General features: G+C 70.8%; 54 protein-coding genes and 2 pseudogenes (1 of these 56 only partly in view). 28 read left to right on the top strand and 28 right to left on the bottom strand.

What is annotated here, in order from left to right:
• Positions 1-414 (top strand): annotated as a pseudogene (gene pgi, locus FHR97_RS06495) (glucose-6-phosphate isomerase); the annotation flags it as partial.
• 16 nt (positions 415-430) lie between these two features.
• Here pgi and FHR97_RS06500 read toward each other — a convergent pair.
• Together FHR97_RS06500 and FHR97_RS06505 are read right to left on the bottom strand one after the other, a co-directional pair.
• Positions 431-820: a fluoride efflux transporter FluC gene (locus tag FHR97_RS06500; protein WP_183382961.1), complete on the bottom strand. Its 390-nt coding sequence runs from the start codon at positions 818-820 to the stop codon at positions 431-433.
• A complete protein-coding gene (locus FHR97_RS06505) occupies positions 817-1197 on the bottom strand; it encodes a fluoride efflux transporter FluC (RefSeq protein WP_183382962.1) in 381 nt (126 codons plus the stop codon). The genes FHR97_RS06500 and FHR97_RS06505 overlap by 4 nt, the downstream gene beginning before the upstream one ends.
• A gap of 277 nt (positions 1198-1474) precedes the next feature.
• Between FHR97_RS06505 and FHR97_RS06510 the strand changes: the two genes are divergently transcribed.
• Complete coding sequence (locus tag FHR97_RS06510; RefSeq protein WP_425486070.1) at positions 1475-3772, top strand: mechanosensitive ion channel domain-containing protein; 2298 nt, start codon at positions 1475-1477, stop codon at positions 3770-3772.
• Positions 3773-3851: 79 nt separating this feature from the next.
• Here FHR97_RS06510 and FHR97_RS06515 read toward each other — a convergent pair whose 3' ends face one another.
• Genes FHR97_RS06515 through hemC form a run of 4 tightly spaced genes read right to left on the bottom strand, consistent with a single transcriptional unit; the run spans position 3852 to position 8499 of the window.
• Positions 3852-5105 carry a heme biosynthesis HemY N-terminal domain-containing protein gene (locus tag FHR97_RS06515; RefSeq protein WP_183382963.1) on the bottom strand — a complete coding sequence of 418 codons (1254 nt, stop codon included), beginning with the start codon at positions 5103-5105 and terminating at the stop codon, positions 3852-3854.
• Complete coding sequence (locus FHR97_RS06520; protein ID WP_183382964.1) at positions 5102-6760, bottom strand: uroporphyrinogen-III C-methyltransferase; 1659 nt, start codon at positions 6758-6760, stop codon at positions 5102-5104. Before FHR97_RS06520 ends, FHR97_RS06515 begins: the two co-directional genes overlap by 4 nt.
• Before the next feature lie 6 nt (positions 6761-6766).
• A complete protein-coding gene (locus FHR97_RS06525; protein WP_183382965.1) occupies positions 6767-7558 on the bottom strand; it encodes a uroporphyrinogen-III synthase in 792 nt (263 codons plus the stop codon).
• Positions 7558-8499 carry a hydroxymethylbilane synthase gene (hemC, locus tag FHR97_RS06530; protein WP_183382966.1) on the bottom strand — a complete coding sequence of 314 codons (942 nt, stop codon included), beginning with the start codon at positions 8497-8499 and terminating at the stop codon, positions 7558-7560. The genes FHR97_RS06525 and hemC overlap by 1 nt, the downstream gene beginning before the upstream one ends.
• Positions 8500-8761: 262 nt before the next feature.
• Here hemC and argH point away from each other — a divergent pair, with 262 nt between their 5' ends.
• The 7 genes and pseudogenes from argH to FHR97_RS06565 all read left to right on the top strand — a co-directional run bounded on the left by argH (position 8762) and on the right by FHR97_RS06565 (position 14932).
• Positions 8762-10198, top strand: a complete 1437-nt coding sequence (argH, locus tag FHR97_RS06535) for an argininosuccinate lyase (RefSeq protein ID WP_183382967.1) — start codon at positions 8762-8764, stop codon at positions 10196-10198.
• A pseudogene (lptM, locus tag FHR97_RS20680) lies at positions 10198-10305 on the top strand (LPS translocon maturation chaperone LptM); the annotation flags it as partial. The gene argH and the pseudogene lptM, both read left to right, overlap by 1 nt.
• A gap of 110 nt (positions 10306-10415) precedes the next feature.
• Positions 10416-11696 (top strand): diaminopimelate decarboxylase, encoded by a 1281-nt coding sequence (lysA, locus tag FHR97_RS06545; protein WP_183382969.1) that lies wholly within the window; start codon positions 10416-10418, stop codon positions 11694-11696.
• Complete coding sequence (gene dapF / locus FHR97_RS06550; protein ID WP_183382970.1) at positions 11696-12529, top strand: diaminopimelate epimerase; 834 nt, start codon at positions 11696-11698, stop codon at positions 12527-12529. The genes lysA and dapF overlap by 1 nt, the downstream gene beginning before the upstream one ends.
• A gap of 22 nt (positions 12530-12551) precedes the next feature.
• Positions 12552-13271: a DUF484 family protein gene (locus tag FHR97_RS06555; RefSeq protein WP_183382971.1), complete on the top strand. Its 720-nt coding sequence runs from the start codon at positions 12552-12554 to the stop codon at positions 13269-13271.
• A complete protein-coding gene (locus FHR97_RS06560) occupies positions 13264-14178 on the top strand; it encodes a tyrosine-type recombinase/integrase (RefSeq protein WP_183382972.1) in 915 nt (304 codons plus the stop codon). Before FHR97_RS06555 ends, FHR97_RS06560 begins: the two co-directional genes overlap by 8 nt.
• A 4-nt stretch (positions 14179-14182) precedes the next feature.
• The gene (locus tag FHR97_RS06565; RefSeq protein WP_183382973.1) at positions 14183-14932 is read left to right on the top strand and encodes an HAD family hydrolase; all 750 of its coding nucleotides are present in this window, start codon (positions 14183-14185) and stop codon (positions 14930-14932) included.
• A gap of 245 nt (positions 14933-15177) precedes the next feature.
• Here the strand turns inward: FHR97_RS06565 and yihA are convergent, their stop codons facing one another.
• On the bottom strand, positions 15178-15792 hold the full coding sequence (gene yihA, locus FHR97_RS06570) for a ribosome biogenesis GTP-binding protein YihA/YsxC (RefSeq protein WP_183382974.1): 615 nt from the start codon (positions 15790-15792) through the stop codon (positions 15178-15180).
• Between the two features lie 243 nt (positions 15793-16035).
• On the opposite strand from yihA, the gene FHR97_RS06575 reads away from it, so the two are divergent.
• From FHR97_RS06575 to FHR97_RS06600, 6 genes are all read left to right on the top strand, one after another.
• Positions 16036-16656, top strand: coding sequence for a c-type cytochrome (locus FHR97_RS06575; RefSeq protein ID WP_183382975.1), 621 nt, complete (start codon positions 16036-16038; stop codon positions 16654-16656).
• Positions 16657-16806: 150 nt separating this feature from the next.
• Positions 16807-17439: a thiol:disulfide interchange protein DsbA/DsbL gene (locus FHR97_RS06580; RefSeq protein ID WP_183382976.1), complete on the top strand. Its 633-nt coding sequence runs from the start codon at positions 16807-16809 to the stop codon at positions 17437-17439.
• Between the two features lies 1 nt (position 17440).
• Positions 17441-18250, top strand: coding sequence for an endonuclease/exonuclease/phosphatase family protein (locus FHR97_RS06585; RefSeq protein WP_183382977.1), 810 nt, complete (start codon positions 17441-17443; stop codon positions 18248-18250).
• A gap of 120 nt (positions 18251-18370) precedes the next feature.
• The gene (locus FHR97_RS06590) at positions 18371-18928 is read left to right on the top strand and encodes a TRAP transporter small permease subunit (protein ID WP_183382978.1); all 558 of its coding nucleotides are present in this window, start codon (positions 18371-18373) and stop codon (positions 18926-18928) included.
• A complete protein-coding gene (locus FHR97_RS06595) occupies positions 18928-20331 on the top strand; it encodes a TRAP transporter large permease (RefSeq protein ID WP_183382979.1) in 1404 nt (467 codons plus the stop codon). The genes FHR97_RS06590 and FHR97_RS06595 overlap by 1 nt, the downstream gene beginning before the upstream one ends.
• Positions 20332-20452: 121 nt before the next feature.
• Positions 20453-21550 (top strand): TRAP transporter substrate-binding protein, encoded by a 1098-nt coding sequence (locus tag FHR97_RS06600; RefSeq protein ID WP_183382980.1) that lies wholly within the window; start codon positions 20453-20455, stop codon positions 21548-21550.
• Between the two features lie 53 nt (positions 21551-21603).
• On the opposite strand, the gene nuoN is transcribed toward FHR97_RS06600, so the two are convergent.
• From nuoN to FHR97_RS06670, 14 genes are all read right to left on the bottom strand, one after another.
• Positions 21604-23046, bottom strand: a complete 1443-nt coding sequence (gene nuoN, locus FHR97_RS06605; protein WP_183382981.1) for an NADH-quinone oxidoreductase subunit NuoN — start codon at positions 23044-23046, stop codon at positions 21604-21606.
• Positions 23043-24581, bottom strand: a complete 1539-nt coding sequence (gene nuoM / locus FHR97_RS06610) for an NADH-quinone oxidoreductase subunit M (protein WP_183382982.1) — start codon at positions 24579-24581, stop codon at positions 23043-23045. The genes nuoN and nuoM overlap by 4 nt, the downstream gene beginning before the upstream one ends.
• 42 nt (positions 24582-24623) lie before the next feature.
• The gene (gene nuoL, locus FHR97_RS06615) at positions 24624-26474 is read right to left on the bottom strand and encodes an NADH-quinone oxidoreductase subunit L (RefSeq protein WP_183382983.1); all 1851 of its coding nucleotides are present in this window, start codon (positions 26472-26474) and stop codon (positions 24624-24626) included.
• Positions 26475-26485: 11 nt separating this feature from the next.
• The gene (gene nuoK / locus FHR97_RS06620; RefSeq protein ID WP_183382984.1) at positions 26486-26794 is read right to left on the bottom strand and encodes an NADH-quinone oxidoreductase subunit NuoK; all 309 of its coding nucleotides are present in this window, start codon (positions 26792-26794) and stop codon (positions 26486-26488) included.
• Positions 26791-27324 carry an NADH-quinone oxidoreductase subunit J gene (gene nuoJ, locus FHR97_RS06625; protein ID WP_183382985.1) on the bottom strand — a complete coding sequence of 178 codons (534 nt, stop codon included), beginning with the start codon at positions 27322-27324 and terminating at the stop codon, positions 26791-26793. The genes nuoK and nuoJ overlap by 4 nt, the downstream gene beginning before the upstream one ends.
• Before the next feature lie 29 nt (positions 27325-27353).
• Positions 27354-27893, bottom strand: coding sequence for an NADH-quinone oxidoreductase subunit NuoI (gene nuoI / locus FHR97_RS06630; protein ID WP_183382986.1), 540 nt, complete (start codon positions 27891-27893; stop codon positions 27354-27356).
• Positions 27894-27907: 14 nt separating this feature from the next.
• Entirely contained in the window at positions 27908-28888 is a 981-nt protein-coding gene (gene nuoH, locus FHR97_RS06635) for an NADH-quinone oxidoreductase subunit NuoH (RefSeq protein WP_183382987.1), read from the bottom strand.
• A complete protein-coding gene (gene nuoG, locus FHR97_RS06640) occupies positions 28885-31620 on the bottom strand; it encodes an NADH-quinone oxidoreductase subunit NuoG (protein ID WP_183382988.1) in 2736 nt (911 codons plus the stop codon). The genes nuoH and nuoG overlap by 4 nt, the downstream gene beginning before the upstream one ends.
• Before the next feature lie 2 nt (positions 31621-31622).
• Positions 31623-32972 carry a complex I 51 kDa subunit family protein gene (locus FHR97_RS06645; RefSeq protein ID WP_183382989.1) on the bottom strand — a complete coding sequence of 450 codons (1350 nt, stop codon included), beginning with the start codon at positions 32970-32972 and terminating at the stop codon, positions 31623-31625.
• Positions 32969-33493 carry an NADH-quinone oxidoreductase subunit NuoE gene (nuoE, locus tag FHR97_RS06650; RefSeq protein WP_183382990.1) on the bottom strand — a complete coding sequence of 175 codons (525 nt, stop codon included), beginning with the start codon at positions 33491-33493 and terminating at the stop codon, positions 32969-32971. The genes FHR97_RS06645 and nuoE overlap by 4 nt, the downstream gene beginning before the upstream one ends.
• Before the next feature lie 2 nt (positions 33494-33495).
• The gene (gene nuoC / locus FHR97_RS06655; RefSeq protein ID WP_183382991.1) at positions 33496-35265 is read right to left on the bottom strand and encodes an NADH-quinone oxidoreductase subunit C/D; all 1770 of its coding nucleotides are present in this window, start codon (positions 35263-35265) and stop codon (positions 33496-33498) included.
• 42 nt (positions 35266-35307) lie between these two features.
• Complete coding sequence (locus tag FHR97_RS06660; protein ID WP_183382992.1) at positions 35308-35988, bottom strand: NADH-quinone oxidoreductase subunit B; 681 nt, start codon at positions 35986-35988, stop codon at positions 35308-35310.
• A gap of 57 nt (positions 35989-36045) precedes the next feature.
• Positions 36046-36468, bottom strand: a complete 423-nt coding sequence (locus FHR97_RS06665; RefSeq protein ID WP_183382993.1) for an NADH-quinone oxidoreductase subunit A — start codon at positions 36466-36468, stop codon at positions 36046-36048.
• Between the two features lie 144 nt (positions 36469-36612).
• Positions 36613-37047, bottom strand: a complete 435-nt coding sequence (locus tag FHR97_RS06670; protein ID WP_183382994.1) for a YqaA family protein — start codon at positions 37045-37047, stop codon at positions 36613-36615.
• Positions 37048-37110: 63 nt separating this feature from the next.
• On the opposite strand from FHR97_RS06670, the gene thiD reads away from it, so the two are divergent.
• The 3 genes from thiD to dtd all read left to right on the top strand — a co-directional run bounded on the left by thiD (position 37111) and on the right by dtd (position 39513).
• Positions 37111-37932 carry a bifunctional hydroxymethylpyrimidine kinase/phosphomethylpyrimidine kinase gene (gene thiD, locus FHR97_RS06675; protein ID WP_183382995.1) on the top strand — a complete coding sequence of 274 codons (822 nt, stop codon included), beginning with the start codon at positions 37111-37113 and terminating at the stop codon, positions 37930-37932.
• Between the two features lie 74 nt (positions 37933-38006).
• Positions 38007-38852: a universal stress protein gene (locus tag FHR97_RS06680; RefSeq protein ID WP_183382996.1), complete on the top strand. Its 846-nt coding sequence runs from the start codon at positions 38007-38009 to the stop codon at positions 38850-38852.
• 220 nt (positions 38853-39072) lie between these two features.
• On the top strand, positions 39073-39513 hold the full coding sequence (gene dtd / locus FHR97_RS06685) for a D-aminoacyl-tRNA deacylase (protein ID WP_183382997.1): 441 nt from the start codon (positions 39073-39075) through the stop codon (positions 39511-39513).
• Between the two features lie 60 nt (positions 39514-39573).
• Here dtd and FHR97_RS06690 read toward each other — a convergent pair whose 3' ends face one another.
• A complete protein-coding gene (locus FHR97_RS06690) occupies positions 39574-41517 on the bottom strand; it encodes an ABC-F family ATP-binding cassette domain-containing protein (RefSeq protein ID WP_183382998.1) in 1944 nt (647 codons plus the stop codon).
• 53 nt (positions 41518-41570) lie between these two features.
• Between FHR97_RS06690 and FHR97_RS06695 the strand changes: the two genes are divergently transcribed.
• The 7 genes from FHR97_RS06695 (at position 41571) to FHR97_RS06725 (ending at position 47796) form a co-directional block, all read left to right on the top strand.
• Positions 41571-42086: a TIGR02444 family protein gene (locus FHR97_RS06695; RefSeq protein WP_183382999.1), complete on the top strand. Its 516-nt coding sequence runs from the start codon at positions 41571-41573 to the stop codon at positions 42084-42086.
• Positions 42087-42184: 98 nt separating this feature from the next.
• Positions 42185-43213 carry a TRAP transporter substrate-binding protein gene (locus FHR97_RS06700; protein WP_183383000.1) on the top strand — a complete coding sequence of 343 codons (1029 nt, stop codon included), beginning with the start codon at positions 42185-42187 and terminating at the stop codon, positions 43211-43213.
• Positions 43214-43399: 186 nt separating this feature from the next.
• Positions 43400-43978, top strand: coding sequence for a TRAP transporter small permease (locus FHR97_RS06705; RefSeq protein ID WP_183383001.1), 579 nt, complete (start codon positions 43400-43402; stop codon positions 43976-43978).
• 30 nt (positions 43979-44008) lie between these two features.
• The gene (locus FHR97_RS06710; protein ID WP_183383002.1) at positions 44009-45292 is read left to right on the top strand and encodes a TRAP transporter large permease; all 1284 of its coding nucleotides are present in this window, start codon (positions 44009-44011) and stop codon (positions 45290-45292) included.
• Between the two features lie 167 nt (positions 45293-45459).
• Positions 45460-45903: a universal stress protein gene (locus tag FHR97_RS06715; RefSeq protein WP_183383003.1), complete on the top strand. Its 444-nt coding sequence runs from the start codon at positions 45460-45462 to the stop codon at positions 45901-45903.
• 138 nt (positions 45904-46041) lie between these two features.
• Positions 46042-46740, top strand: coding sequence for a BamJ family beta-barrel-assembly machinery protein (bamJ, locus tag FHR97_RS06720; protein ID WP_183383004.1), 699 nt, complete (start codon positions 46042-46044; stop codon positions 46738-46740).
• 6 nt (positions 46741-46746) lie between these two features.
• A complete protein-coding gene (locus FHR97_RS06725; protein ID WP_183383005.1) occupies positions 46747-47796 on the top strand; it encodes an alpha/beta hydrolase family protein in 1050 nt (349 codons plus the stop codon).
• 14 nt (positions 47797-47810) lie between these two features.
• On the opposite strand, the gene FHR97_RS06730 is transcribed toward FHR97_RS06725, so the two are convergent.
• Positions 47811-48407 (bottom strand): SCO family protein, encoded by a 597-nt coding sequence (locus FHR97_RS06730; protein ID WP_183383006.1) that lies wholly within the window; start codon positions 48405-48407, stop codon positions 47811-47813.
• Positions 48404-48913: a hypothetical protein gene (locus FHR97_RS06735; RefSeq protein WP_183383007.1), complete on the bottom strand. Its 510-nt coding sequence runs from the start codon at positions 48911-48913 to the stop codon at positions 48404-48406. Before FHR97_RS06735 ends, FHR97_RS06730 begins: the two co-directional genes overlap by 4 nt.
• A 110-nt stretch (positions 48914-49023) precedes the next feature.
• Here FHR97_RS06735 and FHR97_RS06740 point away from each other — a divergent pair, with 110 nt between their 5' ends.
• On the top strand, positions 49024-49938 hold the full coding sequence (locus tag FHR97_RS06740; protein ID WP_183383008.1) for an AEC family transporter: 915 nt from the start codon (positions 49024-49026) through the stop codon (positions 49936-49938).
• Positions 49939-50117: 179 nt separating this feature from the next.
• Here FHR97_RS06740 and FHR97_RS06745 read toward each other — a convergent pair whose 3' ends face one another.
• Entirely contained in the window at positions 50118-51002 is an 885-nt protein-coding gene (locus tag FHR97_RS06745) for a LysR substrate-binding domain-containing protein (RefSeq protein WP_183383009.1), read from the bottom strand.
• 93 nt (positions 51003-51095) lie between these two features.
• Here FHR97_RS06745 and FHR97_RS06750 point away from each other — a divergent pair, with 93 nt between their 5' ends.
• On the top strand, positions 51096-52154 hold the full coding sequence (locus tag FHR97_RS06750; RefSeq protein WP_246403823.1) for a DMT family transporter: 1059 nt from the start codon (positions 51096-51098) through the stop codon (positions 52152-52154).
• Here the strand turns inward: FHR97_RS06750 and trmB are convergent.
• The 3 genes from trmB to thiS are packed head-to-tail and all read right to left on the bottom strand — an operon-like array spanning position 52081 to position 53910.
• On the bottom strand, positions 52081-52827 hold the full coding sequence (gene trmB, locus FHR97_RS06755; RefSeq protein WP_183383011.1) for a tRNA (guanosine(46)-N7)-methyltransferase TrmB: 747 nt from the start codon (positions 52825-52827) through the stop codon (positions 52081-52083). The two genes, FHR97_RS06750 and trmB, sit on opposite strands and share 74 nt — an antisense overlap.
• A 38-nt stretch (positions 52828-52865) precedes the next feature.
• Positions 52866-53663, bottom strand: a complete 798-nt coding sequence (locus FHR97_RS06760) for a thiazole synthase (protein ID WP_183383012.1) — start codon at positions 53661-53663, stop codon at positions 52866-52868.
• A 46-nt stretch (positions 53664-53709) separates the two neighbouring features.
• Entirely contained in the window at positions 53710-53910 is a 201-nt protein-coding gene (gene thiS / locus FHR97_RS06765) for a sulfur carrier protein ThiS (protein WP_183383013.1), read from the bottom strand.
• Positions 53911-54007: 97 nt separating this feature from the next.
• Between thiS and FHR97_RS06770 the strand changes: the two genes are divergently transcribed.
• Positions 54008-54252 carry the 5' portion of a DUF423 domain-containing protein gene (locus tag FHR97_RS06770; protein WP_183383014.1) on the top strand. 148 nt of this gene lie beyond the right edge of the window, so the window shows 245 of its 393 coding nt (coding positions 1-245); its start codon is at positions 54008-54010; the stop codon falls past the right edge of the window.

A 54252-nucleotide genomic window follows, 5' to 3' on the forward strand; every position in this document is an offset into this window, starting at 1 on the left:
CTGGCCCAGGCCAACGCCTTCATGGAGGGCAGCCAGGGCGGCAGCGACCTCGACCCCTACAGCTGCCCGGGCAACCGCCCCTCCAGCACCCTGCTGCTCGACGAGCTGACGCCGAGGAACCTCGGCGCGCTGATCGCGCTGTACGAGCACAAGGTGTTCGTCCAGGGGGTGATCTGGAACATCAACTCCTTCGACCAGTGGGGCGTGCAGCTCGGCAAGCGCATCGCCGGCGAGATCAGCAGCCGCATCGACGAGCATAGCCAGGACTTCGACGGTTCCACCCAGGGCCTGCTCGAGCTGGTCCGCGCGCACTTCCCCGGTCACGGCACCGCGACGCGAGAAGCCCCGCCGCAGGAGGCCCCAACGCCCGACGCCGCCAAGCCCAGGGGCAAGCGGCGCAAGGCCTCCTCCTGAGCCGTCGGGCCGCGCCTCAGCGGGCCGGGCGCCCGGCCCGCTGCCCCCACCAGGCGGCGGCGAGCCATAGCGGCACGCTGCCCAGACCATAGACCAGGGCCAGCCAGGGGCGCGAGGCCTCCAGCAGATAGAGCGTCTCGAGCCCGAACAGCGAGAAGGTGGTGAAGCCGCCGCAGAAGCCGGCGACCAGGAAGGGCTGCCAGCGGGCGGCGCGCCCGGTGATGCGATGGGAGGCCCGGGCGACGAAGGCGGCGATCAGCCAGGAACCGACCAGGTTGACGGCCAGGGTGCCCCACAGGAAGGCACTGCCGAGCCACTGCAGCACGCCCAGCGAGACCAGGTAGCGCAGCACCGCGCCCAGGCCACTGCCCACCCCCACCGCCAGATAGCCCTGCCAGCTCGTCATGCACCGCCTCCGGCCAGCCACCAGCCCGCGGCCGCGGCGATCACCCCCAGCCCCAGGGTGGCCAGGCCATTGGCCAGGGCCGCCGCTGTGCGGCCTGCCTGCCACAGGCCGAGGGTCTGCAGGCTGAAGGAGGACACGGTAGTGAAGCCTCCCAGGCCCCCGACCGCCAGGCCCAGCCAGGCCGGCGAATCGCCGGGGGGCCAGCCGAGGCGCGCGGCCAGCGCGCCGAGGGCCAGGGTCCCGCTCAGGTTGACCATCAGGGTGCCCCAGGGAAAGGCCCGCCCCAGCCATCGCGCGGTCAGCTCGGTCACGGCCAGGCGCGCCATGCCGCCCAGCGCCCCGCCCACCGCCACCAGTCCCAGGCTTGCCAGCCCCATGTGTCTGCCTCCCTGACGCCTTCGCGTCGATGCTAGCCGAGCCGGGTGCCGGCCACAAAAAACGCCACCCGGGACCGGGTGGCGAGCGTTCATGCTTGCCTTGCAGGGGTATAGGAGGCATTCAGGCAATGCCTGCCAGAAAATATGACACAATATCCCGATCATGTACAATTCTCGTACACTACCCTGAAGACTCATCGAGGCCCGACACCTCCGGCCATGGTAGCCTGACGACGACATCCTCGCCCTATCCACGCCCAGACACGGAGGCCCAAGCGTGCGCACCAGACGACTCCTCTCCCTGGCCAGCGGCTGGCTGCTGGCCATCCTGATGCTGGCCCCCCTCCCGGCCATGGCCCAAGCGACCGACGGGGGAGGCCAGGCCCCGGCCAATGCCACCCTGGCCAATCTCCTCGAGAATCCCGAGACGCGCCAGCAGCTGATCGACCAGCTGCGCGGGGCGGCCAGCGAGTCGGGTGCCGAGGCCGCCGCGAGCGAGGCGGCGTCGCCGTCGCTGCCCCGCCAGCTGGCCGAGACCACCAGCCGCATCGTCGGCGAGCTGGGCAGCCAGCTCGGCCAGGTCCTCGATGCCGTGAGCGGCCTGCTCGCGGCCTCCCCGAGCACCTTCGACCTGCCCGCCTTCACCAGCGCGGCCATCAACCTCGGGCTGGTGATCCTCGCCACGGTCGTGCTGTTCATCGCCGTTCGCCGCCTGGCCCGGCCCCTGTTCACCCGCCTCAGCCAGTGGTCGCTGACCGGCAAGGGCCTCCAGCCGCTGCTGCGCCTGGTGCTCAGCGTGGGCGTGGCGGTACTGATCGATGCCCTGGTGGTCGCGCTGGCCTATGTCGGCGGCAACCTGGTCGCCACCTTCGCGGTGGGCGAGAGCGGTGAGCTGTCGACCCGCGCCTCGCTGTTCCTCAACGCCTTCCTGGTGATCGAGCTGCTCAAGGCCGCGGTGCGCATGCTCTTCGCCTCCCGCTACGAGGGCCTGCGCCTGCTGCCCATCGCCGCCGCCTACGCCGCCTACTGGAACCGCTGGATCGCACGCCTGATCGGGCTGGCCGGCTATGGCCTGATGGTGGTGGTGCCGCTGGTCAACGCCTACCTGTCGCCGGCCCTCGGCGAGGGGATCGGCACCCTGATCATGATCGGCGCCTATGTCTACGCCGTGGTCGTGGTGCTCAAGAACCGCAAGCGGCTGCGCGACGCCCTGAACCGCAAGGCTGGCCAGACCACCATGGCCGCCAGCCGGATATCGCTGCAGCTGTTCGCCCGGACCTGGCACCTCTTCGCCCTGGCCTACTTCACCATGGTGCTGGTGCTGACCCTGACCCGTCCCGAGGACGCCCTGCCCTTCGTGCTGCTGGCCACCCTGCAGACCCTGGTCACGGTCCTGGTGGGCATGCTGGTGTCCTCCCTGCTCACCCAGACCATCGGCCGGCGCATCCGCCTGGGTGACGACCTGCGCCGCAAGTTGCCGATGCTCGAGGCGCGCCTCAACCGCTACGTGCCCACCGCCCTGCGAGTGATACGCGCGGTGATCCTGATCGCCGTGGTGATGGTGGTGCTGAGCGCCTGGGGCGCCTTCGACCTGGCCGGCTGGTATGCCTCCGAGGCGGGACGTGGCCTGGTCGGCAAGCTGCTCAGCGTGTTCGTGATCCTGGTGGTGGCCGCCGCCGTCTGGCTGGGACTGGCCAGCCTGATCGAGCACAAGCTCAACCCCGAGACCGGCGGCGGCGTGCCCTCGGCCCGGGCCCAGACGCTGCTGTCGCTGTTCCGCAATGCCCTGGCCATCGCCCTGATCACCCTGACGGCGATGATCGTGCTCGCCGAGATCGGCATCAACATCGGCCCGCTGATCGCCGGTGCCGGGGTGCTGGGCCTGGCCATCGGCTTCGGTGCCCAGAAGCTGGTGCAGGACATCATCACCGGGGTCTTCATCCAGGTGGAGAACGCCATGAACACCGGCGACGTGATCACCGTGGGGGGCATCACCGGGGTGGCCGAGAAGCTCAGCATCCGCTCGGTGGGCATCCGCGACCTCAGCGGCACCTACCACATCGTGCCCTTCTCCAGCGTCGACACCGTCTCCAACTACATGCGCGACTTCGCCTACCACGTCGGGGAGTACGGCATCGCCTATCGCGAGAACATCGACGAGGCGATCCAGGCGCTGCAGGAGGCCTTCGAGGCGCTCCGCGAGGACGAGGAGCACAAGGGCAAGCTGCTCGAGCCGCTGGAGGTCGCCGGCGTGATCGCGCTGGCCGACAGCTCCGTGAACATCCGCGTGCGCATCAAGACCACGCCGGGGGACCAGTGGGCCGTGGGCCGCGCCTACAACCGCCTGGTCAAGCTGCACCTCGACGCGGCCGGCATCGAGATCCCCTTCCCCCATACCACCCTCTACTTCGGCGAGGACAAGGACGGCGGCGCCCCGCCGGCCAACGTGCGGGTCATCCGCCAGCAGGCGCGCGAAGTCGCCGCCGCCTCGGCCGACGAGGATCCCGCGGTGGCCACCGACACCCAGGCCCCCCAGGAGGTCCACAACCAGGAAGACTACGACGGCGAGACGTAACCACCGTCACCCACGCCAATGCAAGAGGGGCTGCCATTCGGCAGCCCCTCTTGCATGCTGGGTCGGGCGCGGGCGACGCTCAGGACGCCGCCTGGGCCGTCTTCGCCGGCGTGTCCTCCGGCTCGGTGGGCTGGGGCAGCGAGGGCAGCGACCGGTCAAGCAGCTCGACGCTCTGCCGGTAGTACAGCTGGCTCTTGTTGTGCTCGCCCAGGTTGGCATAGAGCCGGGCCAGCTCGGCGCAGACCACGCCGCTGGGCCGCTGGCGCTGGCTGGCCTCGAAGTATTCCTGGGCCTTGCCCCAGTAGGCGTTGCGCAGCGAGAGCCGGCCCAGGGTGAGCAGCAGATCCGGGTCGTTGGGCCGCTCCTGCAGCCACTTCTCGGCCACCACCAGCTGGCGCGCCGCCTCCACTTCGAGCAGCCCGTAGCGCTGCACCAGGCGGCTGTCCCAGTGCTCCTTGAGGGAGTGACGCAGCAGCCGCTCGGCGATGCCCTGCTCGTTGCCGCGCACCAGGGCCTCGGCATAGAGCACGATCAGGTCGACGTTGCCGCGCAGGTGGTCGGGCATGTCGGCCCAGAGGTTGCGCACCCGCTCGATGTCACCGGGCTGGCGGGCCTCCTGGGAGATCAGCTCGCGATAGGCGCGCTGCTCGAGCTGCTCGCGCTCCTCCCGGGAGATCAGGTGCTGCGCGCCGAGGCGCGGCATCAGCCGGCGCAGGCCGTCCCAGTCGCTGAGGCTGATATAGGCCTGCTTGAGCTGCTTGAGCACCTGCGGGTGGTTGGGCAGGTGGCGATCGAGGCGGGTGAGGATCGCCAGGGCCTCCTCGTACTGCTGGCGGTCCAGCATCAGTTGGGCCTGCATCAGGCCCACCGCGGTGTCGGCCCCCTCGGTGCTGAGGTGGGCGCGCTTGAGCAGGGTGTCGGCCTGCTCGTAGCGCCCCTGGTAGTGGGCCGCCAGGGCGGCGGAGAGGTAGTTGACCAGCGGCGTGCTGGAGTCGTCGGCGGCCTTGACCAGGGCCTTCTCGGCGCGCTTCCAGCGTCCCTCGGCCAGCGCCACCAGGCCGCGCACGGTGCGCCGCATGGCGGTGCGGTTGCGCGAGCGGCTGTTCCACACCTTGAAGCGGGTCACCGGGCGCGAGAGGCGCATCAGCAGCCGCAGGCCGAAATGCACCACCACCAGGGCCGCCAGCAGCAGCACCAGGCCGAACCAGAAGGAGGTCTGGACCGAGGTATCGCCCACCCGGACCAGCCAGTAGCCGGGCACCGACATCATCAGCTGGCCGAACAGGGCCCCGATCGCGAGGCCGAGGACCACGAGCAGGATCAGCTTTCTCATGCCTCATCTCCCTGGCCGCCGTTGCCGGCCTCGAAGCGGTGCTCGATGAAGCTCGCCAGCGCCTGCTGGGAGCCGCTGATGTCCGGCAGTTCCGGGCGGATGGCGCGGCCCTTGAGCTCCTCGAGGCGCGACAGCACCGCCTGGACGCCGCTGTCGCCGGTGTCGTAGTAGCCCTGGATCAGGGTCAGGGCCTTGTCGAGGCTGGCCTCATAGAGCGGCGGCTCCTCCTTGAGCAGCGCCAGCTGGGCCTGCTCCAGGACCAGGCGCACGCTCTGGCGCAGGTAGGACTCCTGCTCCGGCGAGATCAGCGCCTCGAGCGCCTCGTCGTGCTGGCGGACCGTGACCAGGTCCTTGAGTTCGCCGCCGAAGCGCGCCAACTGCGACTGCCAGCCGCCGGAGGGCGCCTCCTCGATGGTCGAGTCGGCGGCGATCTCCTCAATGTCCTGGGCCAGCGGGCGACCGGCGATCTGCTCCTGCTGGGCGTTCAGCGCCAGGTAGAGGCCGGTGCGGTCGACGCGGGGCACGGATTCCAGCGCGGCCAGCTCGGAGGCGATCTCGCGGCGCACCGGCATCAGCGCCGGGTTGTCGGCCTCGCGCAGCCGCTCGTCGGCGGTGCGCAGCAGGGCGGCGGCCCCCTGGACGTCGCGTTCCAGCTGCAGGCGCTGGTTGGCCAGGCGCAGCAGGTAGGCGGCCTCGGCGTGCAGCCAGTCGCGCTCGTCGGTCTGCTGCTCGCTGGACAGCTCCTGGAGCACCTTGTCCAGGGTCTGGTCGACGTCCTGGCGATAGTCGGAGAAGTCGCTGCGCAGCGTGCTCACGGCCTCGTCCAGGGCGGCATTGCGCTGCTGCTCGCCACTCTCCAGGCGCCCCGCGAGGTCGTCCAGCGCCGACTGGCTGGCCACCTGGGCCGGCAGGGCGGCCAGGCGCTGTTGCTGGGTATCCAGCTTCTGCCAGACTTGCCAGCCGAACAGCGCGCCGCCCGCGCCCAGCAGGACCACCAGGCCCAGGGCGACTGCCCCGGTCTTGCCGCCCTTGCCGGAGCCGCCCTGGCCGCCGCCCGGAGTCCCGGTGGCGCCCTGGCCGGCGGACGCCGGCTGGCCCTTGGCGTCGCCGCCCGACGCCTTGCCGCCCGACGCCTTGCCGGACGAGGCCTTGGCGGTGGAGGCGGAGGAGGAAGCGGCGCTCTTGGCGGTATCGCGCTTGGTGGCGGCGCTATCGGAGGCCTTGCCGGACGTGCTCCGGGTCTCGGCGGCGGCGGTGCCGGCGGCCGTGGCGGAGGACGCCGAGGCATCGGTCGCCTTGCCGGCCTCGCCCTTGGCGGAGCTCTCCTTGATGGCATCGCCCTTGGCGGGGTCGGCCTTGGCCGCCGCGGCCGGCTGGCCCGTCTCGGCGGGCTCGCCGCCGGCCGCGGCCCTGCCCGGGGTGGCCTGGGCCTGGGTCGTGGACGTCGTCGAGGAGGGCTTGGCGTCGGCCTTCGCCTCGGCGGCTTGGCTCGCCGACGAGGCGCTGCCCTTGCCGCGACGCCGCGAGCGGCGCGACGATGAGCCGCCGCCCTTGCCGGCCTCGGCGCCCGCTCCCGTCGTCGCCGAGCCGGCGCCGCCCTGGGCGTCGCCGGACGGCGTCTGCTGTTCGTCCTGATCGTGTCGTTGCTTGCTCATGTGTCGCTAGCCCTTTTCGAGATCGTCATGATCGACATCGGCCCTCTCCGGGTCCCTGGCCCTGGCCACGGCGGCCGCCAACGCGTCGGGCGTGGCGCCCGACGCCACGACGGGAAGACGAAACCCCAGTGTGCCGGCCAGTGTCGCCAACCGGGTACTGGACACGATTAGCGGTTGGTTCAAGGCGGCCTGTGAGCACCATCTTGCCAGATGTTCGAGGATTTCTCCGCTACTCACCACCAACGCCTGATAGTCGCCGCCCGCCAGCCGACGCCGCAAGGTCGGCGAGGGCTCGAGCAGGCGACGCCGGTAGACCGCCAGGCGCGTCAGGCGGGCGCCTCGGGCGGCGAGGGTCTCGGCCATCAGGGCGCGCCCCCCTTCGCCGGCCACCAGCAGGAGGCGCTGCCCGGCGAGCCGCTGCAGCGAGCCGAGCGCGAGCAGCGCCTCGCTGGTGTCCTCGCCGCCGGCCGGCGGCAGGTGCACCCGCACGCCCAGCAGGCGATGCAGGCTGGCGGCCGTGGCGGCGCCCACGGCATAGTAGTCGATGCCCACGGGAAGCTGTGGCCAGTAGCGGTCCAGCGCCTCGGCGAGACACTCGGCGGCGAAGGGACTCACCACCACCACCCGCCGGAACTGGTCGAAGTCCAGCCAGGCGGCACGCTGTTGCGGGGTCTCGGGCAGCGGCTCGAGGGCCATGGCCTCGCCCCGCTCGACCGCAAAGCCCGCCTCGGCGATGGCCTCGGCCAGCGCCGCGGCCCTCGGCCCGGGACGGCAGATCAGTACCGGCGGGGTCGCCATCAGCCGGCGCCGTAGACCTCGGCGAGGATCTCGCCGGCGCCCATGTCCAGCAGTTCCTCCGCCACGCGGATGCCCAGCGCCTCGGGCTCGTGGATGGAGCCGCGGCCCTCGGCGCGCAGCACCTCGGTGCCCTCCGGGTTGCCCACCAGGGCGCGCAGCCACAGGGTCTCGCCATCGTCCTCGAACACCGCATGGCCGGCGATGGGCACCTGGCAGCCGCCCTCGAGGCGGGTGTTCATGGCCCGCTCGGCGCGGACCCGGGTCGCGGTGGCCGGGTCATCCAGCGGCGCCAGCAGCGAGATCAGCTCGGCATCATGCATGCGGCACTCGATGCCCAGGGCGCCCTGGCCGCAGGCCGGCAGACAGACCTCCGGCGGCAGCTCCATGGTGATGCGTGCCTCGAGGCCCAGTCGCTTGAGGCCCGAGGTGGCCAGCAGGATGGCGTCGTACTCGCCGGCATCGAGCTTGCCCAGCCGGGTCTGGACGTTGCCACGCAGGTTGAGCACCTGGAGGTCGGGGCGCGCCTCGCGCATCTGCAGGCCGCGACGCAGGCTGGACGTGCCGATGCGCGCGCCCTCGGGCAGCGCGTCCAGGGAGGCGTAGTGGTTGGAGACGAAGGCGTCGGTGGGCTCGGCCCCCTCGAGGATCACCGACAGGCCGAGGCTCTCGGGGAAATGCATGGGCACATCCTTCATGGAGTGCACGGCGATGTCGGCACGGCCGTCGAGCATCGCTTCCTCGAGCTCCTTGACGAACAGCCCCTTGCCGCCGACCTTGGCCAGCGGCGTGTCGAGGATCTTGTCGCCCCGGGTGGCCATCGCCACCAGTTCGACCTTGAGCCCCGGATGAGTCGCCATCAGGCGGTCGCGGACATATTCGGCCTGCCACATGGCCAGTTGACTCTTGCGCGTGGCGATACGCAGCGTTTCGATGGCTTGCACGTGGTTCTCCCCGTCCCGGTTCGCTTGCACTCGGCGCCCCTTGCGCCGGCGCCCGGTGATGTCTTGGTTTGCTGCCATCATAAAGGACCCGGGAGGCCAGGAAAAATCGTCACGTCCCGGCCCTCTCGCCGCCCGGGGCCCCTCGCCTGGCCCGTGGACTCTGGTACACTTTCCCGCATGTCAAGCCAGCGCGGCCTCGCCGAGCTGCGGCGGCACACCGCCGGCCCTCACCCACCGACCAGCCATGCAGGATGTCAGCCCGATGAGCCCAAGCCCGACGAACCACCGCACCAACCAGTCCTGGGGCGGCCGCTTCAGCGAGCCCACCGATGCCTTCGTCGCCCGCTTCACCGCCTCGGTCGACTTCGACCGGCGCCTGGCCCTCCACGACATCCAGGGCTCGCGGGCCCACGCCACCATGCTGGCCCGGGTCGAGGTGCTCACCGAGGCGGAGCGCGACGCCATCCTCGAGGGCCTCGACGAGGTCCAGGCCGAGATCGAGGCCGGCACCTTCGACTGGTCGGTGGCGCTCGAGGACGTGCACATGAACATCGAGGCGCGCCTCACCGACAAGATCGGCATCACCGGCAAGAAGCTGCATACCGGGCGCTCGCGCAACGACCAGGTGGCTACCGACATCCGCCTCTTCCTGCGCGACGAGATCGACAGCGTGGCCGCCGAACTGACTCGGCTGCGCGAGGGGCTGATCGCGTTGGCCGACCGCGAGGCCGATACCATCATGCCCGGCTTCACCCACCTGCAGACCGCCCAGCCGGTGACCTTCGGCCATCACCTGCTGGCCTGGCAGGAGATGCTCGCCCGCGACCAGGAGCGGCTCCTCGACTGCCGCAAGCGAGTCAACGTGCTGCCGCTCGGCGCCGCCGCCCTGGCCGGCACCACCTACCCCATCGACCGCCATGTGACGGCCGAGCTGCTGGGCTTCGACCGCCCCGCGGAGAACAGCCTCGACGCCGTCAGTGACCGCGACTTCGCCATCGAGTTCACCTCCTTCGCCAGCGTGCTGCTGATGCACCTGTCGCGGATGAGCGAGGAACTGGTGCTGTGGACCAGCGCCCAGTTCGACTTCATCGACCTGCCCGACCGCTTCTGCACCGGCTCCTCGATCATGCCGCAGAAGAAGAACCCGGACGTGCCGGAGCTGGTGCGCGGCAAGACCGGCCGGGTCTATGGCCACCTGATGGGCCTGCTGACGCTGATGAAGTCCCAACCGCTGGCCTACAACAAGGACAACCAGGAGGACAAGGAGCCGCTGTTCGATGCCCTGTCCACCGTCCAGGATTGCCTGAAGGCCTTCGCCGACATGGTGCCGGCCATCGAGGCCAAGGCCGACAACATGCGCGAGGCGGCCCGCAAGGGCTTCTCCACCGCCACCGACCTGGCCGACTACCTGGTCTGCCGCGGCGTGGCCTTCCGCGACGCCCACGAGATCGTCGGCCAGTCGGTGGCCTTCGGCATCAAGGAGGGCAAGGACCTCTCGGAGATGAGCCTCGAGGAACTGCGCCAGTTCTCCGACGCCATCGACGAGGACGTCTTCGCCGTGCTGACCCTGGAGGGCTCGGTGGCCGCGCGCAACCATATCGGCGGCACCGCCCCGGACCAGGTGCGCGCCGCCGCCCAGCGGGCCCGCGAGGCCCTGGCGGCGCTGTCTTCCCGGGACGGCCAGGGGAGCCGGGGCTGATGCGCCTCGCCGCCCTGCTCGCGCTGCTGGCGCTGCCCCTGCTGCTGGCCGGCTGCGGCCAGAAGGGGCCGCTCTACCTGCCCGGCGACACCGCGGCGGAGGAGCGCTACGGCCCCCGCGACCCCGAAACCAGCGACGACGACGCACCGGACGCCGAGGCGTCGGACGCCGCCGCCGACGACGCCACCCGCCCCGCCGACGAGGACGATACCTAGGCATGGATCATTTCGAGTACCGCGACGGCGTGCTGCACGCCGAAGAGCTGCCGCTTGCGCGCATCGCCGAGGAGTTCGGCACGCCCTGCTACGTCTATTCCAAGGCCACCCTGGCGCGCCACTTCCGGGCCTATACCGAGGCTCTGGGCAGCCATCCCCACCTGATCTGCTACGCGGTCAAGGCCAACTCCAACCTGGCGGTGCTGGGCCTGCTGGCCCGCCTCGGCGCCGGCTTCGACATCGTCTCGGTGGGGGAACTCGAGCGGGTGCTGACCGCCGGCGGCGACCCCGCCCGGGTGGTGTTCTCCGGCGTGGCCAAGCAGGAGAACGAGATGGCCCGCGCCCTCGCCGTGGGCATCAAGTGCTTCAACGTCGAGTCCCGGGCCGAGCTCGAGCGGCTCGACGCCGTGGCCCGCGGCCTGGACCGGGTCGCCCCGGTCTCGCTGCGGGTCAACCCCGACGTCGACGCCGGCACCCACCCCTACATCTCCACCGGGCTCAAGGCCAACAAGTTCGGCATCGCGGTGGACGAGGCCCGGGAGGTCTACCGCCAGGCGGCGACCATGGACAACGTGCGAGTCGTGGGGCTCGACTGCCATATCGGCTCCCAGCTCACCGAGACCGCGCCCTTCCTCGACGCCCTCGACCGCCTGCTGGTACTGCTCGACCGGTTGCGCGAGGACGGCATCGAGATCGAGCACCTGGACCTCGGTGGCGGCCTGGGCGTGCCCTATCACGACGAGCGCCCGCCCCAGCCCTTCGACTACGCCACCGCCCTGCTCGAGCGGCTGTCGCGCTGGCCGGGCAGCGACCGGCTGACCCTGCTCTTCGAGCCGGGACGCTCGATCGCCGCCAACGCCGGCGTTCTGCTGACCCGGGTCGAGTTCCTCAAGCCCGGCGAGACCAAGAACTTCGCCATCGTCGACGCGGCCATGAACGACCTGATCCGTCCGGCCCTCTACCAGGCCTGGCAGGCCATCCTGCCGGTGGACACCACCCAGGCGCGGGAGAGCGGCACCTATGACGTGGTCGGCCCGGTCTGCGAGACCGGCGACTTCCTGGGCCAGGACCGGGAGCTGGCCATCGCCGCCGGCGACCTGCTGGCGGTGCGTTCCGCCGGCGCCTACGGCTTCGTCATGGCCTCCAACTACAACAGCCGCCCGCGGCCACCCGAGGTCATGGTGGACGGCGACCGCACCCACCTGGTGCGTCGCCGCGAGCGCCTGGCGGACCTCTGGGCCGGCGAGGCCACACTGCCCGACGACGGCGCGGAGACGCCCTGATGCTGCTGCAGTTCACCAAGATGCACGGGCTCGGCAACGACTTCATGGTGGTCGACCTGATCACCCAGCGGGCGCGGCTGCGCGACGAGCAGATCCGTGCCCTGGCCGACCGGCGCTTCGGCATCGGCTTCGACCAGCTGCTGGTGGTCGAGCCGCCCCGGGACCCGGACATGGACTTTCGCTACCGCATCTACAACGCCGACGGCAGCGAAGTGGAGAACTGCGGCAACGGGGCACGCTGCTTCGCCCGCTTCGTGCGCGACCAGCGGCTGACCCACAAGCGCGAGATCCACGTCGAGACCGCCGGCGGCCCGCTCACCCTGGTGGTGGGCGACGACGACCGCGTCAACGTGGACATGGGGCCGCCGCGCTTCGCCCCGGAGGCGCTGCCCTTCGCGGCCGACGAGGACCGGGCCCTGCACGCCCTGGACGTCGAGGGCCGGCGCCTCGAGGTCGGCGTGGTGTCCCTGGGCAACCCCCACGCGGTGCTGCGGGTGGACGACGTGGACACCGCCCCGGTGGCCACCCTGGGACCGGCCATCGAGGCCCACCCGCGCTTCCCGCGGCGGGTCAACGCCGGCTTCATGCAGGTGGTCTCGCCCCACGAGATCCGCCTGCGCGTGTACGAGCGGGGCAGCGGCGAGACCCTGGCCTGCGGCACCGGCGCCTGCGCCGCGGTGGCCACCGGCATCCGCCTGGGCTGGCTCGAGAGCCCGGTCACCGTGCACCTGCCCGGTGGCGACCTGGAGATCACCTGGCCCGGCGGTGACGCCAGCCTGATCATGACCGGCCCCGCCGAGCGAGTCTTCGAGGGCCGCGTGCCCCTGAACTGAGCGTCGAACCGAGGAGAAGCGCATGACCCGAGCCGCCCCCGAGCCACTCAAGACCCTGGACCCGGACGTCGTGGCCCAGTGGCTCGCCCGTCACCCCGACTTCTTCGTCGGCCGTGAGGGCCTGCTCCAGCAGCTCAAGGTGCCCCACCCCGAGGCCCGCGGCGCCACCTCGCTGCTGGAACGCCTGGTGGCGGACCTGCGCACCCGCGCCGAGCAGGCCGAGTGGCGCCTGGAGCAGCTGCTGGAATCGGCCCGCCACAACGAGGCCCAGTACCGCCGGACCCGGGAGCTGGTGCTGGCCCTGCTGGAGGCCGAAGACGGCGACGCCCTGGGCCAGGCGCTGGCCACCCAGTTCAGTGAGCGCTTCCAGACCCCGGCGCTGGCCCTGTGGTGCCCGGCCAGCCTCACCGACCGGGAGGCGCAGCCGCCCCAGGCCCCCCGCCAGGTGCTCGACGACCACGTGGCCCAGCGCCTGGCCGCCCTGCTGGACGGCCGGGCGAGTCGCTGCACCCGGCTGACGCCCACCGACTGGAAGCGCCTGTTGCCCCACGCCAAGGCACCGGACAAGGCCGGCTCCTGTGCGCTGGCCCGGCTGACCCTGGGCGAGCCGCTCGGCTACCTGGTGCTGGCGAGCCCCGACCCCGACCACTTCCGCGCCAGCATGGACACCCTGTTCACCGAGTACGTCGGCGACGTGGTGGCCCGCCTGCTGGTGCGCCTGGCGCCGCCCCGCCATGGCTGAGCCGACCCGGCTCGGCGACCAGCTGGCCGCCTACCTGGCGGCCCTGGCCCGCACCGCCAGCCCGGCCACGGTGGCGGCCTATCGCCGCGACCTGGCCGCGCTGGGCGACTTCCTGGCCGACCAGGGGGTGGACGACGGCGCCGCCCTGGACGCCGCCCTGCTGCGTCGCTTCCTCGGCGGCGAACGGGCCCGGGGCCTGGCACCCCGCAGCCTGGCCCGGCGCCGGGCGGCCATCTCCGGCTTCGCCGACCACCTGCGCGCCGCCGGCGTGCTGGACCACAACCCGGCCAGCCTGGTGCGCACGCCGCGCCTGCCCAAGGACCTGCCGCGACCGGTGGACGTCGACGCCCTGGCGCGCTTCCTCGACACGCCCCACGACGGCTCGCCGCTGGCCTGCCGCGACCAGGCCATGCTGGAGCTGTTCTATTCCAGCGGCCTGCGTCTCGCGGAGCTCGCCGCCCTGGCCCTCGCCGACCTGCAGCCCCAACGGGTGCGGGTGCTGGGCAAGGGCGGCAAGCCACGCCAGGTGCCGGTGGGCCGGCGCGCCCGGGCGGCGCTGGAGACCTGGCTCGGCGTCCGCGGCGCCCTGGCCGCTGACGGCGAGACGGCACTGTTCGTGGGGGTACGCGGCGCCCGGCTCGGCCACCGGGCCATCCAGCAGCGCCTGGCGGCCCTGGCCCGGCAACGCGGCCTGGCCGAGCACCTGCATCCCCATCGGCTGCGCCACTCCTTCGCCAGCCACCTGCTGGAGTCCAGCCAGGACCTGCGGGCGGTCCAGGAGCTGCTCGGCCATGCCAACCTGGCCACCACCCAGGTCTACACCCGGCTCGACTGGCAGCACCTGGCGGCCAGCTACGACGCCGCCCACCCCCGCGCCCGACGCCGCCGCTCCGACGACAGTGACTGATCCCATGACCCGACTGCGCCTCCAGGCCCTGACCTTCGACCTCGACGACACCCTCTGGGACAACCGCGAGGTGATGACCCGTACCGAGCAGGGCCACTACGCCTGGCTCGATGACGCCCTGGCCGAATGGCTCGCCGCGCGAGGCGAGCAGCACCTGGGGCGCTTCGCCGAGTGGGTGCCGATCACGGCCTACCAGCGGCGCCGGCAGGAACTCGCCGAGCGCCACCCGCTGCGCCGCGGCGACTTCACCTGGATCCGCGAGCATGCCCTGGCCTCGCTGCTGAGGGAGTTCGGCCTGCCCCATGAGGCGGCCTGGCACTGGGCGACGCGCGCCATGGAGCGCTTCCATGAGCTGCGCGTGCGGGTCTCGCCCTACCCGGAGGTGGAACCGCTGCTCAGCGAGCTAGGGACGCACTACCGGCTGGGCTCCATCACCAACGGCAACCTGGCCTTCGACCGCCTGCCCCTGCGCCGCCACTTCGCGGTGGCCATCGCCGCCGGGGAGATGCATGCGCCCAAGCCCGACCCCCGCCCCTTCCTGATGGCCCTGGCCAAGCTCGGCGCGTCGCCCGCCCGGGCGATGCATATCGGCGATTCCTGGAAGGAAGACGTCCTGCCGGCGATCCGACTGGGAATGCAAGCGGCCTGGATCGCCGGCGACACGCCCCACGGCGCACCACTGCCCGAGGGCGTCCATCGCCTGGAACATATCCGCGAGCTGCCGGCGCTGCTGGAGAGATTGGGGCAGGAGTAATCCATCACGGCATGGCAGCCGTCTAATGGAGTGACTCAGCAAGGGAGAGTGGATGCCCGGGGACAAGCCTTCGCGAGGGCGCTGTAAACCCATCCCTGGGCGCTCTCGCGCCCTGCTCCGCTCGCAGGGCCGGTGCTGGCCATCCATGGCCAGCCCGTTCGGAGCGGTGCTCCTCACCCATGGCGTAGGACCCTCGCTGCGCCTTGCCTCCGGGCCCGACGCTGGGAGGAAAGTCCCGAGCGGATTCAGTCAGCGCTGGAGAGCAGCCAGTCGTCCAGGCGCTGATGCACCTCCTCGAGGCCCTGCTTCTTGAGCGCCGAGAACAGCTGGACGCTCACCAGGTCCTCCCACTCGCGCAGCCGCGAGCGCACCTGCTGCAGGGCATTCTTCGCGGCGCCGGCCTTCAGCTTGTCTGCCTTGGTCAGCAGGATGTGCACCGGCATGTCCTGGTCGTCGGCCCAGCCCAGCATCGTCTGGTCGAACTCGGAGAGCGGGTGGCGCACGTCCATCACCAGCACCAGGCCACGCAGGGAGGCGCGTCGCCGCAGGTAGTCCGCCAGGTGGCGCTGCCACTCGAGCTTGACCTGCTCGGGCACCTTGGCGTAACCATAGCCCGGCAGGTCGACCAGTCGGTGGTCGGTGTCCTCGCCCAGGACGAAGAAGTTGATCAGCTGGGTACGGCCGGGGGTCTTGGAGGTCCGGGCCAGCGCCTTCTGGCGCGTCAGGGCGTTGATGGCGCTGGACTTGCCGGCGTTGGAACGCCCGGCGAAGGCCACTTCGGCGCCGCCATCCGACGGGCATTTCGCCAGGGTCGGCGCACTGATGAGGAAGCGGGCGGCCTGGTAGTTGAGTCGCGACATGGCGGGGGTTTCCTGACGTTGATCAAGGGTGCCGCGGCTTGCATTCCCGCAGCACGGGTGTTCCGTTATAATGCAGTGACTTTTGTCTGCGACCCGGGGCGCGCAAGTATACCACCGTGCTCCCGCCGGCAGCGACCGATCCGGGTGCGTCGACGGCTTCCGGCAGCAAGGCTCGCCCGGCGTCTCTCGGGCGGCACCCGGGCTACGTACCGGTCAACAACATAACGGCATAGTGGATCAGCGATGAGAAAGCTACTGGCAAGCCTGGCAATCACCATGAGCGCCGTCGGCGCCGCCCACGCGGACCTCCAGTCGGAGGCGGATGCCGCCGCCGGCCGCGAGAAGGCACAGCCCTGCGCCGCCTGTCACGGCCAGGAAGGCATCAGCCCGTCCGGCGCCTTCCCCAACCTGGCCGGCCAGCAAGCCTCCTATCTCGCCAAGCAGATCATGGATATCCGCGACGGCAACCGCAACGTGCCGCAGATGGCCGGTCAAGTGGACAACTTCTCCGACCAGGACGCCTGGGACGTGGCCACCTACTTCGCCGAGAAGGAGCCGGCCCTCGGCCAGGCGGACCCGGAGCCGGCCCTGGTCGAGCACGGCCGCGAGCTGTACCGGGCCGGCGACCTGGCCAAGGGCCTGCCGGCCTGTTCCGCCTGCCACAGCCCGACCGGCCAGGGCATCGGCACCGCCGTGTATCCGGCACTGTCCGGCCAGAAGAGCGAATACGTGGTCGCGACCCTGCAGGCCTTCGCCGCCGGCGAGCGGACCAACGACCCCAACGCCATCATGCGCGACATCGCCACCAAGATGAGCGACCGTGACATGGAGGCCGTGGCCAACTACGTGCTCGGCCTGCACTGAGCGCCTCCCGGCCACCGGCATGCGAAGAGGGCGGCCCTGGGCCGCCCTCGGCGTCTCCGGGAACCCGAACGCCCGGCCACACTCCAACTCGGCGGTGCCGTGCCGATGGCGCCCCACCTGGATCATGACTCACTCAAGGAGAGCCCCTTCATGTTCAAGTCCCTGATCGTCGCCCTGGCAGGCCTGGGCCTGTCCACGCTCGCCTCCGCCGCCAACCTGGTGGAGGGCGAGCACTACACCGTCCTCGACGAGCCGGTGAAGACCCAGGTCGAGGAGGGCAAGATCGAGGTCACCGAGGCCTTCTGGTACGGCTGCCCGCACTGCTACAACCTGGAGGAGCCGCTCAACGCCTGGGTCGCGGAGCTGCCCGAGGACGTGGTCTTCCAGCGCATGCCGGCCACCATGGGCGGCGCCTGGAACCAGCACGCCACCGCCTTCTACGCCGCCAAGCAGCTGGGCATCCAGGAGGACCTGCACGACGACTTCTTCGACGCCTATCATGAGCAGGGCCAGCGCCTGACCGAGGTCGAGGACATCGCGGCCTTCTTCAGCGACTACGGTGTCAGCGAGGAGGAGGCCAGCGAGGCACTGACCTCCTTCGGCGTCAAGTCCCAGGTCAACCAGGCCCATGCTCGCATGCGCAACATGCAGTTGATGGGGGTACCGGCGCTGATCGTCGATGGCCGCTACGTGGTGACCCCGAGCACCGCCGGCAGCCTCGACAACATGCCGCAGGTCGCCGGCGCCCTGGTGGACAAGGTGCGCGAGGAACGGAAGGACTGAGATGACTTCGTCGCTGGCCGATGTCAGGTGGCCGCACCGCGAGCGCGACCACCTGAAACTGCTGACCTTCAACCTGCAGGTAGGCATCCAGACATCGGCCTACCACCACTACCTGACCCGCAGCTGGCAGCACCTGCTGCCCCACCCGCGACGCCTCAAGCGCCTCGACATGATGAGCGAGGTGCTGGGGCGCTTCGATATCGTCGGCCTCCAGGAGGTCGACGGCGGCAGTTTCCGCTCCGGCCGGGTCAACCAGGTGGAGTACCTGGCGACTCGTGCCGGCTTTCCGCACCACTACCAGCAGCTCAACCGCAACCTGGGCCACCTCGCCCAGCACAGCAACGGGCTGCTGTCACGCCTGCCGCCCGCGCGGGTCGAGGAGCACAGCCTGCCCGGCACCCTGCCCGGCCGCGGCGCCATCCACGCTCGCTTCGGCGAGGGGCCCGACGCCCTGCACCTGTTCGTCGCCCACCTGGCGCTGAGCCATCGTGGCCGGGTGCGCCAGCTCGACTACCTCAGCGAGATCATTACCCCGCTGCGCCATGTGGTGGTGATGGGCGACCTCAACTGCACCCCGGACCAGCTCCACGCCCACTCGCGATTCCGCGACTCGCTGCCGCTGCACCCGGTGCGCCCGCCGCTCAGCTACCCGTCCTGGCAACCCCGCCGGGCCCTGGACCATATCCTGCTCTCGGACTCCCTGGAGGCCCACCGGGTCCAGGTGCTGGAACACCTCTTCTCCGACCACCTGCCCGTGGCCATCGACGTCAGCCTGCCCGAGGCCTGCCACGCCACCCTGGCCAAGGGGTAAGACCATTGTCGGCCCCATCGTTGTAACAGACGCTGAACGATTCCCGTATAGTCTGGGAGACCGCGCCGCGGACGCGTGGCGCCAACGTCTTGACGTCAAAGCAACCCCGAGCAATTCTCCATGCCCCAATCCCACGAGCTTCCGAGCCTGATCGACCGGCTCGACCGCCTCTCCGAGTGGCTCGGCCGGAGCCTCTCCTGGCTGGTCCTGCTGATGATGCTGATCGAGTTCCTGATCGTGGTGCTGCGCTATGCCTTCAGTGTCAACAGCATCCCCATGCAGGAATCGGTGATGTACATGCACGCCACGGTCTTCATGCTGGCCGCGGCCTACACCCTGCGCCACGACGGGCACGTGCGGGTGGACATCTTCTATCGGGCCATGCCGGTGAAGCGCCAGGCGCTGGTCGACCTGCTCGGTCACCTCTTCCTGCTGATGCCGATGATGATCTTCGTGATCCTCGTCAGCCTCGGTTACGTCGGCAAGTCCTGGCGCATCCTCGAGGGCTCGCCGGACTCCGGCGGCATCCCCGGGGTCTTCCTGCTCAAGACGCTGATTCCGCTGTTCGCCGGCCTGATGCTCCTGCAGGGCCTGGTCGAGGCCTGGCGCAACGTGCTGGTCATGACCGGGCGCATCGCCCCCAAGGAAGAAGAAGAACACCACGAGGAGCACCTGTGATGCTGGAGTTCATGCCACTGGTGCTGTTCGCCGTGATCTGCGCCGTCCTGATGGCCGGCTACCCCGTCGCGCTGTCCCTGGCCGGCACCGCCCTGGCCTTCTCCGGACTGGGCACAGGCCTGGAAGCCATGGGCATCGACGCCCACTTCGATGCCGGCTACCTGTCGGCCTTCCCCAACCGCCTCTACGGCATCATGACCAACCAGACGCTGCTGGCGGTGCCGCTCTTCGTGCTGATGGGCGTGCTGCTGGAGAAGTCGCGGGTGGCCGAGACCCTGCTCGAGGCCATGGCCCTGCTGTTCGGCTCGCTGCGCGGGGGGCTGGGCATCTCGGTGACCCTGGTCGGCATGCTGCTGGCGGCCTCCACCGGCATCGTCGGCGCCACCGTGGTGACCATGGGCCTGATGTCGCTGCCGACCATGCTCAAGCGGGGCTACAGCATGCCGCTGGCCACCGGCACCATCTGCGCCACCGGCACCCTGGGCCAGATCATCCCGCCCTCCATCGCGCTGGTGCTGCTGGGGGACGTGCTCTCCTCGGCCTACCAGCAGGCCCAGCTGTCGATGGGCATCTTCAGCCCCAAGACGGTGTCGGTGGGCGACCTCTTCATGGGCGCCCTGGTACCCGGCCTGCTGCTGGTGGTGTTCTACATCGTCTATGTGTCGATTATCGCCTGGCTCAAGCCCGGCGCCGCGCCGGCCGTCGATCGCCGCGACCTGATGGAGGAGCTCGGCCACCACGGCGGCCTCGGCCTGCTGCTGCTCAAGGGGCTGGTCCCGCCCATCGTGCTGATCGTGGTGGTGCTGGGCTCGATCCTCGGCGGCTTCGCCACGCCCACCGAGGCCTCGGCCGTGGGGGCCTTCGGCGCCCTGATGCTGGCCCTGGCCTATCGCCGCCTGGACGTCGCCACCCTCAAGGAAGCGCTGCGCTCCACCGTCAACGTCACCACCATGGTGTTCCTGATCCTGATCGGCGCCGCGCTGTTCTCGCTGGTGTTCCGCGCCTATGGCGGCGAGCACCTGGTGACCGAGGTCTTCGAGAGCATGCCCGGCGGGGTGATCGGCGCGACGCTGGTGGTGATGCTGGTGATCTTCCTGCTCGGCTTCATCCTCGACTTCATCGAGATCACCTTCGTGGTGGTGCCCATCGTCGGGCCGATCCTGCTGGCCATGGGCCTGGATCCGATCTGGCTGGGCATCATGATCGCCATCAACCTGCAGACCTCCTTCCTCACGCCGCCCTTCGGCTTCGCGCTCTTCTACCTGCGCGGCGTGGCGCCGGAGTCGGTGCCCACCTCGTCGATCTACCGCGGGGTCATCCCCTTCATCGTGCTGCAGCTCGGCATGCTGCTGGCGCTGTCCTGGTTCCCGGGGCTCGCCACCTGGCTGCCGGACCAGTTCTGACGGCACGTGGAATCAGCCGTCTATCGTGACTCGAGTTTCACCGGGAGGGCGGATGCCCTCCCCTGCCGACCGGCCCGACGCGGGCCACATCCCGACAAGGCACACAACGAGAGGGAATCGCATGCATCCGAAAGCACTCGCCATGGCCATCGGCGGCGCCGCCGCCGGCCTGATGCTGGCCGCGGGCACCGCCCAGGCCCAGGACACCCACGAGTGGAAGATGGTGACCTCCTGGCCGAAGAACTTCCCCGGCGTGGGCCAGGGGCCCGAGCGGCTGGCCAAGCTGGTCGACGAGATGTCCGATGGCCGCCTGACCATCGAGGTATTCGGTGCCGGCCAGCTGGTGCCCGGCTTCGAGGTCTTCGACGCCGTCGCCGAGGGCACCGCCGAGATGGGCCACTCCGCGTCCTACTACTGGAAGGGCAAGGCACCGGCGGCGCAGTTCTTCGCCGCCGTGCCCTTCGGCATGAACGCCCAGGAGATGAACGCCTGGCTGCACTACGGCGGTGGCCTGGAGCTGTGGAACGAGCTGTACGACGATTTCGGCGTGGACGTCATGGCCGCCGGCGCCTCCGGCGTGCAGATGGGTGGCTGGTACAATCAGGAAATCGACTCCGTCGACGACCTCGAGGGCCTGAAGATGCGCATGCCGGGGCTCGGCGGCGAGGTCATGAGCCGCATGGGCGTGGCCATCGTCAACATGCCGGGCGGCGAGATCTTCACCTCCCTGCAGTCCGGCGCCATCGACGCCACCGAATGGATCGGCCCCTACAACGACCTGGCCTTCGGCCTGCACCAGGCGGCGGACTACTACTACTACCCCGGCTGGCACGAGCCGACGGTGATGTTCGAGGCCATCGTCAACGAGGAGGCCATGGCCTCGCTGCCGGCGGACCTGCAGGCGATCCTGCGCACCGCCGTGCGTGACGTGAACGCCGACGTGCTCGACGAGTACACCGCCCGCAACAACGACGCCCTCGAGACGCTGATCAACGAGCACGACGTGGAACTGCGTCGCCTGCCGGACGATGTCCTGGCCCAGGCCAAGGAGCACTCCGCAGACGTGGTCGCCGAGCTCGCCGAGTCCAGCGAGATGGCCCGGAAGATCCACGACTCCTATCGCGCCTTCCAGGACAAGGTGGTGAACTACCACGCCATCTCCGAGCAGGCCTACTACAACGCCCGCAACCCCGAGGGCGCCCCCACCAGCGGCGAGTGATCGCCGAGCGCCCCCGCGGCCCCGCTCGACGGGCCCGCGGGGGCCCCCTCGCCTCAGCCGCCGGTCAGCATGCCGAGCCCCCGCACCCAGTCGATCATCGGCGCCGGATAGACGCCCAGCAGCAGGGTCACCAGGGCCAGCCCCGCCACCACCAGGCCACCGGCCCGCACGCCCCAGTCTGCCGTGACATCGCGGCGACGCATGCCCGGCTCCACCAGGTAGAGGGTGACCATCACCCGCAGGTAGTAGTAGAGCCCGATGGCGCTGCCCAGCACGATGCCGGCCACCAGCCACCAGCGCTGGGCCTCGACGCCCAGGGCCAGCAGGTAGAACTTGCCGATGAAGCCGGCGGTGAAGGGGATGCCGGCCAGCGACAGCAGGCTCACGGTCAGCACCCCGGCCAGGTAGGGGTGGCGCCAGAACAGGCCACGGTAGTGGTGCAGCGCGGCGGCATCCTCGCCGCCGTGGGGACTCGACAGCAGGGTCACCACGCCGAAGGCGCTGAGCGTGGTCACCAGGTAGGTGACCAGGTAGACGCCGCCGCTCTCCACGGCCAGGTCGCCGGCGACCACCAGCACCAGCATCAAGTAGCCGAAATGGGCGATCGAGGAGTAGCCCAGCAGGCGCTTGAGGTTGGCCTGGCGCAGCGCCAGCAGGTTGCCCACCAGCATGCTGGCCAGGGCCAGCCCCGCCAGGATGGCGCCCATGGCCTCGCTCCGGAAGACCGGGGCGGTCGTCACCAGGCGCAGGATCACCACGAAGACCGCCACCTTGCTCGCCGTGGCCAGGAAGGTCGCGGCGGGGCCCGGCCCGCCCTCGTAGACGTCCGGCGTCCACAGGTGGAAGGGCACCACCGACAGCTTGAAGCCCAGCCCCACCAGCATCAGGCCGGCCCCGGCCAGCCCCCAGGCCCCCGGGCGGTCGGCGAGGCCCGCCGTCAGGGCGGCCAGCTCCAGCTGCCCGGTCTGGGCATACAGCAGCGCCATGCCGAACAGCAGGAAGGCCGAGGCCGTCGCGGAGAGCAGCAGGTACTTGATCCCGGCCTCCAGCGAGCGGCGCTCGTGGTAGGCATAGGCCAGCATCCCGTAGAGCGGCATCGACAGCAGCTCGAGGCCCAGGAACAGCGATGCCAGGTGGCGGCTCATGGCGAGGACCATGGCCCCCGCGGCGGCGCTCAGCAGCAGCAGGTAGAATTCCTCGCGGGCGCCGCGATAGTGGTCCAGGTAGGCATGCCCCAGGGTGGCGCAGGCCAGCGCCGCGACCAGGATCAGGGCCGCCGCGAACAGCGCCAGGCCGTCGACCACCAGCAGCGGGGTGGCCAGCGGCGCGACCCGCCAGGCCAGCGGCAGCACCGCCAGCGCCAGGCCGAGGCCGATCACGGTGGCCACCGCCGTCGCGGCATGCCGGCGCCGCCAGGCGATCCCCAGCAGCACCCCCAGCAGGGTCGCGGCGACGATGGCCAGGGGCGACAGGGCCAGCAGCGCGGGCGGGCTCATGGGCCCACCTCCCCGGCCAGGGCCGGCCACGTCGCGCCGGCCTCGAACAGCCGCTCGACCGCGCCCATGGCGTCCCCGGTGGTATCCAGCAACGGCTGGGGGTAGAGGCCGAACAGCAGGACCAGGGCCACCAGGCCGAGCATCATGGCATACTCGCGGCGGTCGAGGTCGGCCCAGTTGCCCTCGCCCCGGGGAGCGCCGAAGTGCACCCGCTGCATCAGCAGCAGGGAATAGATGGCGGCCAGCACCAGGCCCGCGCTGGCGACCACCACCACGCCGGGCGCCACCGGGAAGCTGCCGAACAGGATCATGAACTCGCCCACGAAGTTGGCCGTGCCCGGCATGCCCAGCGAGGCCACGGCGAAGCACAGGGTGAAGGCCGGCAGGCTGCCCAGGCGCCCCCAGAGGCCGCCCATCTCGCGCATGTCCCGGGTATGCAGCCGCTCGTAGAGCTGGCCGCTGAGGATGAACAGCCCGGCCGCCGAGAAGGCATGGGCCACCATCATCACCACCACGCCCTGCAGGGCCAGCTGGGTGCCGGCATAGATGCCGATCAGCACGAAGCCCATGTGGGCGATGCTGGTATAGGCGATCAGCCGCTTGATGTCCTGCTGGCCACAGGCCAGCAGCGCGCCGTAGACCACCCCGACCAGGCCCAGCCCCATGGCCACCGGGGCGAAGGCCTGGGAGGCCTCGGGGAACAGCGGCAGGGCGAAGCGCAGCATGCCGTAGGCCGCGGTCTTGAGCAGGATCCCCGCCAGGTCGACGCTGCCGGCGGTGGGGGCCTGGGCGTGGGCATCGGGCAGCCAGCCGTGCAGCGGCACCACCGGCAGCTTGACCGCGAAGGCGACGAAGAAGCCCAGCATCAGCCACATCGCCAGGCCATCGGAGAGCGGCGTCTCGCGCAGCACCGCATAGCTGAAGGAATACTCGCCGCTGTGGGCATGCTCGGCGAAGACCAGCCCGAGGATGGCCACCAGCATCAACAGGCCGCTGGCCTGGGTGTAGATGAAGAACTTGACCGCCGCCCGGATGCGGGTCCTGCCCGGCGCGCCGCTGTGTCCCCACAGGGCGATCAGGAAGTACATCGGCACCAGCATCATTTCCCAGAAGAAGAAGAACAGGAAGAGGTCGATGGCCAGGAAGACGCCGACCACCCCGCCGAGGATCCACAGCAGATTGAGGTGGAAGAAGCCCACCCGACCGACGATCTCCCGCCAGGAGCACAGCACCGCCAGCAGCCCGAGCAGGCTGGTCAGGGCGATCAGCACCAGCGACAGGCCGTCCAGCGCCAGGTGCACCTCGATGCCGAAGCGCGGGATCCAGGGGGCCCGCCACTCCAGCCCCCAGGCCGGGCCGGCCTCCACCTGCGGCAGGCGGTAGTCGCCGCCCCACCACAGCGCCAGGGTGATCGCCAGCTCGAGCGCCATGGCCGCCAGCGCCAGCCAGCGGGGCGCCATCTCGCCGACGCGCTCGGCCTGCCAGCACAGCAGGCCGCCGATGAAGGGGATCAGGATCAGCCAGACCAGGGTCATGGGCGTGCTCGTTCCTTGCGTGAATGCCTCAAGTCGCGCTCCTCAGTGGCCGACGGTCAGTCCCAGCAGGACCAGGGTCGCGCCGACCACCATGACGGTGGCATAGCGGCGCAACCGGCCACTCTGGGTCCGTGACAGGCCGCGGTGCATCCACCAGGCCTGGGCGGCGAGGCGCTGCCAGCCGGCGTCGATGACATCGCCGTGCAGTCGGCGCACCAGTCCGCGGTAGGGCCGTGCCAGCAGCGCCTCGAAGAGCGCATCGAAGCCCCAGGCCTGGTGCCACCAGTGCCACAGCCGGGCGCCCCAGCCCCGGGCGACGATGCGCCCGAGCCAGTCCCGGCGCCAGCCCCACAGCCAGGCCCCCAGGGCGAGGCCCGCCAGCGCCGTCGCCGAGGCGGCCGCCTCCAGCAGGCCGTGGCCGCCATGGGCGTCCACCCCGGGGCTCGCCGGGAACAGGCCCGCCAGGGGCGGGGCGATCCCGGCGCCGACGGCGGTCGAGAGCACCGCCAGCACCACCAGGGGCAGGCCATGGACGAGGCCCCGCCCCGGCCGGGCCTGGCGCGCGGCATCGCTTCTCGCCTCGCCGTGGAAGGTGAGCACGATCAGCCGCAGGGTATACAGGGAGGTCAGCAGGGCCCCCAGCAGGCCGGCCAGCAGCAGCCCGCCCCGTCCCGCGGCCAGGGCCTGCCAGAGGATCTCGTCCTTGCTGTAGAAGCCGGCGCTGACCAGCGGCAGCGCGGCCAGGGCCGCCCCGCCGACCAGGAAGCCGGCGTAGGCCAGCGGCAGGCGCCGCCACAGCCCGCCGAGCCGGCGCATGTCCTGCTCGTGGTGGCAGTTGACGATGACCGCCCCGGCGGAGAGGAACAGCAGCGCCTTGAAGAAGGCGTGGGTCATCAGGTGGAAGATTGCCGCCTCGAAGGCGCCCACGCCGAGGGCCAGGAACATGTAGCCGATCTGGCTCATGGTCGAGTAGGCCAGCACCCGCTTGATGTCGGTCTGCGCCAGGGCGGCGACGCCCGCCATCAGCAGCGTCAGGCCGCCGATCACGCCGACCAGCAGGAGCACCGCCGGGGCCAGCACGAAGAGGCCATGCAGGCGCGCGATCAGGTAGACGCCGGCGGTGACCATGGTCGCCGCATGGATCAGTGCCGACACCGGGGTGGGGCCGGCCATGGCGTCGGCCAGCCAGGTATGCAGCGGCAGTTGGGCCGACTTGCCGAGCGCCCCGCCCAGCACCAGCAGCGCCGCCAGCGAGGCCACGGGATCCCCCCGCGTCCAGGCCTCGGGGGCCCGGCGGAGGAGCTCGGCGATGTCCAGGGTGCCCAGCTCGTGGAACAGCAGGAACAGGCCGAGGGCCAGGAAAACGTCGCCGATGCGGGTGACGATGAAGGCCTTGAAGGCCGCCCAGCCGTTGGCGGCGGTCCGGTAGTAGTGGCCGATCAGCAGGTAGCTGCACAGCCCCACGCCTTCCCAGCCGAGGAACAGCAGCAGCAGGTTGTCGCCCAGCACCAGCAGCACCATGCTGGCCACGAACAGGTTCATGTAGGCATAGAAGCGCCGGCTGCCGCCCTCGCCGCTCAGGTACCAGGCGGCGAACAGGTGGATCAGAAAGCCCACGCCGGTGATGACGCCGAGCAGGGTCAGCGACAGGCCGTCCAGCCACAGGCCGATGGTCGGACGGAAGTCGCCGACGGCGATCCAGGTCCACAGGGTCAGGCCGGCGGCTCCGTCCTCGAGGAAGCGCGCGGCCAGCCCGGCGGTGACCAGGGCCGCCAATCCCACGCTGGTCACCCCGACCCAGGCGCAGGCCCGCTCGCCGGGGCCGCGACGCCACAGCGCCAGCACCAGGGTGCCGGCCAGGGGCAGCAGGAAGGTCAGGGGCAGCAGCGCCATCGGGGCCTCCATCATCCGCGCATCCGATTGGCCGCATCGACATCCAGCGTCCGGAAGCGGTGCTGGAGCTGGATCAGCAAGGCCAGGCCCACGCTGGCCTCGGCCGCCGCCAGGGTGATCACCAGCAGGAACATGGCCTGACCCTCGGGCTGTCCCCAGGCGGTCCCGGCGACGATGAACGCCAGCCCGGCGGCATTCAGCATGATCTCCAGGCTCATCAGCACGAACAGCATATTGCGCCGCATCATCAGTCCCGCCAGACCCAGGGCGAACAGCGTCGCCGCCAGCGCCAGGCCATGCGCCATGGGGACGCCGCTCATGAGCGGTCCTCCCCCGGCGGCGAGCCGGCGCCGTCCCGGCTCGCCAGGCGGCCCACATGGGAGGCGGTGACCAGGGCCGCCAGCAGCAGCAGCGCGGCCAGTTCCACGGCGATCAGCCAGGGGCCGAACAGCGTCATGCCCACCGCCTTGGCGGTCAGCAGCTCGCCCGCGATGGTCCGGCCGCCATCGCCTCGCCAGAGCTCGAAAGCGAGCACGCCCAGCAGCAGCCCGGCCAGCAGCGCCGGCCCCAGCCAGGTCGACGGCCGCAGCCAGGCGCGCTCCTGGGCGACGGCGGCACCGCCGAGGTTGAGCATCATCACCACGAAGACGAACAGCACCATGATCGCGCCGGCATAGACGATGATCTCCAGGGCCCCGGCGAAGGGCGCGCCGAGGGCGAAGAACACCATCGCCACGGCGATCAGCGAGACGATCAGGTAGAGCAGGGCGTGCACCGGATGGGTGTGGGTGATGACGCGAAGCGTCGCCAGGATGGCGACCAGACCACTCAGGTAGAAGGCGATTTCCATGGCTATCTCCCGTGGCGGATGGCGGTGGCTCAGGGCAGCAGGGTCCTGACGTCCACCGGGTCCCTCTCGTCGCTGGCCTGGCCCTTGCCCTTCCCGGCGATCGCCAGGCCCGCCACCTTGTAGAAATGGTAGTCGTGATCCTTGCCGGGACCGTCGATCAGCAGGTCGGCCTTCTCGTAGACCAGCTCCTGTCTTCGGTACTCGCTCATCTCGAAGTCCGGCGTCAGCTGGATGGCCGAGGTGGGGCAGGCCTCCTCGCACATCCCGCAGTAGATGCAGCGCGAGAAGTTGATGCGGAAGGTTTCGGGGTACCAGCGCCCGTCGTCCTTCTCGCCCTTCTGCAGGGCGATGCAGTCCACCGGGCAGGCCACCGCGCAGAGGTTGCAGGCCACGCAGCGCTCCTCGCCGTCCGGGTCCCGGGTCAGCACGATGCGCCCCCGGTAGCGGGGCGGCAGGTAGACCGCCTCCTCGGGATACTGGACCGTCTCGCGCCGGCGGAAGCCGTGCAGGAAGATCATGTACAGCGTCCTGAGCTGCGATACGGTGCCCTTGATCAGCCACATCAGCATCGTCTTTCCTCCTCTCAGCTCGGCGCGACGAGCAGGATCACCGCCCCGGTCACCAGCAGGTTGATCAGGGTCAGCGGCAGGCAGACCTTCCAGCCGAACCGCATCACGCCGTCGTAGCGCGGCCGCGGCAGGGCCGCGCGCAACAGGATGAACAGCGTCACCAGGACCAGCGTCTTGATCGCGAACCACAGCCAGGGCGGCAGCCAGGGGCCCAGCCAGCCGCCCAGGAAGAGCGTCACGATCAGCGCCGAGACCAGCACGATGCCGATGTACTCGCCGATGAAGAACATCCCGAACTTCATGCTGGCGTACTCGATGTGGTAGCCGTCGGCCAGCTCCTGCTCGGCCTCGGGCTGGTCGAAGGGATGGCGGTGGGTCACCGCGATGCCGGCGATCAGGAAGGTCGCGAAGCCGAGGAACTGCGGCAGGATGAACCACAGCCCCTGCTGGGCCGCGACGATCTCGCGCAGGTTGAAGGACCCGGCCATGGCCACCACGCCCATCAGCGCCAGGCCCATGAACACCTCGTAGGAGAGTGTCTGCGCCGAGGCCCGCATGGCGCCGATCAGCGCATACTTGTTGCCGCTCGACCAGCCGCCGAGCAGCACCGCATAGACGTTGATGCCGGCCATGGCGAGGAAGAACAGCAGGCCGATATGCCAGTCCGCCACCCCCCAGTCCGGGGTGAAGGGGATGATCATGAACGACAGCAGCAGCGAGGCCATGGCGATGGCCGGGGCCATCACGAAGAGGCCACGGTCGGCGAAGGGCGGGATCCAGTCCTCCTTGAAGAAGATCTTGATCATGTCGGCGACCAGCTGCAGCGAACCGCCCGGCCCCACCCGGTTGGGCCCGTAGCGGTCCTGCCAGAGCCCCAGCAGGCGCCGCTCGACCACCGTGAGCACCGCCCCCAGCAGCACCGCCCCGAGCAGGATGACCAGGGCCTGGAGCATGGCGACGAGCACCGCGACGACCTCGGGGGTGAGCAGGGTCATGGGCGCCTCCCCTCGCCGGCGGGCTCGAGCCGGCCCCACTGGCCGGTGGCGAGGCCCGGCACCAGGCCGGCCGGCACGCCGACCAGGCCGGGCGCCAGCCCGGCCGAGCAGGACAGCGGCAGGCTCAGCCGTCCGACCGGGGTGACCAGCGCCAGCCGGTCGCCCTCGGCGAGCCCCAGCCGCGCGGCATCCGCCGCCGCCAGCTGCAGCGCCGGGGCCGCCGCCCGGGCGGCGATCATCGGCGCCCGCCGCGAGGTCTCCTCGCCACCGAACAGCCTCGGCAGCACCACCAGTTGCCACTCGCCGTCACGCCGGACGAAGCCCTCCGCAACGATCCGGGCGTAGGCGTAGCCACCGGGCACGGGGCCCAGCAGGCGCCGCCCGGGATCGCCGCCGCGCAGATGGCCGCCGACCTCGTCGGTGAACTTGTTCCAGGCCTGGGGGGAGTTCCAGCCCGGGGCCCAGGCGAAGGCATTCTCCCGCTGGGGTCGCCCGGGGCCGGCATAGCCCTCCATGGAGAAGGCGAAGGGCGAGTCCGGGTCCTGCGGCGGGCGCGGCTCGCCGACCGCCAGGTGGGCACGCAGCGCGGTGCGGCCGCTGTAGCGGTGCGGCGCGCGGGCCTGACGCAGCCCCTGCACCCGATGGTCGGCATGGTCCGCGGCCTCGACGATGGCCGACAGCGCCGGATGGTGTCGCGCGCAGTCCCGGGTCTCGGCGTCGAGGCGGGTGTCCCCGACCCGACGGCGCTGCAGCGTCCCCTGCAGGGCATGCAGCCAGCGCCAGCTCTCGCGGATGCGGCTCTCGGGGCGCAGCACGCGCGGCTCGAACACCTGGAAGAAGCGCTGGGCGCGGCCCTCCAGGCTGACCAGGGTGCCGTCGCCCTCGGCGAAGCTCGCCGCCGGCAGGCCGATCCCGGCCCGGGCCCAGACGGCGGTGCGCTGGTGATCCAGGACCACCAGGGTCGTCAGGGCGTCCAGGGCCCGCTCGAGCCGCTCGCCGGGCAGCCGGGCATGCAGGTCGTTCTCGAGCACCACCAGGGCGTCGGCGCGGCCCGCCTCGATCTCGTCGAGGGCCCATTCCAGGGGCTCGCCGCCGAGCATCGCCACCCCGGTGCTGTTGGTCTCGGCGCGGATCAGGCCGAGGCCGCCCGGGCGGGCCCGACGGGCCAGGGCCCGGGCGACGTTGCCGGCCGCCTCGAGGACCGCCGTCGAGCCCAGGGCATCGCCGCTGACCACCAGGGGACGCTCGGCGGCGAGCAGGGCCGCGGCGATGCGCCGGGCCTCGGCCGCCAGGCTCGGGTCGAGGGTCGCCACCGCCGGCGCCGCGGGGTCCAGGGCATGGGCCACGGCGGCGCCCAGGCGGGCGATGTCGTCCGGCGCCAGGGCCCAGTGGCCGGCCGCGATGGCGTCGAGGCCGGTCGCGGCCGGGTAGGCGATGAACAGCGGGTGGCGCCGGTCCTGGGCCAGGGTCTTGACCGCCTCGGCGTTCCAGGCCGGGATGCCGCGCTCCGCGGCCAGCGCCTCGCGGCGGCCGAGCACCGCCTGGCGCAGCGAGAGCCCCAGCCGGGCGGCACTCTGCAGGGGGTCCTCGCCGAGCACCAGTACCGCGTCATGGGCCTCGATCTCGCGCAGGCTCGGCGAGGGCAGCCCGCACTCCCGCTGGAGCCGGGCCATGGTCGCCAGGCAGGCCGCCTCGACGGCGGTGACGCCGAGCGAGAAGTGCTCCGCCCCGACCAGCTCGCGCAGCCGATGGTTGCTCTCCAGGCTCGCCCGGGGGGAGCCGATGCCGATCACCCGGCGGGCACTGCGCAGCCGGTCGCCCGCCCGGTCCAGGGCGGCGTCGACCTCCAGGGTCACGGTCGCCGCCCCGGGGGCCTCGCGCCACTCGGGCAGCCGCGGGCGGTCGTCGCGATTGACGTAGCCGTAGCCGTAGCGCCCGCGGTCGCAGAGGAAGAAACGGTTGACCTCGCCGTGGTAGCGGTTCTCCACCCGGCGCAGCTCGCCATAGCGCTCGCCGGGACTGATGTTGCAGCCCACCGCGCACTGGTGGCAGACGCTCGGGGCGAACTGCAGGTCCCACTTGCGGGTGTAGTGATCGTCCGGCGGGCGGTCGGTGAAGACGCCGGTGGGGCACACCTCGCTGAGGTTGCCGGCGAAGGGACTCTCCAGCACGCCGTCGCGGTGGCGCCCGAAGTAGATGTTGTCGCCGGCGCCGAAGGCGCCGAGGTCCTCGCCGCCGGCATGGTCGCGATAGAAGCGCACGCAGCGGTAGCAGGTGATGCAGCGGTTCATCTCGTGACCGAGGAAGGGCCCCAGGTCCTGGTTGCGGTGGGTCCGCTTGGTGAAGCGGTAGCGCCGCCGGGCATGGCCGGTCATCACCGTCATGTCCTGCAGGTGGCAATGCCCGCCCTCCTCGCACACCGGGCAGTCGTGGGGGTGGTTGAGCATCAGCCACTCGATGACCCCGCGCCGGAAGGCCCGGGCCTCGGCGTCGTCGATCGACAGTCGGGTGCCGTCGGCGGCGGGAGTCATGCAGGCCATCACCAGGCTGCCCTGGTCGTCGTCGGCATCGCGGTACTGCTTGACCGCGCACTGGCGACAGGCGCCCACGCTGCCGAGCGCCGGGTGCCAGCAGAAATAGGGCAGGTCGAGGCCGAGCGACAGGCAGGCGGCGAGCAGGTTGTCGTCGCCGTCGACCCGGTAGGCCTGGCCGTCCACGTGGATCGTCGCCATGCTCAGCCCTCCTCGCCGACGGGGCGCGGGGCGCGCGACGAGGCGATGCCGGCTTCGAACTCGTCGCGGAAGTGGGCCAGGGCGCTCGCCAGCGGCATGGCCGCCCCCGGGGCATGGGCACAGAAGGTGCGGCCGGGGCCGAGATCCCGGGCCAGGTCCTCGAGCAGCTCGATATCGCCCGGCTCGCCCTCGCCGCGCTCCAGGGCCGCCAGCAGCCTCACCGTCCAGGGCAGGCCATCGCGGCAGGGCGTGCACCAGCCGCAGGATTCCCGGGCGAAGAAGGCCTCGAGGTTGCCAAGCAGCGGCACCATCGGCTGGTCGTCGGGCACCACCGTCAACAGGCCGGTGCCCAGGCGGCTGCCGGCGTCGCCAATGGTGTCGAAGTCCAGCGCCAGCGAGAGGTGCTCCGGCAGCAGGAAACCGGTGCTCGCGCCGCCGGGCAGCCAGGCCTTGAGGCGGCGCCCGCCGGTCAGGCCGCCGGCGCGCTCCAGCAGCTCGCCGGCGGGCGTGCCCATGGGCAGCTCCCAGAGCCCCGGGTGCGCGACCCGGCCCGAGACCCCGAACAGCTTGGTGCCGCCGTCCTCGCTGAGCCCCCCGGACAGCGCCTGGTACCAGTCGGCGCCGTGACGCATCACCCCCGGCACGTTGCACAGCGTCTCGACGTTGTTGACCACGGTGGGCTTGCCCCAGGCCCCGGACTGGCCGGGAAAGGGCGGCTTGGCACGGGGGTTGGCGCGATGCCCCTCCAGGGAGCTGATCAGCGCCGTCTCCTCGCCGCAGATGTAGCGCCCGGCGCCGGTATGCAGGGCGATGTCGAAGTCGAAGCCGCTGCCGGCGATGTCGGGGCCCAGCCAGCCGGCGTCGCGGGCCTCGTCGAGGGCCAGGACGAGGGCCCGGGCGGCCTCGCGGTACTCGCCGCGCAGGAAGATGTAGCCCTGCCGCGAGCGGTTGGCGAAGCCGGCCAGGATCATGCCCTCGATCAGCAGATGGGGCAGCTGCTCCATCAGCAGGCGATCCTTGAAGGTCCCGGGCTCCATCTCGTCGGCGTTGCACACCAGGTAGCCCCGGGGCAGGTCGCCGCCGGTCAGCGTCAGGCTCCACTTGGTGCCGGCGGAGAAGCCGGCCCCGCCCCGGCCGCGCACGTTGGCCGCCTTCAGGGTGGCGATCACCGTCTCGGGCGTCTGCTCGCCGAGCACCTCGCGCACCGCGGCGTAGCCGTCCCCGGCGAGGTAGTCGTCGAGGGCGACCCGCCGGCCATCCTCGCGCAGCCGCCAGGTCAGCGGATGGGTCTCGGCGCGGCGCTCGGCGGGCGCCTGGCGCAGCCGGCTGTGGTAGCGGGGCGCGACGCTCATGGATAGCCCTCCAGCAACGCGTCGAGGTCGTCGGGGGCCAGCGGCCCGTAGGTGTCGTCATCGATCATCAGCGCCGGCGCCCCGTCGCAGGCGCCCAGGCAGCACACCGGCAGCAGCGTGAAGCGGCCGTCCGCGGTGGTCTGGCCCAGGCCGATCGACAGCCGTTCCTCCAGGGCGGCCCGCAGCTCGGCGAAGCCGCACAGGAAGCAGGAGCTGCTGTCGCAGAGCAGGATCACGTGACGACCCACCGGTTGGCGGAAGATCAGGCTGTAGAAGGTCGCCACGCCTTCCACGTCGGCGACGCCGATGCCCAGCGCCTCGGCAATCGCCGGGATGGCGCCGTCGGGCACCCAGCCGTGGCGGCGCTGGACGATCTTGAGCGCCTCGATGCAGGCCGCCTGGGGCTGCTCGTAGTGGTCGCGCTCGCGGCGCATCGCGCGGCGGTCCGCGGCGTCGAGCACGAAGCCGTCACCGTCGGAGGCGATGGGAGCGCGGGGTGGGGGTGTCGGGGTCTCGGCCATGATCAGCGGTCCACGTCGGCCATCACGAAGTCGATGCTGCCCAGATGGGCGATCAGGTCCGGCACGAAGCCGCCGCGCATCAGCGCCGGGATCTGCTGCAGGTGCGGAAAGCTGGGCGTGCGGATGCGGGTCCGGTAGCTGGTGGTGCCGCCATCGCTGGTCAGGTAGTAGCCATTGATGCCCTTGGTGGCCTCGACCATCGCCAGCGACTCGCCGGGGGGCAGCACCGGCCCCCAGGAGACCTGCAGGAAGTGGGTGATCAGGGTCTCGATGTGCGCGAGCATGCGCTCCCGGGGCGGCGGCGTGGTCAAGGGGTGGTCGGCCTTGTAGTCGCCGGCGGGCATGTGGTCGATGCACTGCTGGAGGATGCGCAGGCTCTGGCGCATCTCCTCGATGCGTATCCGGCCGCGGTCGAAGGCGTCGCCGCGGCTGCCCAGGGGCACCTCGAAGTCGAACTGCTCGTAGCCGGAATAGGGGCGGCGCTTGCGCAGGTCGAAGTCCAGCCCGGTGGCCCGCAGGTTGGGGCCGGTCACGCCCCAGGCCAGGGCCTCCGCGCCGTCGAAGGCGGCCACGTCGCGGGTGCGCTCGCGGACGATGGCGTTGTCCATCATCGACCGGTCGTACTCCCTGAGGCGTTTCGGCATCCAGTCGACGAAGCCCTGCATCAGGGTGTCCCAGCCCCGCGGCAGATCCTGGGCGACGCCGCCGATGCGATACCAGGCCGGGTGCATGCGAAAGCCGGTGATCGCCTCGATGACCTCGTAGGCCTTCTGGCGATCGGTGAAGGTATAGAACACCGGCGACATGGCCCCCAGGTCCTGGAGGTAGGTGCCCAGGAACAGCAGGTGGCTCGAGATGCGGAACAGCTCGGCCATCATCACGCGGATGGTCGCCACCCGCGCCGGCACCTCGATGCCGGCCAGCGTCTCCACCGCGAGCACGTAGGGCAGGTTGTTCATCACCCCGCCGGTGTAGTCGATGCGGTCGGTGTAGGGGATGAAGCTGTGCCAGGTCTGGCGCTCGCCCATCTTCTCGGCGCCGCGGTGGTGGTAGCCGATGTCCGGCACGCAGTCGACGATCTCCTCGCCGTCGAGCTGCAGGATGATGCGAAAGGCGCCGTGGGCCGAGGGGTGGTTGGGACCGAGGTTGAGGAACATGAACTCGGTGTCCTCGCGCTGGCGGCGCATGCCCCAGGCCTCGGGGTCGAAGCGCAGGGCCTGCTGCTCGCGCTGCTGGCCCGCCACGGTCAGGGTGTAGGGATCGAACTCGGTGGCGCGGGCCGCGTGGTCCTTGCGCAGCGGGTGGCCCTGCCAGGTCGGCGGCATCAGCAGCCGCGTCAGGTGCGGGTGCCCGGCGAAGCGGATGCCGAACATGTCCCACACCTCACGCTCGTACCAGGCCGCGTTGGGGAACACCCCGACACAGCTGGGCACCTCGAGGTCGGCACCGTCCAGCGCCACCTTGAGCATCACATCGCGGTTACTCGCCACCGACAGCAGCTGGTAGAAGACCGTGAAATCCGCCGCCGGCAGGCCCTCGCGATGGTCGCGCAGGCGCTCGTCCACCGCCGAGAGGTCGAACAGCATGGCGAAGGACGCCGGCAGGTCACGCAGCGCCGCCAGGGCCTCGAGGAGGCAGCCCCGGTCCAGCCACAGCACCGGCATGCCAACCTGGCTCGCCGGTTCGACCCATGCGCGGTCGCCGAAGCGATGCCTGAGGGTCTCGACGGCGGGGTCGGCCTCGCTGCGACTCGATGGCGGCGCGACGCGCATGGCGGTGGATCCTCCCGTCTCGGTGATGGGGTGGCCTTCGGCTCAGATGCCGTCCGGCGAGCGCAGCTCGGTGGCCTGGATGCGCTGCTCCCGCCAGCGCTCGCGCTGGGAGGGCATCTCGGCCCGGTAGACGCCCTGGTCGCCGACCACCCAGGACAGCGGGCGCCGCTCCTGCTGGATCGCCTCCTGGAGCAGCATCAGGCCCTGCAGGAAGGCCTCGGGGCGCGGCGGGCAGCCCGGCACATAGACGTCCACCGGCAGGAACTTGTCGACTCCCTGGACCACCGAGTAGATGTCGTACATGCCGCCGGAATTGGCACAGGAGCCCATCGAGATCACCCACTTGGGCTCGAGCATCTGGTCGTAGAGCTGCTGGATCACCGGTGCCATCTTGAGGAAGCAGGTCCCGGCGATGACCATGACGTCGGCCTGCCGCGGCGAGGCGCGGATGACCTCGGCCCCGAAGCGGGCGATGTCGTGGGGGGACGTGAAGGCCGTGGTCATCTCCACGTAGCAGCAGGACAGGCCGAAGTTGTAGGGCCACAGCGAGTTCTTGCGCCCCCAGTTGACCGCCGAATGGAGGATCTCCTCGAGCCGGCCGGTGAAGACGCTGCGGTGCACCTGCTCGCGCAGGGGATCCGGGGTCGAGCGACTCTCGCCCAAGGGGTAGCGGGCACCGTCAGGCGGCTCGTCCGCCTCGGCGCGCGTCAAGGTGTACTGCATCGGGCACCTCCCTCTGCCCGGCCGCCTGGCCGGGTCATGGCGACATCATGGAACGGATCAGGCGTCGGGCCGGCGCGTCGGGGCGGGACGGCCCCGTCCCTTCGGCGCCCAGTCCAGCACTCCCACCCGGCTGTCGTAGAGCAGTCCGGCCAGCAGCACGACGATGAACAGCGCCGCGGCCCAGAAGCCGGCCCAGCCCACCTCGCGCACCGACACGGCCCAGGCGAACAGGAAGACGGCCTCGATATCGAAGATCACGAACAGCATCGCGACCAGGTAGAACTTGACGGAGAAGCGGTGACGGGCGCTGCCGACGCCCGTCACGCCGGATTCGAAGGGGAGCGTCTTGCTGGGGCCGCGACTGCGGCCGCCGAGCAGGCTGGAGAGCCCCATCATCAGGGCACAGAGGGTGACCACGGCAAGCAGGAAGAGCCCGATGGCCCAGTGCTCGGCAACCAGTGCTGTGGCGTCTTGCTCCATGGCAGGCCCTCGCCGCCGGATCCCTGGCCGGTCAGTCAGCGCCGGCCCCGATCATTCACCGCGGCCCACCGTCGCCCGGCGTGGCCGCGCCGTATCGACAAGCCTAGAAGATGCTCGGGGTTTTGCGCGAGGCCGGCGCGCGTCTCATGCTCGGCACAACGGCGCCAGCCAGGCCTCGGCGAGCCACAGCACGACGCCGTAGCGGCCGCCCTTGGCGACGACGATCAGCGCCGCCGCTCGCCACCAGGCCAGGCGGAAGATCCCGGCCAGCACGGTGAGCGGATCGCCGATCACCGGCGCCCAAGCCAGCAGCAGGCTCCACTCGCCGTAGCGGTGGTACCAGCGCTCGCCCCGCGCCAGCCCCCGCGGCGAAACGGGGAACCAGCGTCGCGCCTGGGAGTGGCGCGCATAGCGCCCCAGGGCCACGTTGATCAGGCTGCCCAGGCTGTTGCCGGCGGTGGCCACCGCCCACAGCCCGAGCCCGCTCGGGTCCTGGCACCACTGCCGGGCCAGCCACACCTCGGAGCCGCCGGGCAGCAGGGTGGCGCTGGCCAGCGCCACCAGGAACAGGCTCAACATGGCCGAGTCCCGGCCGGCTGCAGTATGCTGAGCGCCGGTTCATGACGACAAGATGACAAGACGATGTCCTCCATTCCCCATACCCTGACCATCGCCGGCTCCGATCCCTCCGGCGGCGCCGGCCTGCAGGGCGATCTCAAGACCCTCTCGGCGCTGGGCACCTATGCGACCAACGTCATCACCGCGGTGATCGCCCAGAACACCCGGGGCGTGGCCGCGGTGCACCCGGTCCCGGCGCCGGTGATCGCCGAGCAGCTCGACAACCTGCTCGAGGACGTGCATATCGATGCGGTGAAGATCGGCATGGTCGCCGACCGCGAGGTGGCCGAGGCGATCGCGGCGGCGCTGCGCCGGCATCGGCCGCGCTGGATCGTGCTCGACCCGGTGATGGTGGCCAAGAGCGGAGACATCCTGGTGGATGCCGCCGGCATCGCCGCGGTGCGCGATGTGCTGGTGCCGCTGGCCGACGTCATCACCCCCAACCTGCCCGAGGCCGCCGTACTGCTCGACAGCGAGGCCCCGCGCACCCCGGATGCCATGGAGGCCATGCTGCCCGGCCTGCAGGCCCTGAAGGCGCCCTACGTGCTGCTCAAGGGCGGCCACCTGAGCGGCGAGGGCTGCCCGGACCTGCTGGCCACGCCCGCGGGCAGCGCCTGGCTGCCGGCGCCGCGCATCGCCACCGACAACCTGCACGGTACCGGCTGCGCGCTGTCCTCGGCCATCGCCGCCCGCCTCGCCCACCTGCCGCCGGACGCCTCGATCGAGGCCATCGCCGAGGCCATCGGCGAGGCCAAGCGCTGGCTGCATGCGGCCCTCGAGGCCAGCCGGCGCCTGGCCGTGGGTCAGGGCCGGGGCCCCGTGCATCACTTCCACGCCTGGTGGTAGCGCATCCGGCTTGCGCCCCGCGCCGGGGCCGCCCATGCTGAGACGGTGATCTCCGGCGTCCTGAGGGTTGTGCCATGTCCCGCACCCTGCTGTTTGCCTGTGACCTCTCGGCCGAGAACCGCGCCGCCTTCGCCCGGGCCATCCGCCTGGCCAACCAGAGCGGCGCCCGCCTCGACATCGTCCACGTGCTCGACCCCTATCTGCCGCGTCGGGTGCTGCACGACCTCGAGGAGGCGGTGGTGGCGGACATCGCCGCCACCCTGACCGACATCCGCGAGGACTATGCCCTGGACGAGCCGGCCAGCCTGATCCAGACGGTGGCCGGCGAGCCCTATGCCGAGATCATCCGCGAGGCCCATGACCGCGAGGCCGACATGATCATCCTCGGCGCCCATCGCAAGCGCGGTCAGCCCGACCTGGTCGCCGGCACCACCCTGGCCCGGGTGCTGCGCAGCGCCCCCTGCCCGGTGCTCTCGGTCAGCCACCCGCCCACCCAGGAGTGGCACGACATCCTGGTGCCGGTGGACTTCTCGCTGACCTCCCGGCACACCCTGCGCGAGACCCTCAAGCGCTTCCCCGAGGGCCGCCTGACGCTGTTGCATGCCTGGAACATCCCCGGCGAGCGGGAGCTGGGCTCCGATACCGACTACGCGCGCTGGCGGGATCGCGAGGTGGAGCAGCTGCGCCGCCACCTCGAAGAGGAGACCGAGCAGCTGATGAGCGAGCTCGATGACGTGCCCGACCTGGAGCTGGTGCTGGAACAGGGCGATCCCCTCGACGTGCTGATGACCCACCTGCGGCGCCAGCCTCCCGACCTGCTGGCCCTGGGCAGCCGCGGCCAGCTGGGCCGCCACAGCCAGATCACCGAGCGGCTGCTGGCCGAACCCCACTGCGACATCATGCTCTGCCGCGCCTGGTAGGGCGGCCACGCCCTATACAGAACTCCTACAGAGGCGCTGTCATCACGGGATACCGTTCCCACGTGGCGGTGTCCCATGCCGATCGCGCGAGGCGCTCTCCCCGCCTGCTGGTCGTCCCCTGGCCGCGGTGGTCCCTGGGCGAGGCCTTCCGGGACGCCCTGCTGGGGCGCTGAGCCCGGGCCATGCTAGGCTCCCGGCTTCAGCCAACGAGGGAGCCCCCATGAAAGCCCTGATCCAGCGCGTGCGCCATGCCAGCGTGACCGTGGACGATCGCGAGACCGGCGCCATCGACCACGGCCTGCTGGCCTTGGTCGGCGTCGAGAAAGGCGACGACGAGCCCCAGGTCGAGCGGCTGCTGCACAAGCTGCTGCACTACCGGGTGTTCGGCGATGCGGACGGCAAGATGAATCGCAACCTGCAGCAGGTCGATGGCGGCCTGCTGCTGGTCTCCCAGTTCACCCTGGCCGCCGATACCCGCAAGGGACTGCGTCCCAGTTTCTCCAGTGCCGCCCCCCCGGCCGAGGGTGAGCGCCTCTTCCGGCGGCTGGTCGAGCGGGCCCGGGCCACCTGGCCACGGGTGGCCACCGGCGAGTTCGGTGCCGACATGCAGGTGGCGCTGGTCAACGACGGCCCGGTGACCTTCCTGCTGGAGAGCCACTGACCCCGACCGTGGTCGTAGGCGAGGCGCGCCAGGCCTCGTCCTGAGCCGCACCGCTTCCTGTCAGGGCGCCTGGAGCTCGGCGGCGAGCCGCTCCAGGGCCTCCTCCGCGGCCAGCCACTCCTGCTCGAGCGCCTCGAGCCGCGCGGCCAGTTCCCCCTGCTCGGCGAGGCGCGCGGTGAGCTCGTCCTTGCGTGCCTCGTCGGTGTAGAGCTCGGCCTCGGCCAATGCCTCCTCTACCACGGCGAGCCGCCGCTGTACCGTCTCCATCTCACGCTCGGCCCGGTCACGGTCGCGCTTGAGGGGCCTGAGCTGCTCGCGCAGCTCGGCGGCGGCCCGACGCGCCGCCTTGCGATCCTCCCGGGGCGCCTCGACGGCTTCCTGGCGCTCGGCCTTCTCCACCCGCGCCTCGCGGCGCTGCTGCTCGAGGCGCGTCTTGAGCCAGGCCCGGTAGTCGTCGAGGTCGCCGTCGAAGGGGGTGACGCGATGGTCGGCCACCCGCCAGAACTCGTCCACCGTGGCCCGCAGCAGGTGCCGGTCGTGGGAGACCACGATCACCGTACCCTCGAAGCTCGCCAGCGCCTCGGTGAGCGCTTCGCGCATCTCCAGGTCCAGGTGGTTGGTAGGCTCGTCCAGCAGCAGCAGGTTGGGCTTCTGCCAGGCCACCAGGGCCAGCGCCAGCCGGGCCTTCTCGCCGCCGGAGAAGCATGCCACGTCCGCGAAGACGTCGTCGCCGTGGAAGCCGAAGCCGCCCAGGAAATTGCGGATATCGAGGTCGGCGGCCCGCGGGGAGAGCCGCTGGACGTGCATGAAGGGGGTGGCCGAGAGATCCAGGCCCTCCAGCTGGTGCTGGGCGAAATAGCCGATGGCCAGGTGCTGGCCGGGCACCCGGCGCCCGGCGAGCAGCGGCAGCTCGCCGGTCAGCGACTTGATCAGGGTCGACTTGCCGGCGCCGTTGGGCCCCAGCAGGCCGATGCGCTGGCCCGGCTGGAGGGCCAGCCTGACGTGGTCGAGCTGCACGGTGTCGCCATCCTCGCCGGCATAGCCGAGCGCGGCCTCGTCCAGCACCAGCAGGGGGTGGGAGGTCCTGTCGGCGGCGGGGATGGTGAAGTGGAAGGGCGAGTCGGCATGGGCCACGGCGATGTCGCCCATGCGCTCGAGCATCTTCAGCCGGCTCTGGGCCTGGCGGGCCTTGGTGGCCTTGTAGCGGAAGCGCGCCACGAAGCGCTCGATCTCCTCCTTGCGGGCCTGCTGCTTGTCGGCCTCGGCCTGCTGCAGGGCCAGCTTCTCGGCGCGGGTGCGCTCGAAGGTCGAATAGTTGCCCCGATAGAGCACCAGGCGGCGACGATCGAAGTGCACGATATGGTCGCAGACGGCATCGAGGAAGTCGCGGTCGTGGGAGATAAGCAGCAGGGTCCCGGGATAGCGGGTCAGCCACTGCTCCAGCCACAGCAGGGCGTCGAGGTCCAGGTGGTTGGTGGGCTCGTCGAGCAGCAGCACATCGGAGGGCATGAAGAGGGTGCGCGCCAGGTTGACGCGCATCCGCCAGCCACCGGAGAAGTCCGAAAGCGGGCGGTCCAGGTCGGCCTGGCCGAAGCCCAGCCCGACCAGCAGCTGAGCCGCCCGGGCCGGGGCGCTGTAGCCGTCCAGCGCCTCGATGGCACCGTGCAGTTCCGCCTCGCGATGATCGTCGCCGCGGGCCCGGGCCGCCGCCAGGGCCGCCTCGGTGTCGCGCAGGGCCCGGTCGCCGTCGAGCACGTAATCGAGAATGCTGCGCTCCAGGGCCTCCACCTCCTGGGCCATATGGGCGATGCGCTGGCCGCCGCTCATCTCCAGCTCGCCGCGGTCCGGGGCGAGCGCGCCGAGCAGCAGACCGAACAGGCTCGACTTGCCGGCGCCATTGGGCCCCACGATGCCCGCCTTGTGGCCGGCGTGCAGGGTCAGGTCGGCGTCCTCGAACAGCGCTTGGGTGCCGCGTTGCAGGGAAACTTGGCGCAGTGCGATCATGCAGGCTCCACTCCGATACGTGAGGCTGCCGCCATCGCGACGACAACCGTGTCATGACCGACGATTCTACCGAATTGCCGTCGACTCTGCGGTCCCGCCTGGCCGCCGCGCCGCTGTGGGACTTCGCCCTGGCCCTCTATGGCCGTCCCGGCGTCGAGGCCGCCTGCCTGCACCTCCAGGACGATGCCGGTATCGACGTGACCGAGCTGCTCTGGCGCTGCTGGCTCTATCGCCACGGCCTGGCGACCGGCGAGGCGCCCGCGGCGGTCAGCCGCTGGCAGGCCGAGGTCACGGCACCGCTGCGCCGGCTACGCCGCGCCCTGAAGGACGAGGCGCCTCACCGGAAGGGGGTCGCCGCCCTGCGCGAGCGCCTCAAGGCGTGCGAACTCGATGCCGAGCGCGAGGCGCTCGCGCGCCTCGAGGAACACAGCCTCGCCGGCCACGCCCTGCGCCCCCTGTCGAGCCCCGCCCCGGGACTGGAAACCGTCCTGCCTCTTGTCTCGCAACTACAGAAAAAATCGCATCTTTTTGCCTTGAGAGCGTTGGAAGGCCAGCTTGACCCCTCCTGACCCCCCAGCTAGCCTGAATTCACCTGCAACAATAAGACCATCGTTTGCGCCGGGCGATATCACCTTGATTCTCCGGCCATATCAGCAGAGGAAGCTATATGAAGACGTCACACAAGCTGTTGGCCACCGCCGGCATCGGCGCCGTGGTGCTGGGCATGTCCACCGCCGCCTATGCGGATAACTGGCGCTATGCCCATGAGGAGTACGAGGGCGATGTGCAGGACGTTTTCGCCCAGGAATTCAAGCGCTATGTGGAGGAAAACTCCGACCACAGCGTGCAGGTCTACCGCTTCGGTGAGCTCGGCGAGTCCGACGACATCATGGAGCAGACCCAGAGCGGCATCCTGCAGTTCGTCAATCAGTCGCCCGGCTTCACCGGCGCCCTCATCCCGGCGGCGCAGATCTTCTTCATTCCCTACCTGATGCCCACCGACATGGAGACGGTGCTTCAGTTCTTCGACGAGAGCAAGGCCATCAACGAGATGTTCCCCGAGCTCTACGCCGAGCATGGCCTGAAGCTGCTCCAGATGTATCCGGAAGGCGAGATGGTGGTCACCGCCGACGAGCCGATCACCGAGCCCGCGGACTTCAACAACAAGAAGATCCGCGTGATGACCAACCCGCTGCTCGCCGAGACCTACAACGCCTTCGGCGCCACCGCCACGCCGCTGCCCTGGGGCGAGGTCTACGGCGGCCTGCAGACCGGCATCATCGACGGCCAGGAGAACCCGATCTTCTGGATCGAGTCCGGCGGCCTCTACGAGGTCTCCCCGCACCTGACCTTCACCCGGCATGGCTGGTTCACCACCGCCATGATGGCCAACCTGGACTTCTACGAGGGGCTCTCCGAGGAGGACCAGCAGCTGGTGCAGGACGCCACCGACGCGGCCTATGACCACACCATCGAGCATATCCAGGGCCTGGCCGAGGAATCGCTGGCCAAGATCCAGGAGGCCTCCGACGAGGTCACCGTGACGCGCCTCACCGACGAGCAGATCCAGGCCTTCAAGGAGCGCGCGCCCCGGGTCGAGGACAAGTTCCTCGAGATGACCGGCGAGGACGGCAAGGCGCTGCTCGAGCAGTTCAAGGCCGATCTCGAGGCCGTGGAGGGGCAGGATCAGGGCTGATCCCGGCCCACGGCCGCCAGCACCCACGGGAGGGGGCAGCCAAGCTGCCCCCGCTTTGTTTCCGGCCCCCGTCCATCAGCGTTCACGCAACGTTGATCCCACGGGCGCCCCGACACGACGCGAGCCATTACGCTGCTCGACAGGGATGCCGGTTTTCCGCCATGTCCGCTGCAAGGGAGTACGGCCATGACCGACGAAGATTCCGAGAAGCACTACCGCTCCGGACTGCCGGGATTCCTCGGCACCATCGATACCTTCATCAGCAAGGTCGAGGCGGTCATCCTCGCCATGGGCGTACTGTTGATGGCCACCAATACCATCGCCAATGTCATCGGCCGTTTCGTCTTCGGCTCCAGCATCTTCTTCTCCGGGGAGATCAATCGCATCCTGATCATCATGATCACCTTCGCCGGGATCGGCTATGCGGCGCGCCACGGCCGCCATATCCGCATGTCGGCGATCTACGACGCCCTGCCGGTGGGCGGCCGCCGGGCCCTGATGATCGTGATCTCGCTGTTCACCTCCCTGGTGATGTTCTTCCTGCTCTATTATTCCATCATCTATATCCTCGATCTCTACGGCAGGGGGCGCATCCTGCCGGCCCTGGGCTTCCCCATCTTCATCATCTATGTCTGGGTCCCCCTGGGCTTCCTGATCACCGGCATCCAGTACCTGCTCACCGCCATCAAGAACATGACATCCCACGATGTCTACCTGTCGACCACGGTCGTCGACGGCTACAAGGATACGGAAACGGAAGTCTGACGCAGGGCTGCTGACCCGGGGGAACGCTAGATGACGACAGTAATGGTTGTGACCATGATCGCCCTGCTGCTGCTGGGCTTTCCGATGATGATCCCGCTGATCTCCGCGGCGGTCATCGGCTTCTACATGATGTTCAACGGCCTGGGGCAGATGGACACCCTGATCCAGCAGATGATGGCGGGCATCCGGCCGGCCTCGCTGATCGCGGTACCCATGTTCATCCTCGCCGCCGACATCATGACCCGCGGCCACTCGGCCGACCGGCTGATCAACATGGTGATGTCCTTCATCGGCCACGTGAAGGGCGGCCTGGCGGTCAGCACCGCGGCGTCCTGCACCCTGTTCGGGGCGGTCTCCGGCTCCACCCAGGCCACGGTGGTGGCGGTGGGCTCCCCGCTGCGCCCGAAAATGCTCAAGGCCGGCTACTCGGACTCCTTCACCCTGGCGCTGATCATCAACGCCAGCGATATCGCCTTTCTGATCCCGCCCAGCATCGGCATGATCATCTACGGGGTCATCTCCGGCACCTCCATCGGCGAGCTGTTCATCGCCGGCATCGGGCCGGGGCTGCTGATCCTGCTGATGTTCGCCGTCTACTGCGTGATCTATGCGGTGGTGCGCGACGTGCCCACCGAGCCCAGGTCCAACTGGCGCGAGCGCCTGAGTGCGGTGCGCATGGCCCTCTGGCCGCTGGGCTTCCCGGTGATCATCGTCGGCGGCATCTATGGCGGCATCTTCAGCCCCACCGAGGCGGCCGCGGCCTGCGTGCTCTACGCCACCCTGCTGGAGTTCGTCGTCTTCCGCTCCCTGAAGATGGGCGACATCTACGCCATCGCCAAGTCCACCGGCCTGATCACCGCCGTGGTGTTCATCCTGGTGGCGGTGGGCAACGGCTTCTCCTGGATCATCTCCTTCGCCCAGATCCCCCAGACGATCCTCGAGGCCGTGGGCATCAACGAGGCGGGGCCCACCGGGGTACTGATCGCGATCTGTATCGCCTTCTTCGTGGCCTGCATGTTCGTCGACCCCATCGTGGTGATCCTGGTGCTGACCCCGATCTTCACCCCCGCCGTGGAAGCCACCGGCCTGGACCCGGTGCTGGTCGGCATCCTGATCACCCTGCAGGTGGCCATCGGCTCGGCGACGCCCCCCTTCGGCTGCGACATCTTCACCGCCATCGCCATCTTCAAGCGGCCCTACCTGGACGTGATCAAGGGGACGCCGCCGTTCGTCTTCCTGCTGATCCTGGCCGCGGCCCTGCTGATCATGTTCCCGCAGATCGCCCTGTTCCTGCGCGATCTGGCCTTTCGGTAGCTGACCCTGAAGCTTTGTCTGAAAAGTCGGCGAGCGATGGCCAGACAAGGCAAAAATCGGAGAAAAGACGGAGTTTACGCGGTGTAAATGAGTATTTTGAGCCGATTTTTAACGCCGGATGGGCGAGCGCAGGCAGTTTTCAGACAAAGCGTAGGAGGGAGGCGACGATGTTCCATCGGATCATGGTGCCGGTCGACGGCTCCAAGGGCGCCATCAAGGCGCTGGACAAGGCCGTCGGCCTGCAACGGCTCACCGGCGCCGAGCTCTATCTGCTGTGCGTGTTCAAGCACCACAGCCTGCTGGAGGCCTCGCTGTCCATGGTGCGGCCCGAGAAGCTCGATCTGCCCGACGACGCCCTCAAGGAGTACGCCACCGAGATCGCGGTGCAGGCCAAGGCCCACGCCGCCGAGCTCGGCGTCCCCGCCGACAAGCTGCGCGCCTTCGTCAAGGGTGGCCGCCCCTCCCGTACCATCGTGCGCTTCGCCCGCAAGCGGGAGTGCGACCTGATCGTGATCGGCGCCCAGGGCACCAACGGCGACAAGGGGCTGCTGCTGGGCAGCGTCGCCCAGCGGGTCGCCGGCTCTGCCCACTGCCCCACCCTGGTCGTCTGAGTCCTTGCCTCCATCGTTGCCCCGAGGCCGGGCCGGTTGCGCTCCCTTGCGACGGATGCGGAACCGGCCCGGCCCTGTTAGAGTCCCAGAGATTCCTCACACCCATGGCGCCGAGGCGCCGGAGCCCAAGGTTCTTTCATGAAGAGACTGCTGACTACCGCTTCCCTGACGGCCCTGCTGACCGCCGCCCCGCTGGCCCTGGCCGCCGCCCCCGAGACCGACGATGAGCGACTGGGCTACAGCCTCGGCGTGACCCTCGGCAAGAGCATCCAGCAGGATGTCGAGGACCTGGACATCGATGCCTTCACCCAGGCCATCCGCGATGTCTTCGAGGGCAACGAGCTGGCCATGAGCGACGAGGAGATGGCCGCCGCCCTGAGCCAGTTCCAGCAGCAGGCCATGGAGGCCCGCGCCGCCGAGGCCGAGCAGAAGGCCGAGGCCAACAAGGCCGAGGGCCAGGCCTACCTCACCGAGAACGCCGAGCAGGACGGCGTGACCGTCACCGACTCCGGCCTGCAGTATCGCGAGCTCGAGTCCGGCGACGGCGCCACGCCCGGCGCCGACGACACCGTCGAGGTCCACTACGAGGGCCAACTGATCGACGGCACCGTCTTCGACAGCTCCTACGAGCGCGGCGAGCCGGTCAGCTTCCGGGTCGGCCAGGTCATCGAGGGCTGGCAGGAAGCCCTGCAGCTGATGAGCGTGGGCGACACCTGGGAGGTCGTGATCCCCTCCGAGCTGGCCTACGGTGCCCAGGGGCAGGGCCCCATCGGTCCCCACGAGACCCTGGTGTTCAAGGTCGAGCTCCTCGACGTGACGCCCGCCGACGACGAATAAGCGCGGATGAGCGTTACCGCCCTGCTGCTGGCGGCCGGCCTCGGCCTGGGGCTGGCCACCCCGCTTCAGGCCCAGGAAACGCCGGCCGCGCTGCCCGCCCTGGCCGCCAGCACCGAGGCGACGAGCGTGATCGGCGTCTCCGCCGGTGGCTACATGGCCACCCAGCTCGCCGTGGCCTGGCCGTCGCGCTTCAGCGGCCTCGGCGTGGTGGCGGCCGGCCCCTGGGCCTGTGCCCGGGGCGAGCTCGGCCGCGCCCTGGGCCAGTGCATGTTCACCCGCCTCGGCCCTCCCGACCTGGCGGCCATCCAGGCACGCCACCGCGACTACCTGTCCCGCGACCTGGTCGGTGCCCCCGAGGCACTGGCCGACCTGCGCGTCTTCGTCTGGCACGGCGACGCCGACCCAACCGTCGATCCATCCCTGGGCCGGTCCCTGGTCAAGCAGTTCGAGGGCTGGCTGGCGACACCGGACCGGCAGCTTCGCTTCCGGGAAGGCGAGGGCGCGGCCCATGGCTGGCCGGTCGGCGCCGGGAGCGACGCTCCGACGGACGCCTTGGCGGACTGCGGCGAGGGCGGCGGCAGCCACCTGCTGGCCTGCGAGCCGGCCATCGCCGAGGCGGCGCTGACCTGGCTGCACGGCGCGCCGGCGGCCGGCGAGCCGGGCGAGACCGGCGGCCGGCTGGTGCGCTTCGACCAGTCGGACTTCGCTGCCCGGGGACTCGCCGATAGCGGTTACCTGTTCGTTCCGGCGGGCTGCGAGGCGGGTGGCTGCGCGCTGACCGTGGCCCTGCACGGCTGCGAGATGAGCGCGGCGGAGGGCGACGAGGCCTTCGTCCGTTACAGCGGCCTGAACCACCGGGCGGCCGCCGACCGGCGGGTGGTGCTCTACCCCCAGGTGGAGGCGAGCCTCGCCAACCCCAAGGCCTGCTGGGACTGGTGGGGCTACGCCGAGAGCGCCTGGCAGCTCGACCCGCTGCATGACTCCCGCCGGGGCAGCCAGATCGAGGCCCTGATGGGCATGGTCGACCGGCTGCAGGCCACCCCGGACGCCGACTGACGCCAGACCGCGGCTCAGCCCTCGCCGAGCTCCGCCGCGAGGGCCGCCTGGAGAGGCCCCGGAGTCGGGGAATGCAGGACCCGGCGGTGAATCTCGCCGTCGCGATCCACCAGGTACAGCGAGGCGCTGTGGTCGACGGTATAGCCCATGGCCGACTCCGGCGTCTCGACCTTGCGCCACACCACGCCGTAGCGCTCGGCGATCTCCTCGAGCTGGGCCCGGCTGCCGGTGGCGCCGATGAAGTCCTCGCCGAAGTAGGCCAGGTATTCCTCCAGCCTCGCCAGGGTGTCGCGCTCGGGGTCCACGGAGACCATCAGCGGCACCACCCGGTCGCGCCGCTCGGGGGACATCCGCTGGCGCACCTGGCGCACCACGGCCAGGCTCATGGGACAGACGTCCGGGCACCAGGTATAGCCGAAGAACACCACCGCCAGCTGGTCGTCCTCCAGCTGGCTCAGGGAGAAGTCGCCCCGGGTCGAGGGCAGCTCGATGGGCCCGCCGGCGGGCAGGCCCTCGTCACGCCCGACCCATTGCTGGTAGGCCCACAGGCCACCGACCGCCAGCAGCAGGGCGACCCCCGCCCCCATCACGCTTCGCCATCGTCGTGTCATGTTGCCTTCCTCGTTACCTCGAAGTCGAACCAGCTTCCCAGGCGCCCCCCGGGCGTGTCCACCACCACCCGGGCGCGCCAGCGCATCGCCGCCTCGCTGCACAGCGCGACCTGCCCATCGCCGCGGAACACCCCACCACCGGCCGCCGCGAGGGAAAAGCGGTGGAGCCCCATGTCCATGTCGCGGCCGACGAAGGTCACCACCGCGGCCTCGGCCGGCGCTCCCGCCAGCTGCACCTCGAGGGGCAGCACCGTCAGGGCGTGGATGGGCCCCTTGCCGGCGAGGTCCAACGTCAGCGTGACGCCCTCCCCGAGCTCGGTCCGGCAGGGGCCGGCCTGGAGATCGCAGGGCGTCGATGGCGGTGTCCACTGGACATCGTCACCGTCCAGGGAATGCCGCACCAGGTACCCCAGCATCACGCCCAGGGTCAGCAGAGTCGTGACGATCAACAGGCGCAGCAGCGGCGGCCGCGAGGCGGCGCGTCCGGCAGGGGCGGAAGGGGCCATGGCGGTGAAGCGACGCCTCCATCGGTGACGGGATAGACTGGATCTTATCAGCATTCGCCCGAGCCGCCGTGTGCACGGATGTCGCAGGGCCGAGTCGACGAGGAGGCGTCATGGACGGCGTGGCACAGGCCCTGGGGCCATTGTTCTTGTTGATCCTGCTGGGGGCGGTGCTGGCCCGGCTCCAGCAACCCGGCGGCGACTTCTGGCCACGCATGGAGCGGCTGATCTACTTCCTGCTGTTTCCCGCCATGCTGGTCGCCACCCTGGCCGAGGCCGATATCCGCCAGGTCCCGGTGGGCCGGCTCGCCCTGGTGCTGCTCGGGGCCATCGGCGTGCTCGGCCTGTCGCTGTGGTGCCTGCGCCATCGCCTGGGGCTGGCCGCACCGGCCTTCACCTCGGTCTTCCAGGGGGGGCTGCGGTTCAACACCTATGTGGGCGTGGCCGGGGCCGCGGCCCTGCATGGCCAGGCCGGCGCCACGGTGGCCGCGGTGGCCGTGGCGCTGATGGTGCCGGTGATCAACGTGCTGTGCGTCGCGGCCTTCATCGCCGCCGGCACCCTGGGAGCGGCCGGGCTCGGGGCCAGTCTCGCCGCCCTGGCACGCAACCCCCTGATCCTGGCCTGCCTGGCCGGCATCGCCCTCAACCTCTCCGGCATCGGGCTGCCCGGCTGGAGCCAGGACACGGTGGCCCTGCTGGGCCGGGCGGCACTGCCCCTTGGCCTGGTGGCGGTCGGCGTCGCCCTGCGTCCCCCGGCCCTGCTGCGCCGTGACCGGGGCGTCTGGGCCGCCAACCTGGTCAAGCTGGTGCTGATGCCCGCGGCGGTGCTGGCCCTGGCGCTGCTGCTCGGCCTCGACCCCGTGAGCCGCGACGTGGCCCTGCTGTTCGCCGCCCTGCCCACCGCCACCTCGGCCTATATCCTGGCTCGCCAGCTGGGCGGCGATGCCGAGCTCATGGCCGCCCTGATCACCGGCCAGACCCTGCTCGCCATGCTCACCCTGCCGCTCTGGCTGCGCCTCGCCGGCTAGGCAAATAAAAAAAGTTCTCGTTTACATTGACGAGATGAATGAGAACGATTTACTCTTGGCCCATGGCGTTGATGAGGCGCCATCCCGGTCAGGGAGCTTGCCAGCCCCTGGTCCCGGTTTCTCCTCCTCATTGCTAGTCACGGTCTTTTCGCCGCCCTCCGGGGCGGCTTCTTTTTTCCTCACTCGCGCCGCCCCAGGCGCTGCTTCAGCAACTCGCCCAGTGCCTCCACCGCCGGCCAGGAGGCGGCGGCCACCTGGCGCCCGTAATGCAGCTGGGCCTCGCAGGCCGGCAGCGGCGGCAGGCCCTCGGCCTCGCCCATCTCGCGCATGGCCGGCGTCAGCCGGTCCCGCTCGAGGATGCTCACGGCCAGCCCGGCCTCCACGGCCGTTTCCAGCGCATGAATGCTGGTGCTGGTGAACACCGCATGCCAGGAGTGACCGATGGCCTCCAGGGCCTCGACCCCCAGGTGACGATAGGGGCAGTCCACCGGGTGCAGGGCCAGCGGCAAGGGCTGATCCGGCGCCAGGACCAGCTCCCGGGCCCCCGCCCAGACCGGCGTGGTGCGCCACAGCGGCTCCCCCCCGACCAGCCGGTGCGGGCGATCCAGGGCCACGATCAGCGACAGCTCGCCCCGCTTCAGCCGCCTCGCCAGGTCGCCGCTGGTGGCGGTCACCGCCTCCAGCACCACGTCCGGGTGGCGGGCCAGGAAGTCCGGCAGCAGCCGTCCCACCAGTCGGCTGGCATAGTCCTCCGGCAGGCCGAAGCGCACCCGGCCACTCAGGCCCCGGCCACTGATCCGGGCCACCAGGCCATCATGGTGGCGCAGCAACTCCCGGGCCTCGCCGAGCAGCGTCTCGCCGGCGGCCGTGGGCGTCATGCCGCGGGGCCCACGCAGCAGCAGGCGCGTACCCAGCCGCGCCTCGAGCCGCTTGATCTGCATGCTCAGGGCGCTGACCGTGCGATGGCGCTGCTCGGCGGCCGCGGCCAGGGAGCCGAGGCGTGCCACCACGACGAAACTGCGCAGGGCCTCCAGGTCCAGGGTTTCCGAGGAGACTTCAGCCATATTGAACGCTCCCTGAAAAAAGTTTCGATTCCCGAAAGACTCTAGGCGCCCCAGACTCCCCCCACAAGTCACCGGATGTCTCGGGGAGGTCCCATGCGCGCCTTCACACGCCTGTCGCTAACCGGCTGGCCACGGCCGGGCGCCGCGCCACTGGGCGGCCTCGCCGTGGCCGTCGGCTTCGTGCTGTGCTGGAGCAGCGGCTTCGTGGGCAGCCGCCTGGCCGTGGCCGTCGACACGCCGGTCCTGTCGCTCTATGCCTGGCGCTTCGCGCTGGCCACCCTGCTGGCGGGACTCTGGTGGGCCCTGCGGGCCACCCGGCGCCGGGGACCGGGCCTGTCACCCCGCGCCCTGGCCCGCGAGGCCCTGGTCGGCAGCCTGACGGTGGGCGCCTACCTGCTGGCCATGCTGCTGGCGGTCGAGGCCGGCGTCAGCGCCGGCGTGGCGGCCCTGATCGGCGCCCTGCAACCCCTGGCGGCCACCACCCTGGCCGGCTGGTGGCTGGGCGAGCGCACGCGTCCGGCCCAGTGGCTGGGCATGTCGGTGGCGACCCTGGGGGCCGGACTGAGCGTGCTGGATGACCTGCAGGGCGTGGGCGGTGCGCCGGCCTGGGCCTACGGCCTGCCACTGCTGGCGGTGGCGGCCGTGACCCTGGGCAGCGTGCTGGGCGTCCGGCGACCGGCGGCCCTGGGGATGGAGGCGCGGCTGACCAGCCAGTTGGGGGCGGCGACGGTGGTGTTCTGGCTGGCCGCCGTGGCGCGTCAGGGAGACTGGCCGGCGCCGCCGCCCCTCACCCCGGACACGCTGACGGCGCTGGCCTGGCTGATCCTGCTCGCCACCTTCGGCGGCTACGGCTTCTTCATCGAGAGCCTGCGCCGCTTCGGGGTGAGCCACAGCGCCGCGCTGGTCGCCCTGACACCGGCGGTGACCCTGGGCTGGACGGCCCTGCTGTTCGGGGAGCTGCCGGGCGGGCTCGGCGCCGCCGGCATGGGCCTGGGACTGCTCGGCGCCGGGGCCGCCCTGGTCGCGGGTCGGCGCCGGGGGCGCGGGGCCAGCGGCCACGCCGGCACCGGAAGCCCGCTCAGTCGACGCGGCGGTAGATCAGATCCCAGACCCCGTGCCCCAGCCGCTCGCCGCGGGCCTCGAACTTGGTGAGGGGACGAAAGGCAGGACGCGGCACGTAGGGGGCGGTCTCCGGCGAGGCGGTGTTGGCATAGCCCAGGGCCTCGTCCATGACCCCGGCCATCCACTCGGCGTAGGCCTCCCAGTCGGTGGCCATGTGCAGGGTGCCGCCGGGCTTGAGCCGGGTGCGCACCAGGACGACGAAGGCCGGCTGGACGATGCGCCGCTTGTGGTGCTTCTTCTTCGGCCAGGGATCGGGGAAGAACAGCTGCAGGGTATCGAGGCTGGCCTCGGGCAGGCACTGCTCGAGCACCGCCAGGGCGTCCTCGCGATAGACGCGCAGGTTGGTCAGGCCGCGCTTGTCGGCCTCGTCGAGCAGCTTGCCGACCCCGGGAGCGTGCACCTCGATGCCGATGAAGTCGGTGTCGGGATGGGTCTCGGCCTGCTCGATCAGCGAGGCGCCCATGCCGAAGCCGATCTCCACCACCCGGGGAGCCTGGCGGCCGAAGAGGGCCTCGAGGTCCTGGCGGCCGTCGGCGAGCGTCAGCCCCAGCCGCGGCCAGACCTCCTCGAGGCCCCGGGTCTGGGCGGCGGTCATGCGCCCGGCGCGCAGCACATAGCTCTTGATGCCCCGGCGGTGCAGCGAGGCGTCGGGACCTTCCGGGCCGGTGGTCGAGGCGGTGTCGTCGTGGTGCGGTGCGTTCATGCGCGGCGTCGGATCTCGTGGCTCAGGGGGTGAAGGCGTCAGGCGTTGATGCGGCCGGCCAGCGGCGAGGACGGGTCGGCGCTCTGGCGGCGCGGCATGCGCCCGGCCAGGAAGGCCTCGCGGCCGGCCTGGACGGCCTGCTTCATGGCGCTGGCCATCAACAGCGGCTGCCGGGCGTGGGCGATGGCGGAGTTCATCAGCACGCCGTCGCAGCCCAGCTCCATGGCCAAGGCCGCCTCGGAGGCGGTGCCGATGCCGGCATCCACCAGCACCGGCACGCCGGCCCGCTCGACGATCAGGCGAAGGTTGTAGGGGTTCTGGATGCCGTGGCCGGAGCCGATCAGCGAGCCCAGCGGCATCACGGCGCAACAGCCCAGGCGCTCCAGCTCGCGGGCGACGATGGGATCGTCGCTGGTGTAGACCATCACGTCGAAGCCGTCGTCGATCAGCGTCTCGGCGGCGGCCAGGGTCTCCACCACGTTGGGATAGAGGGTGGTGTCGTCGCCCAGCACCTCGAGCTTGACCAGGTTGTGGCCGTCGAGGAGCTCGCGGGCCAGCCGGCAGGTCCGCACCGCATCCTTGGCGGTATAGCAGCCCGCGGTGTTGGGCAGCAGGGTGTAGCGCTCCGGCGAGACGACGTCGAGCAGGTTCGGCGCCGCGGCGTCCTGCCCCAGATTGGTGCGCCGCACCGCGAAGGTCACCACCTCGGCACCGCTGGCGGCGATGGCCTCGCCGGTCTCGTCGAAGTCGCGGTACTTGCCGGTGCCCACCAGCAGGCGCGAGGTGAATTCGCGGCCGGCGATGCGCAACGGCGCGTCCTGAAAGATGTCGGTCATGGTTGTCGTGCTCCTGTGTGCGGGTTCGCGGGACCGCCTCGGCGCGTCAGCCGCCACCGATGGCGTGGACGATCTCGACCCGGTCCCCCTCGGCCAGGCGCGTCTCGGCGTGGACGCTCCTGGGCACGATCTCCTCGTTGACCTCCACGGCGATGCGGCGGCCGGTCAGGCCGAGGGACTCGACCAGCCGGGCCACCGAGGCATCGGCCTCCAGGGTGCGGGCCTCGCCATTGAGCTGGATCTGCATGGCATCCTCTCCGGGGCTGCGGATTCGCGGGCCCATATTGTAGCGCCTCAGGGCCGGGCCGGGTACGGTAACCACGAGACGATCGCAGGAGACCGAGATGCAGGACCGACCCTGGTGGCTGGCGGCGGCGCTGTCCGGCGCCCTGATGGTGATGGCCGGGGCCTTCGGCGCCCATGCCCTGGAGGGCAGCCTGGCCCCGCGGCTGGTGGCGGCCGTCGAGACCGGGGTGCGCTATCAGGCCTGGCACACCCTGGCGATGCTCGGGGTGCTGGCCTGGCGCGCCGCCTGCCCGCGCCCCGGTCAGCGCCTGGCCCTGGGCCTGTGGGCGGCGGGCATGCTGCT

Origin of the sequence: Halomonas stenophila, assembly GCF_014192275.1 — a bacterium.
GTDB lineage: Bacteria > Pseudomonadota > Gammaproteobacteria > Pseudomonadales > Halomonadaceae > Halomonas > Halomonas stenophila.

Bases quoted from the DNA above. Each gene is read 5' to 3' on its own strand.
- yihA (WP_183382974.1), bottom strand. From the start codon at position 15,792: ATGTCGCGACTCAACTACCAGGCCGCCCGCTTCCTCATCAGTGCGCCG.
- FHR97_RS06740 (WP_183383008.1), top strand. From the start codon at position 49,024: ATGGACGGCGTGGCACAGGCCCTGGGGCCATTGTTCTTGTTGATCCTG.
- FHR97_RS06500 (WP_183382961.1), bottom strand. From the start codon at position 820: ATGACGAGCTGGCAGGGCTATCTGGCGGTGGGGGTGGGCAGTGGCCTG.
- FHR97_RS06515 (WP_183382963.1), bottom strand. From the start codon at position 5,105: ATGAGAAAGCTGATCCTGCTCGTGGTCCTCGGCCTCGCGATCGGGGCC.
- argH (WP_183382967.1), top strand. From the start codon at position 8,762: ATGAGCCCAAGCCCGACGAACCACCGCACCAACCAGTCCTGGGGCGGC.
- FHR97_RS06710 (WP_183383002.1), top strand. From the start codon at position 44,009: ATGACGACAGTAATGGTTGTGACCATGATCGCCCTGCTGCTGCTGGGC.
- FHR97_RS06505 (WP_183382962.1), bottom strand. From the start codon at position 1,197: ATGGGGCTGGCAAGCCTGGGACTGGTGGCGGTGGGCGGGGCGCTGGGC.
- nuoG (WP_183382988.1), bottom strand. From the start codon at position 31,620: ATGGCGACGATCCACGTGGACGGCCAGGCCTACCGGGTCGACGGCGAC.
- bamJ (WP_183383004.1), top strand. From the start codon at position 46,042: ATGAAGAGACTGCTGACTACCGCTTCCCTGACGGCCCTGCTGACCGCC.
- FHR97_RS06600 (WP_183382980.1), top strand. From the start codon at position 20,453: ATGCATCCGAAAGCACTCGCCATGGCCATCGGCGGCGCCGCCGCCGGC.
- nuoK (WP_183382984.1), bottom strand. From the start codon at position 26,794: ATGAGCGGCGTCCCCATGGCGCATGGCCTGGCGCTGGCGGCGACGCTG.
- FHR97_RS06560 (WP_183382972.1), top strand. From the start codon at position 13,264: ATGGCTGAGCCGACCCGGCTCGGCGACCAGCTGGCCGCCTACCTGGCG.
- FHR97_RS06575 (WP_183382975.1), top strand. From the start codon at position 16,036: ATGAGAAAGCTACTGGCAAGCCTGGCAATCACCATGAGCGCCGTCGGC.
- FHR97_RS06555 (WP_183382971.1), top strand. From the start codon at position 12,552: ATGACCCGAGCCGCCCCCGAGCCACTCAAGACCCTGGACCCGGACGTC.
- FHR97_RS06670 (WP_183382994.1), bottom strand. From the start codon at position 37,047: ATGTTGAGCCTGTTCCTGGTGGCGCTGGCCAGCGCCACCCTGCTGCCC.
- FHR97_RS06525 (WP_183382965.1), bottom strand. From the start codon at position 7,558: ATGGCGACCCCGCCGGTACTGATCTGCCGTCCCGGGCCGAGGGCCGCG.
- thiD (WP_183382995.1), top strand. From the start codon at position 37,111: ATGTCCTCCATTCCCCATACCCTGACCATCGCCGGCTCCGATCCCTCC.
- FHR97_RS06565 (WP_183382973.1), top strand. From the start codon at position 14,183: ATGACCCGACTGCGCCTCCAGGCCCTGACCTTCGACCTCGACGACACC.
- FHR97_RS06730 (WP_183383006.1), bottom strand. From the start codon at position 48,407: ATGACACGACGATGGCGAAGCGTGATGGGGGCGGGGGTCGCCCTGCTG.
- FHR97_RS06595 (WP_183382979.1), top strand. From the start codon at position 18,928: ATGCTGGAGTTCATGCCACTGGTGCTGTTCGCCGTGATCTGCGCCGTC.
- lysA (WP_183382969.1), top strand. From the start codon at position 10,416: ATGGATCATTTCGAGTACCGCGACGGCGTGCTGCACGCCGAAGAGCTG.
- FHR97_RS06745 (WP_183383009.1), bottom strand. From the start codon at position 51,002: ATGGCTGAAGTCTCCTCGGAAACCCTGGACCTGGAGGCCCTGCGCAGT.
- FHR97_RS06725 (WP_183383005.1), top strand. From the start codon at position 46,747: ATGAGCGTTACCGCCCTGCTGCTGGCGGCCGGCCTCGGCCTGGGGCTG.
- nuoH (WP_183382987.1), bottom strand. From the start codon at position 28,888: ATGACCCTGCTCACCCCCGAGGTCGTCGCGGTGCTCGTCGCCATGCTC.
- FHR97_RS06715 (WP_183383003.1), top strand. From the start codon at position 45,460: ATGTTCCATCGGATCATGGTGCCGGTCGACGGCTCCAAGGGCGCCATC.
- FHR97_RS06520 (WP_183382964.1), bottom strand. From the start codon at position 6,760: ATGAGCAAGCAACGACACGATCAGGACGAACAGCAGACGCCGTCCGGC.
- nuoI (WP_183382986.1), bottom strand. From the start codon at position 27,893: ATGCTGATGTGGCTGATCAAGGGCACCGTATCGCAGCTCAGGACGCTG.
- nuoL (WP_183382983.1), bottom strand. From the start codon at position 26,474: ATGGCGCTGCTGCCCCTGACCTTCCTGCTGCCCCTGGCCGGCACCCTG.
- FHR97_RS06660 (WP_183382992.1), bottom strand. From the start codon at position 35,988: ATGCAGTACACCTTGACGCGCGCCGAGGCGGACGAGCCGCCTGACGGT.
- FHR97_RS06590 (WP_183382978.1), top strand. From the start codon at position 18,371: ATGCCCCAATCCCACGAGCTTCCGAGCCTGATCGACCGGCTCGACCGC.
- FHR97_RS06695 (WP_183382999.1), top strand. From the start codon at position 41,571: ATGACCGACGATTCTACCGAATTGCCGTCGACTCTGCGGTCCCGCCTG.
- nuoC (WP_183382991.1), bottom strand. From the start codon at position 35,265: ATGCGCGTCGCGCCGCCATCGAGTCGCAGCGAGGCCGACCCCGCCGTC.
- nuoM (WP_183382982.1), bottom strand. From the start codon at position 24,581: ATGACCCTGGTCTGGCTGATCCTGATCCCCTTCATCGGCGGCCTGCTG.
- FHR97_RS06690 (WP_183382998.1), bottom strand. From the start codon at position 41,517: ATGATCGCACTGCGCCAAGTTTCCCTGCAACGCGGCACCCAAGCGCTG.
- FHR97_RS06665 (WP_183382993.1), bottom strand. From the start codon at position 36,468: ATGGAGCAAGACGCCACAGCACTGGTTGCCGAGCACTGGGCCATCGGG.
- FHR97_RS06750 (WP_246403823.1), top strand. From the start codon at position 51,096: ATGCGCGCCTTCACACGCCTGTCGCTAACCGGCTGGCCACGGCCGGGC.
- FHR97_RS06585 (WP_183382977.1), top strand. From the start codon at position 17,441: ATGACTTCGTCGCTGGCCGATGTCAGGTGGCCGCACCGCGAGCGCGAC.
- nuoN (WP_183382981.1), bottom strand. From the start codon at position 23,046: ATGAGCCCGCCCGCGCTGCTGGCCCTGTCGCCCCTGGCCATCGTCGCC.
- nuoE (WP_183382990.1), bottom strand. From the start codon at position 33,493: ATGGCCGAGACCCCGACACCCCCACCCCGCGCTCCCATCGCCTCCGAC.
- nuoJ (WP_183382985.1), bottom strand. From the start codon at position 27,324: ATGGAAATCGCCTTCTACCTGAGTGGTCTGGTCGCCATCCTGGCGACG.
- FHR97_RS06705 (WP_183383001.1), top strand. From the start codon at position 43,400: ATGACCGACGAAGATTCCGAGAAGCACTACCGCTCCGGACTGCCGGGA.
- FHR97_RS06700 (WP_183383000.1), top strand. From the start codon at position 42,185: ATGAAGACGTCACACAAGCTGTTGGCCACCGCCGGCATCGGCGCCGTG.
- FHR97_RS06735 (WP_183383007.1), bottom strand. From the start codon at position 48,913: ATGGCCCCTTCCGCCCCTGCCGGACGCGCCGCCTCGCGGCCGCCGCTG.
- FHR97_RS06680 (WP_183382996.1), top strand. From the start codon at position 38,007: ATGTCCCGCACCCTGCTGTTTGCCTGTGACCTCTCGGCCGAGAACCGC.
- FHR97_RS06760 (WP_183383012.1), bottom strand. From the start codon at position 53,663: ATGACCGACATCTTTCAGGACGCGCCGTTGCGCATCGCCGGCCGCGAA.
- FHR97_RS06645 (WP_183382989.1), bottom strand. From the start codon at position 32,972: ATGAGCGTCGCGCCCCGCTACCACAGCCGGCTGCGCCAGGCGCCCGCC.
- dapF (WP_183382970.1), top strand. From the start codon at position 11,696: ATGCTGCTGCAGTTCACCAAGATGCACGGGCTCGGCAACGACTTCATG.
- thiS (WP_183383013.1), bottom strand. From the start codon at position 53,910: ATGCAGATCCAGCTCAATGGCGAGGCCCGCACCCTGGAGGCCGATGCC.
- trmB (WP_183383011.1), bottom strand. From the start codon at position 52,827: ATGAACGCACCGCACCACGACGACACCGCCTCGACCACCGGCCCGGAA.
- FHR97_RS06580 (WP_183382976.1), top strand. From the start codon at position 16,807: ATGTTCAAGTCCCTGATCGTCGCCCTGGCAGGCCTGGGCCTGTCCACG.
- dtd (WP_183382997.1), top strand. From the start codon at position 39,073: ATGAAAGCCCTGATCCAGCGCGTGCGCCATGCCAGCGTGACCGTGGAC.